At 54.8% G+C, this 56,221-nt stretch carries 52 protein-coding genes, 2 tRNA genes and 1 CRISPR repeat array (2 of these 55 running past the window's edge); of the genes, 18 read left to right on the forward strand and 36 right to left on the reverse strand.

Annotated elements, in window-relative coordinates; all coding sequences use genetic code 11:
• From E3E42_RS07645 to E3E42_RS07675, 7 genes are all read right to left on the reverse strand, one after another.
• Positions 1 to 198, reverse strand: partial view of a 50S ribosomal protein L10 gene (locus tag E3E42_RS07645; protein WP_167904029.1) — the 5' portion only. The gene continues 822 nt to the left of window position 1, outside the view; 198 of the gene's 1,020 nt are visible here — the first part of the coding sequence; its start codon is at positions 196 to 198; the stop codon falls past the left edge of the window.
• Positions 199 to 203: 5 nt separating this feature from the next.
• Positions 204 to 854 carry a 50S ribosomal protein L1 gene (locus tag E3E42_RS07650; RefSeq protein WP_148882565.1) on the reverse strand — a complete coding sequence of 217 codons (651 nt, stop codon included), beginning with the start codon at positions 852 to 854 and terminating at the stop codon, positions 204 to 206.
• Positions 855 to 933: 79 nt separating this feature from the next.
• Positions 934 to 1,425, reverse strand: coding sequence for a 50S ribosomal protein L11 (locus E3E42_RS07655; protein WP_167903805.1), 492 nt, complete (start codon positions 1,423 to 1,425; stop codon positions 934 to 936).
• A gap of 26 nt (positions 1,426 to 1,451) precedes the next feature.
• Entirely contained in the window at positions 1,452 to 1,910 is a 459-nt protein-coding gene (locus tag E3E42_RS07660) for a transcription elongation factor Spt5 (RefSeq protein WP_014012333.1), read from the reverse strand.
• Between the two features lie 23 nt (positions 1,911 to 1,933).
• Entirely contained in the window at positions 1,934 to 2,119 is a 186-nt protein-coding gene (locus E3E42_RS07665; protein WP_014012332.1) for a protein translocase SEC61 complex subunit gamma, read from the reverse strand.
• Between the two features lie 37 nt (positions 2,120 to 2,156).
• Positions 2,157 to 3,278 (reverse strand): cell division protein FtsZ, encoded by a 1,122-nt coding sequence (ftsZ, locus tag E3E42_RS07670; protein WP_167903807.1) that lies wholly within the window; start codon positions 3,276 to 3,278, stop codon positions 2,157 to 2,159.
• Positions 3,279 to 3,399: 121 nt separating this feature from the next.
• A complete protein-coding gene (locus tag E3E42_RS07675) occupies positions 3,400 to 4,218 on the reverse strand; it encodes a D-aminoacyl-tRNA deacylase (protein WP_167903809.1) in 819 nt (272 codons plus the stop codon).
• A 223-nt stretch (positions 4,219 to 4,441) separates the two neighbouring features.
• Between E3E42_RS07675 and E3E42_RS07680 the strand changes: the two genes are divergently transcribed.
• Genes E3E42_RS07680 through E3E42_RS07690 form a run of 3 tightly spaced genes read left to right on the forward strand, consistent with a single transcriptional unit; the run spans position 4,442 to position 8,260 of the window.
• Positions 4,442 to 5,473 (forward strand): TAXI family TRAP transporter solute-binding subunit, encoded by a 1,032-nt coding sequence (locus tag E3E42_RS07680; protein ID WP_167903811.1) that lies wholly within the window; start codon positions 4,442 to 4,444, stop codon positions 5,471 to 5,473.
• Between the two features lie 11 nt (positions 5,474 to 5,484).
• Complete coding sequence (locus tag E3E42_RS07685) at positions 5,485 to 5,943, forward strand: DUF1850 domain-containing protein (protein ID WP_167903812.1); 459 nt, start codon at positions 5,485 to 5,487, stop codon at positions 5,941 to 5,943.
• A gap of 1 nt (position 5,944) precedes the next feature.
• Positions 5,945 to 8,260, forward strand: coding sequence for a TRAP transporter permease (locus E3E42_RS07690; RefSeq protein WP_370519630.1), 2,316 nt, complete (start codon positions 5,945 to 5,947; stop codon positions 8,258 to 8,260).
• Between the two features lie 63 nt (positions 8,261 to 8,323).
• Here the strand turns inward: E3E42_RS07690 and E3E42_RS07695 are convergent, their stop codons facing one another.
• Positions 8,324 to 9,532, reverse strand: a complete 1,209-nt coding sequence (locus E3E42_RS07695; protein WP_167903814.1) for a hypothetical protein — start codon at positions 9,530 to 9,532, stop codon at positions 8,324 to 8,326.
• A gap of 60 nt (positions 9,533 to 9,592) precedes the next feature.
• Between E3E42_RS07695 and E3E42_RS07700 the strand changes: the two genes are divergently transcribed.
• On the forward strand, positions 9,593 to 10,192 hold the full coding sequence (locus E3E42_RS07700) for an RNA ligase partner protein (protein ID WP_167904033.1): 600 nt from the start codon (positions 9,593 to 9,595) through the stop codon (positions 10,190 to 10,192).
• A 26-nt stretch (positions 10,193 to 10,218) separates the two neighbouring features.
• Positions 10,219 to 10,295, forward strand: a tRNA-Thr gene (locus tag E3E42_RS07705).
• Positions 10,296 to 10,985: 690 nt separating this feature from the next.
• Here the strand turns inward: E3E42_RS07705 and E3E42_RS07710 are convergent.
• Positions 10,986 to 11,063: transfer RNA gene (locus E3E42_RS07710), tRNA-Pro, on the reverse strand.
• A gap of 112 nt (positions 11,064 to 11,175) precedes the next feature.
• Between E3E42_RS07710 and topA the strand changes: the two genes are divergently transcribed.
• Together topA and E3E42_RS07720 are read left to right on the forward strand one after the other, a co-directional pair.
• Positions 11,176 to 14,859 carry a DNA topoisomerase I gene (topA, locus tag E3E42_RS07715; protein ID WP_167903816.1) on the forward strand — a complete coding sequence of 1,228 codons (3,684 nt, stop codon included), beginning with the start codon at positions 11,176 to 11,178 and terminating at the stop codon, positions 14,857 to 14,859.
• Between the two features lie 30 nt (positions 14,860 to 14,889).
• Positions 14,890 to 15,690: a hypothetical protein gene (locus E3E42_RS07720; RefSeq protein ID WP_167903818.1), complete on the forward strand. Its 801-nt coding sequence runs from the start codon at positions 14,890 to 14,892 to the stop codon at positions 15,688 to 15,690.
• On the opposite strand, the gene E3E42_RS07725 is transcribed toward E3E42_RS07720, so the two are convergent.
• Genes E3E42_RS07725 through E3E42_RS07735 form a run of 3 tightly spaced genes read right to left on the reverse strand, consistent with a single transcriptional unit; the run spans position 15,674 to position 17,758 of the window.
• Positions 15,674 to 16,864: an NAD(P)/FAD-dependent oxidoreductase gene (locus E3E42_RS07725; RefSeq protein WP_206206065.1), complete on the reverse strand. Its 1,191-nt coding sequence runs from the start codon at positions 16,862 to 16,864 to the stop codon at positions 15,674 to 15,676. The two genes, E3E42_RS07720 and E3E42_RS07725, sit on opposite strands and share 17 nt — an antisense overlap.
• Positions 16,861 to 17,064, reverse strand: a complete 204-nt coding sequence (locus E3E42_RS07730) for a DUF362 domain-containing protein (protein WP_167903820.1) — start codon at positions 17,062 to 17,064, stop codon at positions 16,861 to 16,863. The genes E3E42_RS07725 and E3E42_RS07730 overlap by 4 nt, the downstream gene beginning before the upstream one ends.
• Positions 17,048 to 17,758 (reverse strand): transcriptional regulator, encoded by a 711-nt coding sequence (locus tag E3E42_RS07735; RefSeq protein ID WP_167904036.1) that lies wholly within the window; start codon positions 17,756 to 17,758, stop codon positions 17,048 to 17,050. Before E3E42_RS07735 ends, E3E42_RS07730 begins: the two co-directional genes overlap by 17 nt.
• Before the next feature lie 135 nt (positions 17,759 to 17,893).
• Between E3E42_RS07735 and E3E42_RS07740 the strand changes: the two genes are divergently transcribed.
• The 3 genes from E3E42_RS07740 to cas2 all read left to right on the forward strand — a co-directional run bounded on the left by E3E42_RS07740 (position 17,894) and on the right by cas2 (position 23,048).
• Positions 17,894 to 18,574 carry a thioredoxin family protein gene (locus E3E42_RS07740; protein ID WP_167903822.1) on the forward strand — a complete coding sequence of 227 codons (681 nt, stop codon included), beginning with the start codon at positions 17,894 to 17,896 and terminating at the stop codon, positions 18,572 to 18,574.
• Between the two features lie 160 nt (positions 18,575 to 18,734).
• Positions 18,735 to 19,667 (forward strand): hypothetical protein, encoded by a 933-nt coding sequence (locus tag E3E42_RS07745; RefSeq protein ID WP_167903824.1) that lies wholly within the window; start codon positions 18,735 to 18,737, stop codon positions 19,665 to 19,667.
• A 15-nt stretch (positions 19,668 to 19,682) separates the two neighbouring features.
• Positions 19,683 to 22,270: a CRISPR direct-repeat array (repeat unit 30 nt; unit sequence CTTTCAATTCTCCTAGAGTCTTATTGCAAC).
• A gap of 520 nt (positions 22,271 to 22,790) precedes the next feature.
• A complete protein-coding gene (cas2, locus tag E3E42_RS07750; protein WP_167903826.1) occupies positions 22,791 to 23,048 on the forward strand; it encodes a CRISPR-associated endonuclease Cas2 in 258 nt (85 codons plus the stop codon).
• Here the strand turns inward: cas2 and E3E42_RS07755 are convergent.
• From E3E42_RS07755 to E3E42_RS07790, 8 genes are read right to left on the reverse strand one after another with little or no spacing between them, the layout of a single operon-like run.
• Complete coding sequence (locus E3E42_RS07755) at positions 23,041 to 23,706, reverse strand: PD-(D/E)XK nuclease family protein (protein WP_167903828.1); 666 nt, start codon at positions 23,704 to 23,706, stop codon at positions 23,041 to 23,043. The two genes, cas2 and E3E42_RS07755, sit on opposite strands and share 8 nt — an antisense overlap.
• A complete protein-coding gene (gene cas6, locus E3E42_RS07760; RefSeq protein WP_167903830.1) occupies positions 23,707 to 24,459 on the reverse strand; it encodes a CRISPR-associated endoribonuclease Cas6 in 753 nt (250 codons plus the stop codon).
• Positions 24,449 to 25,486: a type I-A CRISPR-associated protein Cas8a2/Csa4 gene (cas8a2, locus tag E3E42_RS07765; protein WP_167903832.1), complete on the reverse strand. Its 1,038-nt coding sequence runs from the start codon at positions 25,484 to 25,486 to the stop codon at positions 24,449 to 24,451. The genes cas6 (E3E42_RS07760) and cas8a2 overlap by 11 nt, the downstream gene beginning before the upstream one ends.
• The gene (locus E3E42_RS07770) at positions 25,487 to 26,203 is read right to left on the reverse strand and encodes a CRISPR-associated endonuclease Cas3'' (protein ID WP_167903834.1); all 717 of its coding nucleotides are present in this window, start codon (positions 26,201 to 26,203) and stop codon (positions 25,487 to 25,489) included. It lies immediately after the preceding gene.
• Complete coding sequence (gene cas3 / locus E3E42_RS07775) at positions 26,200 to 28,200, reverse strand: CRISPR-associated helicase Cas3' (protein ID WP_206206066.1); 2,001 nt, start codon at positions 28,198 to 28,200, stop codon at positions 26,200 to 26,202. The genes E3E42_RS07770 and cas3 (E3E42_RS07775) overlap by 4 nt, the downstream gene beginning before the upstream one ends.
• On the reverse strand, positions 28,182 to 28,994 hold the full coding sequence (cas5a, locus tag E3E42_RS07780) for a type I-A CRISPR-associated protein Cas5a (protein WP_167903836.1): 813 nt from the start codon (positions 28,992 to 28,994) through the stop codon (positions 28,182 to 28,184). The genes cas3 (E3E42_RS07775) and cas5a overlap by 19 nt, the downstream gene beginning before the upstream one ends.
• Positions 28,995 to 30,002, reverse strand: coding sequence for a type I-A CRISPR-associated protein Cas7/Csa2 (gene cas7a / locus E3E42_RS07785; RefSeq protein WP_206206067.1), 1,008 nt, complete (start codon positions 30,000 to 30,002; stop codon positions 28,995 to 28,997).
• Complete coding sequence (locus E3E42_RS07790; protein WP_167904040.1) at positions 30,002 to 30,361, reverse strand: hypothetical protein; 360 nt, start codon at positions 30,359 to 30,361, stop codon at positions 30,002 to 30,004. The genes cas7a and E3E42_RS07790 overlap by 1 nt, the downstream gene beginning before the upstream one ends.
• Before the next feature lie 103 nt (positions 30,362 to 30,464).
• Between E3E42_RS07790 and csa3 the strand changes: the two genes are divergently transcribed.
• Positions 30,465 to 31,124 (forward strand): CRISPR-associated CARF protein Csa3, encoded by a 660-nt coding sequence (gene csa3, locus E3E42_RS07795; RefSeq protein WP_167903840.1) that lies wholly within the window; start codon positions 30,465 to 30,467, stop codon positions 31,122 to 31,124.
• On the opposite strand, the gene cas1b is transcribed toward csa3, so the two are convergent.
• The 9 genes from cas1b to E3E42_RS07840 all read right to left on the reverse strand — a co-directional run bounded on the left by cas1b (position 31,125) and on the right by E3E42_RS07840 (position 40,866).
• Positions 31,125 to 32,105, reverse strand: a complete 981-nt coding sequence (gene cas1b / locus E3E42_RS07800) for a type I-B CRISPR-associated endonuclease Cas1b (RefSeq protein ID WP_167903842.1) — start codon at positions 32,103 to 32,105, stop codon at positions 31,125 to 31,127.
• 3 nt (positions 32,106 to 32,108) lie between these two features.
• Positions 32,109 to 32,621, reverse strand: coding sequence for a CRISPR-associated protein Cas4 (gene cas4 / locus E3E42_RS07805; RefSeq protein ID WP_167903844.1), 513 nt, complete (start codon positions 32,619 to 32,621; stop codon positions 32,109 to 32,111).
• The gene (locus tag E3E42_RS07810; protein WP_167903846.1) at positions 32,611 to 33,714 is read right to left on the reverse strand and encodes an ATP-binding protein; all 1,104 of its coding nucleotides are present in this window, start codon (positions 33,712 to 33,714) and stop codon (positions 32,611 to 32,613) included. Before E3E42_RS07810 ends, cas4 begins: the two co-directional genes overlap by 11 nt.
• Positions 33,715 to 33,810: 96 nt before the next feature.
• Positions 33,811 to 35,988, reverse strand: coding sequence for a CRISPR-associated helicase Cas3' (cas3, locus tag E3E42_RS07815; RefSeq protein WP_167903847.1), 2,178 nt, complete (start codon positions 35,986 to 35,988; stop codon positions 33,811 to 33,813).
• Positions 35,985 to 36,602 (reverse strand): type I-B CRISPR-associated protein Cas5b, encoded by a 618-nt coding sequence (gene cas5b / locus E3E42_RS07820; protein ID WP_167903848.1) that lies wholly within the window; start codon positions 36,600 to 36,602, stop codon positions 35,985 to 35,987. Before cas5b ends, cas3 (E3E42_RS07815) begins: the two co-directional genes overlap by 4 nt.
• A gap of 4 nt (positions 36,603 to 36,606) precedes the next feature.
• Positions 36,607 to 37,695, reverse strand: a complete 1,089-nt coding sequence (cas7i, locus tag E3E42_RS07825) for a type I-B CRISPR-associated protein Cas7/Cst2/DevR (RefSeq protein ID WP_167903849.1) — start codon at positions 37,693 to 37,695, stop codon at positions 36,607 to 36,609.
• Complete coding sequence (gene cas8a1, locus E3E42_RS07830; protein ID WP_167903850.1) at positions 37,692 to 38,978, reverse strand: type I-B CRISPR-associated protein Cas8b1/Cst1; 1,287 nt, start codon at positions 38,976 to 38,978, stop codon at positions 37,692 to 37,694. Before cas8a1 ends, cas7i begins: the two co-directional genes overlap by 4 nt.
• 124 nt (positions 38,979 to 39,102) lie before the next feature.
• The gene (gene cas6, locus E3E42_RS07835; RefSeq protein ID WP_167903851.1) at positions 39,103 to 39,888 is read right to left on the reverse strand and encodes a CRISPR-associated endoribonuclease Cas6; all 786 of its coding nucleotides are present in this window, start codon (positions 39,886 to 39,888) and stop codon (positions 39,103 to 39,105) included.
• 279 nt (positions 39,889 to 40,167) lie between these two features.
• The gene (locus tag E3E42_RS07840) at positions 40,168 to 40,866 is read right to left on the reverse strand and encodes an acetate--CoA ligase family protein (protein WP_167903852.1); all 699 of its coding nucleotides are present in this window, start codon (positions 40,864 to 40,866) and stop codon (positions 40,168 to 40,170) included.
• Between the two features lie 154 nt (positions 40,867 to 41,020).
• On the opposite strand from E3E42_RS07840, the gene E3E42_RS07845 reads away from it, so the two are divergent.
• A complete protein-coding gene (locus E3E42_RS07845) occupies positions 41,021 to 42,325 on the forward strand; it encodes a DUF4139 domain-containing protein (protein ID WP_167903853.1) in 1,305 nt (434 codons plus the stop codon).
• 2 nt (positions 42,326 to 42,327) lie between these two features.
• Here the strand turns inward: E3E42_RS07845 and E3E42_RS07850 are convergent, their stop codons facing one another.
• Positions 42,328 to 42,561: a hypothetical protein gene (locus E3E42_RS07850; protein ID WP_167904041.1), complete on the reverse strand. Its 234-nt coding sequence runs from the start codon at positions 42,559 to 42,561 to the stop codon at positions 42,328 to 42,330.
• 93 nt (positions 42,562 to 42,654) lie between these two features.
• Between E3E42_RS07850 and E3E42_RS07855 the strand changes: the two genes are divergently transcribed.
• From E3E42_RS07855 to trmBL2, 3 genes are all read left to right on the forward strand, one after another.
• On the forward strand, positions 42,655 to 43,185 hold the full coding sequence (locus E3E42_RS07855) for an SWIM zinc finger domain-containing protein (protein WP_167904042.1): 531 nt from the start codon (positions 42,655 to 42,657) through the stop codon (positions 43,183 to 43,185).
• A gap of 52 nt (positions 43,186 to 43,237) precedes the next feature.
• Positions 43,238 to 48,382 carry a reverse gyrase gene (gene rgy / locus E3E42_RS07860; RefSeq protein WP_167903854.1) on the forward strand — a complete coding sequence of 1,715 codons (5,145 nt, stop codon included), beginning with the start codon at positions 43,238 to 43,240 and terminating at the stop codon, positions 48,380 to 48,382.
• Positions 48,383 to 48,724: 342 nt separating this feature from the next.
• Positions 48,725 to 49,519, forward strand: a complete 795-nt coding sequence (gene trmBL2, locus E3E42_RS07865; RefSeq protein ID WP_167904043.1) for an HTH-type transcriptional regulator TrmBL2 — start codon at positions 48,725 to 48,727, stop codon at positions 49,517 to 49,519.
• A gap of 65 nt (positions 49,520 to 49,584) precedes the next feature.
• On the opposite strand, the gene E3E42_RS07870 is transcribed toward trmBL2, so the two are convergent.
• The 6 genes from E3E42_RS07870 to E3E42_RS07895 form a co-directional block, all read right to left on the reverse strand.
• The gene (locus tag E3E42_RS07870; RefSeq protein WP_167903855.1) at positions 49,585 to 50,517 is read right to left on the reverse strand and encodes a CGP-CTERM sorting domain-containing protein; all 933 of its coding nucleotides are present in this window, start codon (positions 50,515 to 50,517) and stop codon (positions 49,585 to 49,587) included.
• Between the two features lies 1 nt (position 50,518).
• Positions 50,519 to 51,520, reverse strand: coding sequence for a hypothetical protein (locus E3E42_RS07875; RefSeq protein WP_167903856.1), 1,002 nt, complete (start codon positions 51,518 to 51,520; stop codon positions 50,519 to 50,521).
• Complete coding sequence (locus E3E42_RS07880) at positions 51,513 to 52,508, reverse strand: DUF4855 domain-containing protein (protein WP_370519633.1); 996 nt, start codon at positions 52,506 to 52,508, stop codon at positions 51,513 to 51,515. The genes E3E42_RS07875 and E3E42_RS07880 overlap by 8 nt, the downstream gene beginning before the upstream one ends.
• A 143-nt stretch (positions 52,509 to 52,651) precedes the next feature.
• A complete protein-coding gene (locus E3E42_RS07885) occupies positions 52,652 to 52,864 on the reverse strand; it encodes a helix-turn-helix domain-containing protein (RefSeq protein ID WP_139680371.1) in 213 nt (70 codons plus the stop codon).
• A complete protein-coding gene (locus tag E3E42_RS07890) occupies positions 52,861 to 53,190 on the reverse strand; it encodes an Sjogren's syndrome/scleroderma autoantigen 1 family protein (protein WP_058939243.1) in 330 nt (109 codons plus the stop codon). Before E3E42_RS07890 ends, E3E42_RS07885 begins: the two co-directional genes overlap by 4 nt.
• Positions 53,191 to 53,194: 4 nt before the next feature.
• A complete protein-coding gene (locus E3E42_RS07895; RefSeq protein ID WP_167903857.1) occupies positions 53,195 to 53,920 on the reverse strand; it encodes an arginase family protein in 726 nt (241 codons plus the stop codon).
• Positions 53,921 to 54,059: 139 nt separating this feature from the next.
• Here E3E42_RS07895 and hxlAB point away from each other — a divergent pair, with 139 nt between their 5' ends.
• The 3 genes in view from hxlAB to E3E42_RS07910 are tightly spaced (at most 55 nt apart) and all read left to right on the forward strand, a layout consistent with a single transcriptional unit that may run on beyond the window.
• On the forward strand, positions 54,060 to 55,280 hold the full coding sequence (hxlAB, locus tag E3E42_RS07900; protein ID WP_167903859.1) for a bifunctional 3-hexulose-6-phosphate synthase/6-phospho-3-hexuloisomerase: 1,221 nt from the start codon (positions 54,060 to 54,062) through the stop codon (positions 55,278 to 55,280).
• Positions 55,281 to 55,335: 55 nt separating this feature from the next.
• Positions 55,336 to 56,091: a hypothetical protein gene (locus E3E42_RS07905; protein WP_167903861.1), complete on the forward strand. Its 756-nt coding sequence runs from the start codon at positions 55,336 to 55,338 to the stop codon at positions 56,089 to 56,091.
• A gap of 8 nt (positions 56,092 to 56,099) precedes the next feature.
• A protein-coding gene (locus E3E42_RS07910; RefSeq protein ID WP_167903863.1) for a TIGR02253 family HAD-type hydrolase crosses the window boundary here: on the forward strand, positions 56,100 to 56,221 show its beginning. The gene runs 523 nt beyond the window's last position; only the first 122 of its 645 coding nucleotides appear in the window; it begins with the start codon at positions 56,100 to 56,102; its stop codon lies beyond the right edge, outside the window.

The following is a 56,221-nucleotide window of genomic DNA, read 5'->3' on the forward strand; positions in this document are numbered from 1 at the left end:
GGCCCTCTTTATGGCGAGCTCTATGAGGGTGTTCCTGCTGACCCTGAGGAGCGCCTTGCCCCTGAGCTTCTCACGCATCTTGCTGAGCGGGTAAGCCGGGACGTTGGCGACGTCAACGAGCGCTATCACTGGGTGGCTCTTGATGATGTTGGCGAGCTCTTCAACTTCCTTCTTCTTCCACTCGGCAACGTGGGCCATCTTCCTCACCTCTCCACCTTAACTGCCGGTCCCATGGTGGTTTTGACGTACACTGACTTCACTTGGTTCTCGCCGCGCTCCAGCTTGTTGATGATGGCGTTGAGAACGGCCTCTGCGTTCTCTGCCAGCTTCTCGTCGTCCATGTCCTCGGTGCCTATCCTGGCGTGAACGACGGGGTTGTTCTTGAGCTGTATCCTGACGGTCCTCTTGAGCCTGGCAACTATCGGTTCAAGGTTGGTCATGGTCGGCGGGACTACCTGCGGCATCTTGTTCCTCGGACCGAGGTACCTACCGAGGTACCTACCGATCTTCGGCATCAGCGGAGCCGCCGCCAGGAAGAAGTCGTAGTTCTTCGCCAGCTTTCTGGCTTCCCTTGGGCTCTTGGCAAGTTCCTCAAGCTGCTCTCCACTAATCACATCAAGCCCGAGCTTTTTAGCCGCCTCGGCAACGGCACCATCAGCGATGACCGCGATTTTGGGCTCCTTCCCACGACCGTGGGGCAGCACAACCTCAAGCTTAAACCTGTTCTCCGGCTTGCGGAGGTCTATATCCTTGAGGTTGACTGCCATTTCGACGGTCTGTGTGAAGTTGCGCGGCTTAGCCCGGGCCTTCGCCTCCTTCACCGCTTCCACGAATTTCTGCCTGTCAAAGGCCATTTACAGCCCTCCTTTCGGTTTTGATTTAAGCAACGAAAAGTCAAAAATGCGTAAAAAGAGGGATTTTTAAACTTTTCCCTCACTCCCCGGCGTTGGCGAAAATCTCGTCGTAAACGCCTTCGTCAATCTCCCTCTGAACTTCCCTGGGATCCTTGCCTTCGATGGTGACGCCCATGCTGAGGGCGGTACCGATGACCTCCTTCGCCGCGGCCTTGAGGTCGGCCGCGAGCATCTGCTCCTGCTTGGCCTTCGCTATTCTGATGACCTGTTCCATCGTGAGGTTCCCGACCGGGCTGTGGCCAGCCTCGCTGGAGCCCTTCGGGGCGCCAATCTCCTTCTTGATGAGCTGGCTGACCGGCGGGACACCGACCTCTATCTCGAAGGTCTTTTTCTTGGGGTCGGTGACGATGATCTTGACGGGAACCTGCATTCCCTCAAAGTCCTTGGTGGCCTTGTTTATCTCGTCAACGACCTGCTTGACGTTGAGTCCGAGCGGACCGATGGCGGGACCGAGCGGGGGTCCGGGTGAAGCCTTTCCTCCCTCAACGAGCACCTCAACAACCTGTGCCATTTTTCTCACCTCTGTCTTTTGACCGTTCACTCCTTCTGGCGTTTGCTTATAAGTCTAACGTATTCGCCCCTCACCGTGACCGGAATCGGGACGATCGAGCCTATGAGCTCGACTACTATCTCGTCCTTGGCCTCATCGACCCTGACGACCTTGGCCTTCTCGCCCTTGAACGGGCCGGAGATTAGCTCAACGATGTCGCCGGGCTCGAAGCCGCTCACAGCGGGCTTCTCCTCGAGGAAGTGTTCTATCTCCTCGAACTTAACCTCCCCCGGCAGGGTGCCCTTGGCGTGGCGTATGCCCTTTATTGCCTCGTCAACGGCGCTTTTGCTCGGTGCCTCTATGAAAATGTAGCCCTTAACCTTCGATGGCGCCAGTATGGCGTACACTGGAAGGTTGTACGTCTTAATCTTGCTGTATATCAGCTTGGCGGTGGTCTCTTCCTGCCCCACCGTGACACGCACTGTGAATATCTTGCCGTCGCTCATCCTTCTCACCCACTGCCGCTGGTTCAGGCTCCGGTGATGAGGTAACCTATCAGACGGAGTATAAGACCAATGGTACCTATCAGGAGCATTCCAATGCCGGTTATCTTCGCTGCCATCTTAAATTCCTTCATTCCCGGCTTTTTTGTGACCATCAAAACCCTCCGCGACTCCGCGAAGAAGCTTTTAAGCTTTTCCGTGGTCGTTGCCACTCCCGTCACCTCGCCAAATTTTGAAAATGAAAGGTCGTCAAAGCTCCTCAAGGTCGAGCTTAATAACTTTTCTCTCCTGCTCCTCACCGTAGTAACCCGGCTCCTCCTCAGCCACCGCGTAGGGTGAGCTGACGCCGGTGACCACGATGAGGATGCGGATCATCTTCTCCAGCTCCTCGTCGAGCTGGATTCCCCAGATAACCTGGGCCTCGGGGTCGAGCTTGCTGGTGACCAGCTCGATTATCTGCTGGGCCTCCTCGAGCTTGACGTCGCTTCCGCTGATGCTTATTAAAGCGCCCTTGGCACCGCTTATATCTACGTCGAGGAGCGGGCTGTTGAGTGCCTGCTGGGCGGCCTCCAAAGCCCTCTTCTCGCTGTCGCTCTCACCGATACCTATCATGGCGACGCCGCCGTCCTTCATGACGGCCCTGACGTCGTTGAAGTCGAGGTTCACGAGACCCGGCTTGGTGATGAGCTCGGTGATGCCCTTAACGGCCTGGACGAGTATCTCGTCGGCGACCTTGAATGCCATGTGGATCGGCAGGTTCGGGGCAACCTCCATGAGCTTGTCGTTCGGGATGACTATGACGGTGTCGCTGTTCTTCCTGAGCCTCTCCAGGCCGTACTCGGCGTTCTTTATCCTCCTGATGCCCTCAACCGTGAACGGGAGGGTGACGACGGAGACCGTGAGGGCGCCCATCTTCTTGGCTATCTCGGCAACGACCGGGGCAGCACCGGTGCCGGTACCTCCACCGAGACCGCAGGTGATGAAGACCATGTCCGCTCCTTCGAGGGCCTCCCTGATGTCCCTCTCGCTCTCTTTGGCAGCCTCTTCTCCCATCTTGGGGTTGTTCCCGGCTCCGAGGCCGCGGGTGAGTTCCTTACCGATGAGTATCTTCCTGTGAGCGCGAACCTTGAGGAGGTCCTGGGCGTCCGTGTTTATTGCGACAACCTTCGCGCCCTCAATACCAACCTGCATCATCCTGTTAATGGTGTTACAGCCGGCACCGCCGACACCAACGACATTAATCTTAGCCTGAATCTGCTCAAGAATCCTCTTGAGCTCCTCATCAATGTCAGTCTGGGGGGCCTGGGCCTCCGGCACCTTGTTGAGGCCGGCGGAGGTTCTTTCAATGGCATCTTCAATCAGCTTCAGCATCTTTTCACCCTCCGGGCAATTTAACATCTGTTCCACTTTGTACGCAGGTAGTATATAAATTTAGCTAAGGACGAGTGTTGATTTTTAAATCCCGCTCAACATCTTTAAAGATTTCGATTGTTCAGTCACGTATGAACTCCAAGCCCAGTTCCTCGGCCAGGCTCCTAGCCAGCTGCCTGGTTTCTCCCCTGCTGCCCTTCCAGTCAACGTAAATGGCATCGACTTCTCCATGTGTTCTTTCGATGGCCCTGAGGAGAAGCTCCTCCTTAACGGGGTGGGCGTACTTAGGGGCTATGTGGCTGAACGCTATGTCCGTCTCGAGTGCCCTCTTGGTCTGTTTTGGGGCGTAGTGCCCGCCGCCTATGCCGATGGCAACCGGGAACCTGGCCGTCTTGTAATGTTCAAGCACATGAATTATCGTCTCGGCTATTATCTCCCCCGCCCTGTCGTTGACCCACTCCTCCTCACTCGAGCCTATCTCAATAAACAGGCTCGGCACGTTGAGCTCGCTGGGGCCGTGGTGCGTTGCCTCGTAGCAGACGGTCCATCCGAGGTCGTTGAGCTCGTCCATTTTCATGAGGGCAAGCTTCATGGCCGCGGGCTGGGCTACGGCGAGGCTCTCGTCTTTCCCCCCGTACATCGCGTTTCCCCAGTTCCCGGTGACGTGGGTGGTAAGTGCGGGAAGCTTCTGCTTGCTGGAGTGGCGCGAGGCGAATACTATTATCTCTGGGTGAATCCCCAGCTGACTGTTTATAGCCCCATCGAGTCCGTCGTAGTATATCATCTCATCGTTCGTCGTGAGGATAAGGGTGTCGTCCTTTGAATAGACGGGATTGCCGTCAAACTCTTTCCCCGTCTCCCTGAAGCCGAAGTTCTCGATGAGTTTTCTCATTATGTTCATGGATGCCGGATCAACCCTGGTGGTCATTATAACCTTCATTTTACAACCCCCACGGGGGATTCCCGTTCTGATTAAAAGGCTTTGCCCGGGTTCGATATTCTACCTTTGTATAGCTCATATCGAGGTTCTTACGTTTCGTGTTGGCATCCAATGAAAGATTTACGAAAATGTAACGCAAACTATATAACATAAGATGTACTTCAATATCCTAATGTGGTCGTTAGGCCATAAACGAACATTATAGTTTGGAGGTGTTCAGGACATGAGAAAGTTTGTCTCAATCGGATTGGTTGCCGCTTTGCTTTTTGCGGTTGTTATGGCCGGATGTATAAGCCCTGGAGGAGAAACCAGCTCCACCACCGGCCCGACTGAAAGCTACTCTGTGGAGATATACACCGGAGGAACCAGCGGTGTTTACTACCCGCTCGGCTCGGCCTACGCCAACATCCTCAACCAGTACAGCAAAGATGAAACCGGAATAAAGATTGAGGCCAGGGCCGTCACCAGCGGCGCCAGCGTCGCCAACGCCCAGGCCATAGGCGATGGTAGGGCCCAGGCGGCCATAATGCAGAACGATGTCGCTTACTACGCCTTCCACGGCACCACCCTCGAGGCGTTCCAGGGCAAGGCAGTCACCAAGATCCGCGGTGTCGCTGCCCTCTATCCAGAGACCATCCAGTTCGTTGTTAAGGCCGACAGCAACATAAAGACCCTCGAGGATCTCAAGGGCAAGAAGGTTGCGGTTGGAGCTGCGGGAAGCGGTACCGCGGTGGCCGCCCAGCAGATACTTGAGGCTGCAGGCGTCTGGGATGATGTTGACAAGGTCTACCTCAAGTTCAGTGAGGCCGCCCAGCAGCTCAAGCTCGGCCAGATCGACGCCGCGGTCATAGTCTCGGGCGCCCCAACCCCTGCCATCGACCAGATAGCAGTCCAGACTCCAGTCAGGGTTCTCCCGATAGGTGAGGACATCCTCAAGGAACTCAAGAACCAAGGGTACATATTCTACGTCAGCCAGACCCTTCCAAAGGACACCTACAAGGGCATGACTGAAGACACGCCAACCCTCGCCGTCAAGGCCGTTCTCGTGGTCAGTGCCGACGTCCCGGATGATGTCGTGTACGCCATGACCAGGCTCCTCTTCCTCCACGTTGACGAGCTCAGACAGGTTCACGCCAAGGCGCAGTACATAAGCTTCGACACGGCCCTCGATGGTATGAGCATCCCGCTCCACCCCGGGGCAGTCAAGTACTATGAGGAGAAGGGCAAGACCGTCCCCGATGAACTAAAGCCGTGAGGAGGGTCTCTTTGAGCCGGAAAACTCTTTCTTTTTTTGCAATCATCCTTGTATTCATTCTGCCCTTTCTTCCGGTTAAAGCGGTTGAGATAACCGTCGGTGATGAATCCCACTTCTATCCCCTCGGCTCCGCGATCGAGATATCCTACATCCACAGCGTTGAGCGGAGCAGGGTGGTGGAGGTGCTCGTTGCCAACGACAGCGGTTTTTACGCCGTCGAGATGAGGTGGAAGGACTTCGGGGCGGGTCTCCCCGAGGACATCCAGAACCTGACGGACGGCTTTTACGTGAAGAAGACCCGCGATTACCTCGGGAGGGAATTCCGCTACTGGTTCATCCCGATAAACCACGCGAACATCACCGTGGACGGCTCTCCCGTCATTGTGGACTCTGACGGTGGGAGGCAGGTCATCGTGGATTTCCGCATCAGGCGTGTTCCGCTCATAATGAAACTCATTGGGAGGTGGTAAAGTGGCAGAAGAACCCAGTGTGGATGTTGTTGAGATGGAGGAGGTCGTGATAGAGAGGACGAGAACCCTGCCCCCGAGGCTGGAATTCGTGGTTAAGGTGGCGGCGGTGCTCATCGGCCTGTACGAAATCCTGTTCATCTTCAACTTCAACTACACGCTCTACGACCTATTCCAGCGCCTCGGTGTGGAGCTGGAGTTCCTGAGGATAACGTTCCAGCCCAAGCAGGGCGAGGCCTTCGTTATGGCAATGCTGATGGTGATAACCTTCCTCCTCTACCCGATACGCAAGAGGGAGAAGTACTTCCGGAAGGTTTTCTCCTACGACTACATCATGGGCGCCGCAGGAGTGGTTTCAATGCTCTACCTGTTCGCGGTCTATGAGCGCTACATACTGACGTCATCCCTGAACCAGACCGATGTGATCTTTGGCCTGCTGGCCATAATAATGGTCATCGAGGCAACAAGGCGCGTCCTCGGCTGGGTTCTGCCCATGATAGTCGTCCTTTTCCTTCTCTACGGAATCTACGCCATCAACTACGACTGGACCCGCTTCGTCCAGCAGCTCTACTTCGACGAGGGAATCTTCGGAATCCCGTTCTTCGTCATGACGATATACGTCTTCGCCTTCATATTCTTCGGTGCCTTCCTGCTGAGGATAGGCGTCAGCGACTACATCACCGAGTTCATGATAAGCCTCTTTGGAAAGAGGCCCGGCGGCCCGGCTAAGTCTGCGGTCATCTCAAGCGCCCTCATGGGAACGGTCAGCGGTTCAAGCGTTGCCAACGTCCTCACCACGGGAACCTTCACGATTCCCCTCATGAAGAAGGCCGGCTACCCGCCGGAGATAGCCGGAGCCGTCGAGCCGGTCGCATCAACCGGCGGCCAGCTGATGCCGCCGATAATGGGTGCGGCAGCCTTCATCATGGCCGAGTTCCTCAACCTGCCCTATAACAAAATCATTATCGCCGCCGTTCTGCCTGCCCTGGTCTACTATGGAGGAGTTTACCTCTTCATAGACCTCGAGACCAAGAGGCTCGGCCTGAAGGGCATGGCCGCCGAGGCATTCAAGACGATGGCCTACTTCCTGCGCAAGCTCTACATCCTCCTGCCGATAGTCGTCATCACAGTTGCCCTCGTGTGGGGAATAGCGCCCCAGATAGCCGCCATATCGTCGCTCGGAGTTGCAATATGGGTTGCATGGATATCAAGGGATGAAATATACGGGAACGAGAAGCTCTACGTCGCCTTTGCACTGCTGGCAACGCTGCTGATGTTCCTGAGCAAGGACGTTGGAAAGCAGACTTCCATGGTTCTCCTGGCCATGTTTCTCCTGCTGGCCGCACTTGGGGTCATGAAGAAGGGTGTTGCATTCAACGAGAAGTTCTACATAACCTCGCTCTTCCTGCTGTTCATAGCCCTGACCAAGTACCTCGGAATGGGCAAGGAGCAGATAGTTCTCATGACCGGCGTCTTTGGGATAGTCTTCTCAATCCTCGTCGGCTACCGTTCGGCACTCGACAGCGGCAAGATGATGTACCGTGCGACCTACGAGGCCATGATAGACGCCGGCAAAACCAGCGTCAGCGTCATGCTCGCGGCCGCCAGTGCGGGCCTCATTCAGGGTGTTCTCACGATGACCGGTGAGCTTACAAACATCGGCTACCGCCTCATCAGCCTTACCCACGGAAACCTCTGGCTGCTCCTCCTGCTCACGATGGTCTTCAGCCTCATACTTGGAATGGGTGTCCCCACGACCGCCAACTATATCATCACCTCGCTCGTCGCCGCCCCGGCAATCTACATGCTGGTCAGGAACATCGAACCCTACAACCAGCCGGTTCCCGGCTACACCGTCCTCATAGCCATGCTCGCGGCCCACTTCTTCGTGTTCTACTTCGGAATCCTTGCGGACGTCACCCCGCCGGTGGCCCTCGCCAGCTACGCGGGCTCCGCAATCGCGGGTGGGGACTTCTGGAAGACGGCCATAAACGCGGTGAAGTACGCGCTGGCGGGCTACATAGGGCCGTACATATACTTCACCCACCCCGAGATGTTCCTCATAACCGTCTCGGAGTGGACCCCGGCGATGATCATCCGGGTGCTCTACTACCTGGTGGCAACGCTCTTCGTCATGTACCTCCTGGCGATAGCGCTGACCGGCTTCTACAGCACGAAGCTCAAGTCCTGGATGCGCGGGGTAATCGGCGTCCTCGGCCTGGCCGGTGTGACCCTGAACCCCATCGTCATAGGGGCAGGAGTCGTGGCGTGGCTTGGCCTGAAGTTCTACGGGGCGAGGTTCGAGAAGAGCGCCGCTTAGCCCTTCGTTTTTACTTTTCCATTTGCTGTCCTGTTCTGGAAAAGTTTGGAAATTGGAAAAAGCTCAGTAGAGCATGACCTCGAAGCCCAGCTCGCTAAGCAGATCCGCGAGCTCCTCGCTGTCCACGTAGACCAGCAGGTGATGGTTTCCGAGGGTACCGTCTATGAAGTCCATTGCGTCCTCTATGCGGAGTTTCATCTGGGTTCTGCATCTAAAGTTGCTGTGCTCCTGGCCGACCACCTCGACGCCGGCAACAACAGCCTTCCTTCCGCGTATCTTCAGGAGGCTGGCCTTCCCTTTGGGCAGCTGGACGTCGACGCCGACGCCCATGCCGCTCTCAAAGTGCGACCTGATGATGTACTTTCCGATGAGCGGTGCGGTGCAGTGGGCGAGGATTATGTGGCTTTCCCCGTAGTCGGCAATGTTGCCCATGAACGCCGGCTTGTCGAAGAAGCGCCTCGCTATCATCATACCTATGAGCGCGTTCAGCTCGCCCTCGCAGGCGGCCGGAATTCCCTCCGCGTTGAGCATCGCCAGGGCCAGGCAGGGCGTCGCCTTAAGCTTGCCTATCAGGTCGAAGCAGCCGATGGTAAAGCCGTCGAGCCTGTAGTCCTCCAGTATTCTCTTTATTGCGATGTATATCCTTCCAGCCTTCACCAGGTCCTCCCTGCCGGGCTCCTTTATCTCGATGGCCTTTCCGACGATTTCCTCCACGACCTTCCAGCCTTCCGCCTCGGTGGTGGCCTCGTAGTACTCGTAGAACTTCTTGAGGCTGATGCTGGTGTAGGGAAGCTCGAACTTCTCGTTGATGAGCCAGGGTGAGACCCTGCCGATTATGCCGATGCGCATCTTGAGGAACTTATCCAGAACCTCCTTCATGTCCTCGTATCCCAGAAGCGCCGCCTTCAGCTCGTTGAAGTCCTTCACCAGGGTGGACGGCACGAGCCTGTCCCTGAAGTACTCCCTGAGCTCGATTCCAGCGGCGAGGGAGTTGTTGAACGGGTCGCCGTAGATGACTATCGGCCGCCTGTAAACGAAGAACTCCTTCAGCGGGCCTTCTGTGCCACCGGTCAGCGGGTAGAGGACTATGGCATCAACCTCGTTGAAGTTGACCTCCTCCCTGGCCTCCTTGAAATCCCTCTTCGTGGAGATGAAGAACCCTCCAACAACCTCAAACTCCTTTGCGAGGCCTGTTATGAACTCCGAGGCTTTCTTCTCAAAGGCCTTCGGGTTCGCAAGCTCGCTGACTCCAAAAACGACTCCGACCTTCATGCTTTCACCTAACCGTTTTAAACTTCCGCGCTTAAATAAGCTTGTGGTGGTAGCGTGGCAATGCGGTTCGTCCTCGACACGAGCATCTTCGTCAACCCCGAGATACGGGGAAAGTTCGGTGACAGTCCAACCGAGGCGATGCGGGCTTTTCTGGACTATGCCGAGAAGCTCTTCGGTAAAATAGAGTTCTACATGCCCCCGGGCATCTACAGGGAGGTTATGCATTTCGTCGATGAGGAGGAGCTCCTTCCCGAGGTCGAGCTGTACATAATCAAAAAGCCCCCGAACGTTCACGACATCAAAATCCCTGCCTTCGTCGTCTATGAGCTGATAGACGACATCCGGCGCAGGATCGACAAGGGACTCCGCGTCGCCGAGAAGGCCGTTCGTGAGGGTGTAATTGAGACGGACAACGTGGACAGGATAATTCAGAAACTCCGCAGAAACTACCGCAAAGCCCTCCGTGAGGGCATCGTGGACAGCAAGGAGGACTTTGAGCTGATTCTTCTCGCAAAGGAGCTCGACGCCACGATAGTCTCCGCCGACGTCGGCATACTCACCTGGGCGCAGAAGATGGGCATTAAATGGATAGACGCGGCCAACTTCAGGGAGGTCCTTGAGGGCTTGGTGGACAAACTGGGGGAAGGGAAAAATTTATAAAGCCTCGACTGCATCGTATCATCGACGCCCCGGTGGCTCAGCCTGGTGGAGCGGCCGCTTGGTAAGCGGCAGGCCGCGGGTTCAAACCCCGCCCGGGGCTCCATTCTACAAACTTTTGCTCTGCAAAAGTTTGATCAAAAGTTTGTGATTCCTTTTGAAAAAAGCGTGCTTTGAGTGGATTTCTCTGAGGACTGCTTTTTGGGCGGAATTGATTCATTCCAAGGGGGTGTTCCAGGAGGGTTCAAGCGTTTTTGGCGCTCCTTCGGAGCGCGGTTCAAGTGAAACCCGCGTGAAAAAGTTTTATTTTCGATGACTCAACCTTCTAAAGGCCAAGTTTGGACTTGAAATCCCATCTGCAAATGAGCCTTAAAGGGAATCACAGACTTTTGGTCAAGCTTTGCGCAAGCAAAGGTTGCCGGGGGGCTACCGCCCCCACGCCCCCTGAAACTTTGCCCTGCAAAGTTTCACCAGCAAGCTTTAAGAAAGTTTGAGAAAGCTTGACTAAGAGGGTACCCTTTCCCGCATTTTTGAGATGTTAGCCGTGCATGATTTGACTGTAGTTTTAACGAGGTTTAACTGTTGAACAGGGCCTCTTTAATGGTTCACTTCATTTTTAGCGTCCGAAGGACGCCTTGTGGAGAGTGGAACACTGCAAACTGTCAGTTGAGAACAAACCCCGTGAAAAACAAGCAACTTTCGGGATTGCACGCACTCTTCCGCCAGCGCTTCGTAGGAAGCGAAGCTTCCCGACGTGTTGAGGCAAAGCCTCAACATGCGGAGCAAAGGGCTGTTATGGTGGGGCCGCCGGGATTCGAACCCGGGTCACGGGCTCCCAAAGCCCGCAGGATGGACCAGGCTACCCTACGGCCCCCCGCGGTAGTGCATTGAGAGGTTCCTTATTAAGCTTTTCGATGGCGCCTCTCCTGAAAGCCCGCTCCGCAGGATTTTTATAATCCACCTGCCTATCGCCTCAAGGTGTCGTCATGGTCACGCTCATCATAGCGGAAAAGCCCAACGTTGCCCGTAAAATCGCCTATGCGTTAGCGGAAGGCAAACCCGTAAGAAAAACGATAGGGAAGGTAGGTTACTACGAGTTCACCCGCGACGGGAAGAGGATAATAGTCGCCCCTGCCGTGGGCCACCTCTTCTCCCTCGCCCCCAAGGTGAAGACCTACGGTTACCCCATCTTCGACATCGAGTGGGTACCGGTCTATGTCGCTGAAAAGGGCAAGAGCTACGCGAAGGACTACATCAAAGCCCTGGCCGCGGTTGCCAAACAGGCGGATGAGTTCGTGGTGGCCTGCGACTACGACACGGAGGGTGAGGTCATCGGCTACACGGCTCTCAAGTACGCCTGCGGCGTTGACCCCGCCAGGGCGAAGAGAATGAAGTTCTCGGCCCTGACGAAGAAGGACCTCCTCAAGGCCTGGTACAACCTCGAACCGACGATAAACTTCGGAATGGCGGACGCCGGAATAGCGCGCCACGTCCTCGACTGGTACTGGGGAGTCAATCTCTCCCGCGCCCTCACCTCGGCCATAAAGCGCGCCAGCGGCAAGTGGCAGGTTCTCTCCACCGGCCGCGTCCAGGGTCCGACCCTCAAGTTCCTCGTTGACAGGGAGAAGGAGATTCAGAACTTCAAGCCCACACCGTACTGGGTAATAAAGATGCTCCTCGAGAAGAACGGGGAGCAATACACCGCCGTCTATGAGAAGGAGCGCATACTCGATGAAAACGAGGCGAAGCGCATCGTTGAAGAGGCTAAAAAGGGGCCGGCCTTCGTCGAGAAGGTTGAGGTGAAGCAGCAGAAGAGGAATCCGCCGGTACCCTTCGACCTTGGAACCCTGCAGAGGGAGGCCTACTCCGCCTTCGGTTACTCCCCGAAGAAGACCCTGGAGATTGCTCAGAAGCTGTATGAGAAAGGCTACTGCCTGCATCCGGACTCCCTCATTCCAACCCCGGGTGGAGTGAAGAAAATCAAAGAGTTGCCCAAGGAGGGTGAGGTGTTTGCCCTTGACTTTGATTTGAAGTTATCAAGGGCCAGGTACAGGCTCCTTGAAAGGGATGCGAATGAGCCCATGTACAAAGTTACCCTCAGCGACAGAACGGAGCTTTATCTTACGGGAGACCATCCCGTTCTGGTTTACAGGAATGATAGGCTCATATTCGTGCCTGCGGAGGAGCTCAGAAATGATGATCAGGTGGTCCTTCTCATAAACCGTAAGGATTTCCCTGATGGAAATAAAACCCCAACACTGTTTGATTTCGTCCTCAAAAACGCCTCGTCAATGAAGGACTATGTTCTCTACGAACCTTCCTTTGGAACGGTCTTGAGGGAAAGAATAAAGAACGCCGAATTGAAGGTGGAGATCCTATGGAAGTTTAAAATCAGAGAACCGACGTACCACAAATACCTTCGGGGCAAAATGCCGGTTCCGATTTTCAGGTTCCTCATGGGGAGGGGAATAATCTCGGAGAAGGAGGCCAGAAAGATTTTCAGAGGGTTTTCATACGGTACCTCATTAGCATCGGTTTCGTTCGACTTCAACGAGGACTTCTGGTATCTGTTCGGCTTCGTCGTTGGGGACGGCCATCTAGATAGAGAGAGCCAAATAACGATTTCGGCCAAGGAGAGGACGGGGGAGACAGTAAAAGCGCTCCGGGAAGTTGCGGAGTCCCTCGGCGTTCCCTTTGCGTACGATGGAAAATACAAGCTGATAATCCTGCGTAGCAAGTCCCTTACGAGGCTGTTTGAGCTCCTTGGCTGTCCCTATGGGAACAAAACCGAAATATTCGAGATTCCCGGTGAGATAATGGCAAAGTCCCAATGGATGGCCTCTTTCCTGGCTGGCTACTACGATGCGGACAGCCACATTGGGACGAAACCAACCGGTGGCGGGAAATCCATGTCCCCGCAAATCGTTCTGACGTCCAAGAACAGGGGGGCAATATACACCGTCAAGCTCATGTGGCAGCTCCTCGGCGTTGGCACGTACCTGTGGGAGAAAAAGGACAGTCGGGGCAATTTAGTGGCGTACGAACTTAAGGTTTACTCCCGCGATGCACTCAGGTTCTACAAGGTCATGAAGGATTACCTGAAAGTGAAGAGTCGGGACCTGGAGAAGGTTCGGAAGGTTGCGATTAGGAGGAGAAAGGTGTATTCCCATCATTACAGCGTTCTCAGAGTTGGGGACTGGAGCGGGAAGTTAAGAACCGACAACGCTCTCTGGAAAAAGTTTGACATGTCCAACCAAACTGCTCACGGAAGTGGAATAAGCCTCGACAAGCTCGAAAGAATCAGGGATTACCTGACCGATGACGACCTCCGCAGGATTGCCACAGGAGACGTTTACGTGCTTGGGATAAAGTCCATCGAGAAGTTCCACTACCGCGGCAAGGTCTACGACCTCGTTGTTGAGGAGTATCACAACTTCATTGCCAACGGTGTCGTCGTTCACAACTGTTCCTACCCCCGCACCTCCTCGCAGAAGCTCCCCAAGAACCTCAACTTCCGCCCCATTCTCCAGAACCTCGCCAAGCTGCCTGAGTACAAGCCCTTCGCCCACGAGCTCCTGGGCAAGGAGCGGCTCAAGCCCGTCGAGGGCAAGAAGGACGACCCCGCCCACCCGGCGATCTATCCCACCGGCGAGCTTCCAAAGCCGGGTGACCTCACGAAGGATGAGCGGAACATCTACGACCTCGTGGTCAGGCGCTTCCTGGCCCTCTTCATGGAGCCGGCCGTCAGAGAGATAATGAAGGTGGTCATAAACTCCAACTCCAACCGCTTCATCCTGGGTGGAGCGAGGACCGTGAAGGAGGGCTGGCTGAAAGTTTACGGTAAGTACGTCAAGTTCGACGAGGTGATCCTCCCGGCGTTCAAGGAGGGCGAGCCGGTCAAGGTCATCCAGATTAAGCGCGAGAAGAAGAAGACGAAGCCCCCCGCGCGCTATTCCCCCGCGGCGGTTATCAAGAGGATGGAGGATCTCGGGATTGGTACCAAAGCCACGCGCGCCCAGATTCTGGAGACCCTTTACAGCCGCGGCTACATCGAGGGCAAGCGGAAGATAAAGGTCACCCCGCTCGGCATGCGCGTCGTTGAGGCCCTGGAGAAGAACGTGCCGGATATAGTGAGCGTCGAGCTGACGAAGGCCTTCGAGGAGAAGATGGAGGAGATTATGGCGGGGAAGGCCGATAGGGAGGGTGTCATCGAGGAGAGCAAGGACCAGCTCATCAAAATCCTCCAGGTTTTCAAGGAGAAGGAGCTCGACATCGGAAAGATGCTCATGGAGAGTACTGGAACCGGGGCGACTACCTCAAAAACAGCCGCCAGGAAAGCCGGCGCGGTAAAGGAGCTCAGTGAGGAAGAGGAGAATGCGGTTAAAAAGGCCGTTGACAAAGGAGAGAGGAGGAAAGAGCCCCTCGTGGTAGGCAAGTGCCCCAGGTGCGGCGGCGATCTCGTGGTGAGATACAACCGGAAGACGGGCAAGCGCTTCGTCGGCTGCTCCAACTGGCCAAAGTGCAACGTCACCTACCCGCTCCTCCAGAGGGGGGAGATAATCCCAACCAACAAAACCTGCTGCGGCGGCGCGCCGGTGGTCAAGATACGCGAGAAGGGCCGCGAGTACGAGATATGCGTTGACATGAACTGCAGGGATTGGAAGCGATAGCCTTATCTTCCCTTTTGCGGAGTTCTTACCATGGACGAGTGGGAAAGGGCCGCCAGGGTTCTGCTCGACAATGCCCGAGAGTTCCTCGAAAGGTTGAGGGACGAGGTTAGGCTGAATGAGGTAACACTGACGAGCCTTCTTGAGGTTCAATCGACGTTCGTCCTCGGTTTGGCTGACGCGAGCCTCTACGCTTTCTCCCTTGGGCGGGATGATGTCATCGAGGGCTCCTACCGGCTGTTCCTTGAGGGGCTCGACGTCCTCAAAGCCGGCCACCTCCTGGTCAGCGAACCAGAACTTGACCTCTGGCTTTCTCCCCTCCGGGAGCTGAATCCTGATAGGGGTTTTTCCCTCGACAGGCGCTTCTCCCTCCTCGGCGAGCCGAAACCGACGATGGTCTGGGCCAACCGCGTCGTCCAGCTCAGAAACGCCCTCCATGGGATGCCTGTCAGGGATCCGCTGAGGAGCATCGGCTACGGGATAGAGGAGGGAGACAGACGCTTTCCCGTTCTCCTGAAGGCCGTCAGGAGGCTCTACACGCTATACCCGGCTTCGATCGATGAAACCGCCCGGCTTCTCGCCCTTGAGCTCGGCGAGGGACTCGACGGAGAGCCATTGGAGTGCTCTGACGGAACCTGCGAGGAGATAGCCGAGCTCCCAGACGTTTTGGCCTTCAGAAAAATGGTTTCCGGCGATGTGGAGCTGTACTACCTCATCGAGAACTCCAAAGGCCTACACTCCCCCTGGGGAAGCCTGAGCGTCGGGAGGGCAAGAGAGATAGTGGTGTTTTCAAGGAAGAAGGGAAAGGGGTTCAGGCTCAGAGAAGCTCCCTGAGGAGCTTTATTCTCCTCGGGCTGAGGATGACCTTCGGGTGCTTGAGGAGTGCCCTGATGACCTCTCCGTAGTCGCCGCCCGCTATCCTTTCTGCGTCGGCACCGCTGAGTATCTGGATGAAGAGGTCCAGGTCCTCGTCGCTGAGCTTCTCGGTGACCTTCCTGACCTTGAGAACCTTCTGAAGCCTCTCCCCATCGGTTTCCCACCATTCGGTCGTGTAGTTCCTGAGCAGTCCGAGGTTCTCCTCTTCGAGGGCCTTGACTATCCACTTGCTCGCTATCGTTCCTGCTTCCATGGCCTCGGCCATTCCCCCGCCGTGCATCGGGTTTACCTGCCTGGCAGCATCGCCGACCACGAGAACGTTGTCCTTGGCGAGTTCCTTGACAAAGCCGCCGACCGGGACAACGCCGACGTTCACCTCAAGGAGCTTCTTCGCTGGAATGTTGTTCTCCTTCAGCCATTTGTCGAGGTAGTACTTGGCCGTCTGCGGGTTGTCCGAGTTGATGCCAATCCCGACGTTGGCCCTGTCCTCGTCCTTCGGGAAGACCCAGACGTAGCCCCTCGGCGCTATCTCGTTGCCGAACCAGAGGTGTATCATGTCCGGGTCGTAGCCCTCTATGAGCATCTCGTACTCGTAGCTGGAATCGAACTCGTGCGGGGGGGCGTAGGTGTTTATGCCCGCCTTCCTCGCGATCGTGCTCTCCACACCGTCCGCCGCGACTATGACATCGGCATGAATTTCAACGGTCTCATCCTCGTGCCTGGCCTTGATGCCGGCTATCCTCCCGTCCTTCCTGATGACGTCCAGCGCCTCGGTTCTGGCGAGGACGTCGGCGCCGGCCTTTGCCGCGTAGTAGGCCAGCATCTTGTCGAAGACCTTCCTCTCGAGGATAACACCGCTGGCCTCTTTATAGCGGAGCTCAAGCTCGTATCCGCTGGGTGAGTAGAGCTTGGCGCCGTATATCTCGCGGTTTATGAAGCGCCTGTCGTAGGGGATGTCGTATTTTTCAAAGACTTTGATGCTTATGCCCTCGGCGCACTGTTTGGGCGTGCCGATGGCGGGCTTCTTATCGATGAGCAGAACCGAATACCCTGATTTGGCAACGTTCCTCGCCACTATCGGCCCGGCGATTCCGGCGCCGACAACGACGACGTCGTATTTCATCTCCTTCATTCGCTCACCTCCAGGGGTTCGGCGCTGAGCGCTCCAACGGGGCAGGCGCTGATGCATATCCTGCAGCTTATGCACTTGTCCTGGAGGAACTCCCAGCCACTGGAGTGAACCTCAATTGCGAGGGTGGGGCAGACGCCGGCACATCCCCCGCAGAGGTAGCACAGGTCTTCGTTCACAATGACTTTAATCTTCTCCGGCATTGCTTTCACCGCCAAGTTTTTGTTTGAGCCTTTCTTCGTCAATTTTAATGGTGCCGTCTTTTATTATTAACGGTACGAACCTGTCCAGCTCCTGGGCCTTGACCAGAACCTCCCTCTCCTTGAGGTTGAGCCTGTCGCTGAGCTCGTCAACGGTGGCCTCTCCGACGAGGAGAATGTAGTGCAGTATCGCGAGCTGGGTCATATCGCCGATCTCCGCCAGGTAACGCTCCTTTATCTGCTTCATGAGCACCTCGCGCCTGCTCTCAACTGCCTGAAGGGCCTTGAGAACCTTTTCAAGCTCCGAAGTCAGCTCATGGAATGAGTGAACCATGCCCAGAAGCGAGTCATGTTCCATAGGGATACCGGACAGGTCTATCCTGGCTTTTTCCAGGGATTCTTCCCCCAGGTCGAGTCCGCGGTACCAGAACAGGTTTGGAGTGACCGTGGCGACGTACGTCTTTGATATGGCTATGTCGTAGTATTTCCTGGCCGGGCCGATGAACGGGCCCTCCCTCTCGTAGGACTTCAATATCCCCTCGCGCTCCATGATTTTAAGGTGCTTTGCAACGGCCGTCGAAGAAACGCTAACCTTGCTGCTCAGGAAGCTGAAGTAACATTCGGTACAGGTGAGGTGGCTGAGCAGATCGCGCCTCACCTTGTTCCCCAGGATGTAAAAGATGTCCGGTTCAGTCATGACCCACACCACCCAGATCTGTGACGCAAAGCTTATATAGTGAACATTCAACCTTAGGTTGCAAACCTGGAGATTAAACTCCACGTGGTATTGTGCTCAAAACGTTATAAACCTTTAGCTATGGAGGTGTTGGAGATGGGACTGATTAGCGACGCTGACAAGAAGGTCATCAGGGAGGAGTTCTTCTCCAAGATGACGAACCCCGTTAAGATTATTGGATTCATAGGCAAGGAGCACTGCCAGTACTGCGACCAGCTCAAGGGGCTGGTTCAGGAGCTCAGCGAGCTCAGCGACAAGCTCACCTACGAGTTCCACGACTTTGACAGTGAGGAGGGCAGGAAGATAGCCGAGCAGTACAGGATCGACCGCGCCCCGGCCATCACTCTCACCCAGGACGGCAAGGACATGGGCGTCAGGTTCTTCGGCCTTCCGGCCGGCCACGAGTTCGGTGCCTTCCTTGAGAGCATCGTCGATGTTAGCAACGCGACCACCGATCTCATGCCCGAGAGCAAGGAGGAGCTTGCCAAGATCGACAGGGACGTCAGGATACTCGTCTTCGTTACCCCGACCTGCCCGTACTGCCCGCTCGCCGTCAGGATGGCCCACAAGTTCGCCATCGAGAACACCAACGCCGGCAAGGGCAGGATACTCGGCGACATGGTCGAGGCCATCGAGTACCCCGAGTGGGCCGACCAGTACAGCGTCATGGCCGTGCCGAAGATCGTCATCATTGTTGATGGCGAGGACAAGGTTCAGTTCGAGGGTGCCTACCCCGAGAAGATGTTCATGGAGAAGCTCCTCGCGGCCCTCGAGTGAGGGTCTCTTCTTTTCTCCGTTTTGGCTCATATTTTGTGCCCTCTTCCAGATCCCTCCCGGGATGTTTTTTCATCCCCGTGTTAATGTGCACCACTCAGTGGGTGTGACTTCGCACGGAAAAGTTATAAATCCCCCCGCCCAGCCCATACCGGGGGAGCCAATGGGCATGAGAATCGGCGGTGTGAACGTTCATTTCAGCGGGGAACTTGACGATGGCTTTGAGAGGGCTTTCAATGGGGTTTTTGCACGGCGCTATCTTCCGGATGTTGAAGAGAGTTCCGGGGAACCTCACGTTGTGGTGGAGCGCTTTAAGGGCGACGAGTTCAGGGTCTTCAGTGCGGTCTATGATCACATGGGGCGCGACGAGTACAAGATAGAATCACGCGTCCCGTCCGCCTACGGAAACGAGGCGCCTATATTCTTCATACTCCAGGCGTCGGCCAGAGCCGCGGCCAGGGCCGGCAGGATGTTCATAACTGACTCCGTGGGCGTCATGGCCTCCAACGGGAAGGCGGTGCTCTTCGTTGGATACCCTCACACCGGAAAGAGCACCATGTCGGTTCTTGCGATGGCCAGAGGTCTGCCGGTTCTCAGCACGGAGAACACCGTCGTTGAGGTTCGCGACGGAAAGCTCTACATCGTCGGAGGAACCGAGGTTCTTGTCTATGACCCCCGGGTGGAGGGCATCTACGGCATTGAGGTGCCCTACGATGAGCAGACGAGAAGCGGCTACAGGATAACGGACCTCAGAAAGGATGCCGGCAGGAAGAGGCTCCTGGAGCGCGGCGTCGAGATCGACATGATAGTCCTCCTTCACGCGGCGTTCAACTGCATGGAGGCAAGTTTCTCCACAATAAAGGGCAGGAAGGTCAGGAAAACGCTCTGGTACTTCTCAACGGCCCTCATGAAGGGCCTCGACTACTACGAACCCTCACCCCTCCACGTCCCGGTGAGCGAGGAAATAGGCAGGAATCTGCGGCTGTTCCTGGAGACCGCCTCCGAGAACTATTCCGGCAGAATGTTTGAGGCCTTCGGAAACCACAAGGCGGTTTTTGACAGGGTCTTTGAGATGGAGCTTGCGCAGAGGGAGTAGCTTCTGATCCTCTATTTTCAATACCTCTTAGGGTCTTATTGTCCGGGGGACGTTCCGTCCCCCACACCCCTCGAACTTCCGCTGGGGTTTTATAGAGTTTCAATTCTCCTAGAGTCTTATTGCAACCGATATTTGGTGGAAAAAAGCTAAGGTAGGTGATGGCCTTTCAATTCTCCTAGAGTCTTATTGCAACCTTCTCGACTGGAGTTTCAGGGTTAACTATTGCCTCTTTCAATTCTCCTAGAGTCTTATTGCAACCCATGTCGCGCTTCGCCACAGCGTCCTTGATGCACTGCTTTCAATTCTCCTAGAGTCTTATTGCAACCCATGTCGCGCTTCGCCACAGCGTCCTTGATGCACTGCTTTCAATTCTCCTAGAGTCTTATTGCAACCAGCCAACCAGTACTCCGCCATGCTCAACAACCGCACTTTCAATTCTCCTAGAGTCTTATTGCAACGTCCAGAGCGACATGACTCTAAACATCGAAATGTATCCTTTCAATTCTCCTAGAGTCTTATTGCAACTGGTCAGGGCCCTTAGAGCAGGTCTTCGGAGTACTACTTTCAATTCTCCTAGAGTCTTATTGCAACGGGACGGGGATCTACGGAATCCCTGACACAATTGCTACTTTCAATTCTCCTAGAGTCTTATTGCAACCCTCGGACGCGGCCCATCTCAGAACTTCCCGCGTCACTTTCAATTCTCCTAGAGTCTTATTGCAACTAGTCTGCCCGCACCGGCTAGTCTGCCGGCATCGTTCTTTCAATTCTCCTAGAGTCTTATTGCAACTGTCAGTTCGCACCCCTTTATGGGGTTGGACATGATACTTTCAATTCTCCTAGAGTCTTATTGCAACTGGACATCAGGCCTGTGTATTATGTTATACCCCTCGCTTTCAATTCTCCTAGAGTCTTATTGCAACTATTGCAACGAACTCATACGGCTTTCCGACTTCGAACGCTGAAAGCCTTTCAATTCTCCTAGAGTCTTATTGCAACACGAATATAGGTATGAGGTTAGTTTGATATTTGAGCGCCTTTCAATTCTCCTAGAGTCTTATTGCAACGGTTACATCTTCACATTTACCGGGAAGGGCCTCACTATCTTTCAATTCTCCTAGAGTCTTATTGCAACCAGGCCCTCAGCGGCCAGCACCCGTTCACCCGGCCCACTTTCAATTCTCCTAGAGTCTTATTGCAACCTCATCCTCTTCAGCCCTCTCAGTTCGTATTGCGTCTTTCAATTCTCCTAGAGTCTTATTGCAACAGCGAAACCGACGAATGACCTCATGCTTTCACCTCCTTCTTTCAATTCTCCTAGAGTCTTATTGCAACGACGATCATCAGCGATATAGACCTCGACGCGGTTCTGCCTTTCAATTCTCCTAGAGTCTTATTGCAACGAAAATAGTCGAATTCCTCCGCTTCATCTGGAGGGTCTTTCAATTCTCCTAGAGTCTTATTGCAACCGAAAGGTTTATAAAGGTTGGATGTGTAGATAGTATCTTTCAATTCTCCTAGAGTCTTATTGCAACGAAGGTTCTCCAGGTTAAGATGTTGAACTCTGAGATTCGCTTTCAATTCTCCTAGAGTCTTATTGCAACCAGGACGAAAAAACCGTTAAATTCGCGAAAGAACTTGCTTTCAATTCTCCTAGAGTCTTATTGCAACGCAATATTCTTTTTCAGAACAAGATGCATATGAGCATCTTTCAATTCTCCTAGAGTCTTATTGCAACAGGAGTTGGGCAATGTTATTAATGTCCCTTGTAACACCTTTCAATTCTCCTAGAGTCTTATTGCAACCCTCGCACTCCATGCTGAGCTTCCATGAGCGCGCCCACTTTCAATTCTCCTAGAGTCTTATTGCAACGCCGCCGAGTAGATTTAGACGGAGGCGATAAAATGCTTTCAATTCTCCTAGAGTCTTATTGCAACGAGTGAGGAGAGGCTTCGTGAGGCTTTTAGGGAACTCTTTCAATTCTCCTAGAGTCTTATTGCAACATGGAAGGGGGCCGAGGTCACCACCCGCGAGCTCGACCTTTCAATTCTCCTAGAGTCTTATTGCAACGAGGGAACGCTTTTGGGCAGGGGTTTTGTCTTCCCCTTTCAATTCTCCTAGAGTCTTATTGCAACTGAGCTGTTGGACTTCCTTTTTCAGCTTCTCGTTCTCTTTCAATTCTCCTAGAGTCTTATTGCAACGACAGTCGCGGCGGTTGAAGAGTCCGAGGTTGTCAAGCCTTTCAATTCTCCTAGAGTCTTATTGCAACTACTCGTCGATGAACTTGCCAGTCACGCCAATGCTGCTTTCAATTCTCCTAGAGTCTTATTGCAACGACAAGCTCCTCAGCGAAGTTGATGCCCGCCTCGCTGCTTTCAATTCTCCTAGAGTCTTATTGCAACAAGCGGTCGTAGTCGTCCTTTATGTCCGGGAGGAAAACACTTTCAATTCTCCTAGAGTCTTATTGCAACAGATTTACTTTAAGGAAGCATACACCCTCAACGGCGCTTTCAATTCTCCTAGAGTCTTATTGCAACTATTTCGGATTATCCTCGCGAGGCGACGCTTTTCGACTTTCAATTCTCCTAGAGTCTTATTGCAACAGGGCGGCTTTTACTTTCTTTTGCCCTACAAAGGAATAAGATGCGTTTATTTTTATAAGCCTTTCTTTGGAGGGGGCTTTGGGAAGCCCTCCGGGATCTTCAAGCCGGGCCCTATTTGGAGCTTCACGCCCCTGTGGAGAACAGCATAGGCTCGCCTGGGCAGACCCCATCTGTTCATTCGTGAGTTCCAGGGCTTTCACATCAACCCTCTGGCCTAAATCGTGGGTTAACTAACTTTAATCAACCAAATATTTTGTTCTATCGGGATATGGCTGGTTTTGAGGACCTTTACGGCTTTCTCCCACGTTCCGAAAAAATTTCGTCATGTTTCAGCAAAAACAAGTAACAAAATGGTACACACTAACCTGCAGTTATTTAAGGCCTCCTGAGAGCTAACCGGCCGGCGTTTTTGGATATGCCCCCGGAACCTGGATTTCCTGCGCATTTTGAACGTTTGAACGTGATACGGCACAATCGCAACCCCTAAAAGCTTCGGCTCTGTACTCTCCGTGGTGGTGCCATGTACGTGGTCATAGTCTACGACGTCGCGGTTGAAAGGGTTAACCGGGTCAAGAAGTTCCTGCGCCAGCACCTCCACTGGGTTCAGAACAGCGTCTTCGAGGGAGAAGTCACCAGAGCGGAGTTTGAGAGGATAAAGGCCACCCTTCAGGAGCTGATTGACGGGGACGAGGATTCAATCGTCATCTATAAGCTCCGCTCCATGCCGGCCAGAGAGGTGATGGGAGTGGAAAAGAACCCGATGAGTGATGTCATTTAGACTCCACGGCATCGCATATCGGTTTAAAGAGGCACTCCTCACATTCCCGTTTCCAGCGCGGCTTTATCCACTTCGGAAACCTGCCCTCTTCGAGCTGTTTTACTCCATTGATGACAACCCTTGCCCTTCTCAGCATCTTCTGGAACTGCTCCTCATCCCGCTCCACCTGAAACGGCTTGAAGTTCATCCCGTTTTTGTCAAAAACGTAGATGTAGCCCCTCTCCTTCCCCATCATGTTGAGGTACGCGTTGAGCTGTTCAACCGCCAGCCTGGGCGGCTCTTCCATCTCCTCGGGCCCCTTCGGGCTCTCCTCGTCTCCGGCGGTAAATCCGCGGAACTTGAACTCCAAAGGGTAGTCGCCCTTGACGGCATCGATCCTCCCCACGAGCTTCCAGCCCTCGTCCAGGGGATACTCGACCGGGGCCTCAAACTCTATGTCATCCCCGCTCACGGCGTTTCCCAGCCATTCGTGGAGGACGCTGCCGACGAGCATCTCCCCCGTCCTCTCGTACTTGAACGTCCCGAGATACACCGATAGGGCCGCCTTTCGGAGGCAGAAGCTCAGAGAGGTCACCCATATCTTCCGCTCCGGCGTCTTTCCTGTTATTGCATTCCGGATCCTCTCGTTGAACTCTTCAATCTCCTCGGGATACTCCATCTACATCACCTCTACCATACCAAACCCGTGGGTGTTCCTCATCCCAAGCCCTATGTCCCAGGCAACGCGGAGAAACTCCTCATCTCCCCACATCCTGAACTCGAACTCCCACGCCCTGACATTCATCCCTTTGATCCTGAACATCTTGCTCCTCACATTCCGGAGGAAGACCTCAATCCCGAAGTCCCCCTCGTGGGGCTCCCCGTGGACCATCAGGTACTTCTCGCGGAGGTTCCTGAAGACCAGCTCCTTCCACACGGCAGGCTCGTCCTCAAAGGGACTGTTCTGCTGGCCAACTGGCGAGAGGTCCCAGCTCCTGAAACCGTTCGGCGGGCCGTTGTGGTAGACGCTCACGGGAGAGAGGGTTCGGAACCTCCTGTCCGAGAGCCTCCCGGGTGTTTTTACGGTTTTGATTTCCGCCTCAAGGAGCCTCCTCCCACCTATGTGGAGTTCTCCAGCTCCAGAGCCGAGTCCGTTCACGAGGGCTTCGAGGACTGGCCACGCGGAGGAACCGACGAAGAGCCTGATCCGCCCCTGCTCGACGAGTAGGCCTTTCTCCGTCTTCTTTACTTTCCCCAGGGGAAGGAGCCGTGAGGCAACGAACTTGACATCCTTCTTGTTGGTGTGTATTCTCTTGGAGATTCTTTCGTCTCCGAGTTCAATGGCGTGGATTAGAAAGGAGTAGAGGGAGCGGGGATAGTTGTAGGGTATGAGGAAGGGTTCCTCAAAGTGGAGAAGGAGTTCAAGTCTCATCGATGAACGCCCCTATCCCCTCAATAATCACGGCGTGTGGGGTGATTCCAGCTCGCTTTCCAGCTCTCAGGCCCTGATAGAGCCCCTCCGGTCTGCTGTTCAGCACGGCATCTATCATCGTCAGCACAGCTTCGCTCTCCTTTCTCAGGAGCGCATCAAAGAATCGTATTGCGCGGTAGGTGCTCCTTCTCTTGAGTTCCCAAAGAAAGTCCATGAGCTTTCCCACGTCCTCCTCACCGTAGGTTCTTATTGCCTGGTTGTTGGTGGACCTGTCGAGTTCCAGGGTGTATGACCTGATGACGAAGGGCTTTCTCGTTATGGTCTCAATCGCCCCGATGCTCTCAGTGTGGAGCAGGTGATACAGCAGTGCCAGCCGGCGGTTTGAGAGGTAATCCCTTTTGCCCTCGTAGTAATGAGCACTGGTTTTCTTCAGGTCCTTGAGGGCGAGTAGTTCAATTGTGGTGAGGCTCTCTTGAGGTGCCATCTGGTATATGTGCACCCATGTCCTGCTTCCCTTGGTGTACCTCACGTAGGGGGTGTAGAAGTGGAAGCCTACCCAGGAGAGGGCGTAGCTTAGGGAGTCCACCTTTAAGGGGTTGCCTCCCTGGACCCCCATGTATCTGGGCAGGAACTTGCCAGCTGATGGCATTAGAGTGATTGGAACTGGGTACTTTCCGCCCTTCCATTTTTGCTCCTTCAGTTTTACGAGGACCTCTCCCAACCTGGAGGGGACGCTGTCCCAGTAGGCGTTGTTTATGTTGGCCCCAGCGCTGAAGTCGGCGTCGCTTATTACCTTCGTGCCCTCCTTGGAGCGATGCTGGCCGAGGGCGTAGTGCAGGGATAGCATCTCTCTGAGTGCGTCGCTCAGTCCCTTCCTGAAATCCCCGTCTCCTTTGATCTCGTAGCCGTTTCCCTTTGGAATGAGAGTTACTGCCCTTGCGTCCCCCCTGATAAGGGCCTCAACGTAGCCGTAGGCAACGTAAAGGTCGAAGACCTCGTCGATGCTTGGGGTTTGATACCTCTCCACTTAGACCACCCCCACCCACTCCGCCTTAAGAACTTCAGCGAACTTTGGAGTGTCGCCCACCCTTTTTTCAGCCCCCTTGTAGTCGCACAGGACGAGAGGGATTAGCAGCGTGCCCACGATTAGCCTGAGCTTTCCTGTTTCGGGAAGGTGGCGGGCCATGACGCTGAGTTCCACCACCGTCCTGACGACATCATCTGCCGTTGCCTTTGGAACCTCAACCCTGACGCCGACGTGCCTTTCGAACATCTCCTTTAGGAATCCTTTGAGCTCAGGAACCGTCCCGTCAAAGTTTCTCAGCTTGTCGAGAACAACCTCCGCTGAAAGAGAGTCCCGCTCAACGTTGGCAACCTGCCCCATAAGTATCGGCTCATGGTGGAGCATGACAGCTAGTGAGCCCGCGAAGGCCGTTCTCTCATCGAATATTTCCGCGAGAATTTTCATCGCGTAGTAAGCGCTGACCAGCTCGTGCCGGAATCCGGCGAGAGTTGTCCTTCCCTCGAGATAATCCTGGTAAAGCTTTGCCCCCTTTCCCGAATCGTGGAGGATTATCAGGCTCCTCATCAACCTGTCAGCATCTTCCAAGCTCAGCTCAATACCGTAGGCCCTCATTGCCCTGATTATTGAAGGAAGGTACTTTCCTCTCACCTTTTCCCAGGCACTCAGCATTTCTTCAACGTGTCTTTGGAGGGTCTGCCCTCTGAATGCGAGAAGGCTCATGTCCTCACCTCCGCAAAGTCAAGCAGGGTCGCCTGCTTCTCCCCATTTGACCTCGAGCGATCACTCTTCTGTGCTCTTCTCGCTGAATTTTTAGCGTTAGAATCACCTGTCTGCTCTTTCTTGTCGTTCGCTTTTATTTCTCCTCCATTGAACAGGACGCCAACGCTGGGACTGTAGCATTCGCCTGACAGGACATAGATTGCGAAGGCCTGTGGACTTGTATCTTGGGTTTCGGTTAGAACCCAGTGGTACTTCCTCCTGCCGGAGTCCCATCTCCTCTTCAGTTGCCCCTTAATGCAGTTCTTCAGTTCGTCCCATTTACTCTTGAGTACGGAAAGGCTAACCCTGACTACCCTGTCGCTCTTGAAGTTAATGTCATTCTGCCTGTTTTCAGGGACGTAGAACATGGCGTAAAGCTCGGGCCTAGACCTCAACTCGTACTCGGGGGGAGCTGAGAAGAGCTTCAGCTCCCTGAAGTAGATGTAAGCCGAGTGGAACTCCCTCGGCACAAGGTTGTTGGCGTAATGGAACCTGTAAACCCTGTCAAGGGCATTCCTGGCGAGTCTGGCGTCGTAGAGGTATTCTTCCAGTGAATCAAGTTCATCGTGGGTCAGCATGAGCACCAGCGGATCGTACGGGGCCGCCTCGTACGGCACTACGAGCAGATCCTTCGGGGGCTTCTTTCTCTGACCGAGGTTCTGGATCGTTGAAGGGGTACCAACGTACCGGGTTTCTTTTTTCCCAGAGATGTCAAAGATTACTTTGACAACGCGCTTGTACTCCTTGTGGTTCTCAAACTCGACGAAAGGCTCAGTCTCGACTTTTCCCCCAATCTTCTTTTCGATTTCCTTCACAACTTCTGAAAATCCACGAACATTCGGGAAGTCCCCAACGTTCAACTCCTCAATCAGAACTATGGCCTCTCCTTCCTCGCCTTTCCTCCTCGCACAGCGACCTATGCGCTGAATTAGGGCATCTAAGGGGGCTATATCAGTCACGACGAGGCCGATGTTGGGGAGATCAAGGCCCGCCTCGACGACCTGGGTGGCCACTATCAGGGAAGCTCCGTCGAGGGCCCTCTCCTTCTTTTTCCTGTCCCCCACTGTGAACCTGCCGTGTATAAGGAGCGGTTTAACTCCAAGCTCCTCTGCCAGCTCGGAGAGCTTTAGGTAAGTCGAGACTGCCCTCTCAACCGTGTTCCTCACCACGAGAACCTTCTTGCCGTTCTTAAGGGCATTTTTTATGTCTTCAATCACGTTCCCGAACTCTCCCCTGGAGACCCGAACCTTTACTCGTCCCCTTTCGGGTTTCTTGCGGTCTTCAGGTTCAACACCGATGATGTCGGACTCACCGGCAATTAGCTTTCTGAGTTCCGTGGGAATAGTGGCGCTCATTATTACCACTGGAACGTTTGCTTCACTGAGCTGTTCCACAATGAGGGCAATGAGTCTCGGCATGTAGAGGCTCTCGTCCTGGTACATCTGGACCTCATCAAACACCACCAGCCCCTGGGCTATCGCCCCCGCCGGAAACGTGAACCTGTTACCCACTGTCCTGTGAGCGGCCAGTCCATAGAGAAAGGCGTCCCAGGTTGTCACCACGATTGGACCAAGAAAGGCGTGGGTGGGTTCAAGGCCGTACTCGACTACAACCATCTTCTCCGCTATTTCTTTGGCCTCATTCTCAGCCTTACCCTTAAGCACCAGCATCTTGCTCAGGAGGTTTCTTATTCTCTCGGCCTGCTTTTCAACAAGGGATCTGGTCGGCAGGACATAAACGAGCCTTGAAACTGCCCATGTTCCTTTGTAGACCTCAGCTAAAAACGGCATTACCGCCGCCTCGGTTTTTCCACCTGCAGTCGGTACCTCGATTATGACCTTTCCACCGCCTTGCATTATGTCCCTTATCCTCTTCCATGCCCTGACCTGGTAGTCGTAGGGTTCGTGTCCGGTTGTGAGACTAAAAAGCTTCTCCACGCTCAGTTCCCCGGAACCCATATTCCGAGCACCTCCCCGTCAGCTTCAATGGACCTTTCAACTTCTGGAACCTTGGGGGTTCTCTGGTAGTAGACCACGCGCCTCTTTCTCCTCTCCTCCAGTGGCACGTAGAAGGTTTCCTCTGTTTTCTCCCTTCTGCTGCCGTAATCTGGGGATACGAGCATCTTTTCCGTGAATACCTTGACCGCTCCACCGTCCCTGACCTTCCTGCTCAGCAGCTTGGAGACCTCGCCGTAGGGGACGTAGAAGGCCAGGGGGGCACCTCTATTCTCTGGCCTGGCGAAGCCGGCCCAAACGACGGTCGCGAGGCTTTCCGTGTCGCCGAGGACGTCAATCAGCATCGCGGCCTTCAGGTAGAGTTCCTTCTCTTCCTCTGACAGATCTCGGAATGTGTACGCGACGAGGAGTTCCCTTGTGAAGACGTACTCCCTCCTCATGGCATCGCTTTTTGTCATGGCTCGTTCCCAGTCATCCTTAGTCTTGAGTTTCTTTTTGTCCTTCACAGGTTCGAGGTTCCTCAGCCTCTTCAGCAGGAACGCGGTTTTCACCAGGGGTGATAATGGCGCCACTCCCACTGCCCTGGCGTCCACGAGCTTTTCGTCAATTTCTCCAAGCACTTTCTTGGCGACCTCGTCTAGTGACTCTCCTGAGGAACCCCTGAGCAGGACGATACCTTTGGCCAGGGCGCCCTTTAGTGCAGATGGTGAGGGAAGAATTAAAGACGCCCTAACCTGGAAGGACCGGCGTGCGACGGAGTAAAATGGAAAACGAAGGCGCACGAGGAGAACGTCCATTCATCCCTTCCCCCCGGTGGAGCCCTTTTCGATGAGTTCTACGAGTTTCTTCACAAGCTCCTCGACGGAAGAAACCTTTTCTGCGTCGTCCACGAAGTCCACGCCGTGGGCGAATGCCATTATATTGAACCCCAGCCTCTTCGCGTTCTCAACTATTGAACCGCTTGACTTAACGTAGTCTTCGTAGAAGCCGTGGACGAGGGCAGGGATTGGTTCCTCGCTCGCGACCGCTATGAACTCCTCAACCTTCATCAGCGGGAAGGAGCGTGCAAGGTTTGCACCGAGGTAGCCGCTGAGCATTGGAACCAATGCGAGTAGGGCGCTCCTGATTCTCTCTCTGCGCTCGTCAGGATCTATAACACTTCCTCCGGCGGTGTTTGACTGGGGAATCCCTACGAGGCCAAGGTCGAGAACGACGGAGAAACCGTACAGCCCCGTGGCGTACTCCCTGCTGAAGAGCATCTGTGCGGTTCCTTCCTCGGAGCTGCCAATGGCGCCTTTTTCATTAACATCAACGCGGTTGTGCTTTACGGCGCTTATCAGGCGCTCGCCCTCGACGGCCTTTATAAAGTCCTCTGTGGGGACTATGAACGAGGTCTTGACGAGGGAGACCCTCCTGACTCCGGTTTTTGGAGCAAGGAATCCGTGAACGTCGGCATCAGCAAAGTTGGTTATTACGGTTGATTCCTCTTTAAGTCCAATAGAGGTGCCATCAGCCTTCTCTGCAGTAGTTTCTCCCTGACCAAACCTTGTCCCGTTGTACCTGACGGCCCTCTTGGTCAGGTTGTTTCCGAACTGCGTCTTCCTGAAGTAATCAACGAAGCCCACGAAGTGCCAGTGCTTCACCATGTTGCCCGTTATTGCGGGAACCTCCACCACGGCCCAGCCACCCTCGGTTTTGACTGTCACCTTCGCCTTGGTGACCTCTATGTAGTTGCTTCCCCCTCCACCCTGGGCGTTGAGGGAGTGTGCGTTCAACCTAACCCTACCGCTTATCCGGACGTACATCATTCACCACCTCCAGCCTGATTGCCCTCTTTGGGGCAGTGGTTCCAGTAGGCAAAGGCCCACAGGGCCAGCTTGAGCGCGAGCCTGCGGAGTTCCTTTGGGCTGTTTGCGAGAGATTCAACCCTGTCTTCCAGCGCTTCGATATCTTTTTCCGAAGGCTTCCAGAAAGTGCAACCATTCTCGTGGGCCTTTTTCTCGAGCTTTGGGGCCAGTCTGAGGGCCTTGTAGACTCCTTCAAGAAGCTCCTCTCCGGTTCTGGCCTTGGCAATTCCATCGACGATGTCATAGGCGTACTCTCCAAAGGCATCATCAACCAGATAGCTCAGGTATCTCCCAATATTTTTGATCCAATCCTCCATTGGGAACACCGTACTAACCGTGGTGGAAGAACTATTTAAGTATTATTGCGGGAAGTTAAGTTAACTTTATTAACTATTTTGCCCAACGATTACGGGGGTTGTCATGAGGTACATCGTGACAGTGGGTGAACACATTAACCACGTCTTTAGGGGTGATGAACTCATACTCCCGGAGAGGCTTTTACGGGCCGGGTTCAAGGTCAGCAGTGCGATTATCTTCTATTCGATTAGGGAACACGTTGACGAGGATTATCGAAGGAAAATCCTTGGAAGCGTGCATAATGCCAGGGAAAAATTCGAGAGTCTCGAGGTGCCCACAATCGTGAAAGAGGTAAGGGATCCGTATCTTTTCCAAGAGAGAATTGAGGAGTTCAAGAGGCTGATAATTCCCGAGACAGTTATAAATCTGACAGGGGGACGGAGGATAATCGGGTACGAACTTTTCTATGCCGCCATCGCTGTTAAAAATAACAATCCTCACGCGGTCAAGTCTGTTTTCTACGTTACTGAAAAGGGCGTTCCAATAGAGCTCCCGATAATCGACCCCCGAACGCAACTTACCCCCTTAGAACTACGGATCCTTGAAATCCTGAGAAAACATGGTTCCATGCATATAACAGAACTCCGGAACAGACTGGAGTCGGTCAACGACAAAAACTACACCCTGCCCCTGGTCAGTGAATACGTTTCCCGGCTTGAAGAAAAGGGCTACGTTAAGAAGGAACAGAAGGGAAGACGAAAATTCGTCATTCCGCTGGTGTAACTAAAACCATGCCACCAGCGGTTCATACTCTCTAACGCCGACAAGGTGCTTGATGAGCTTATATGCCTCGAGGCGAATAAGCCGCTTCTTCGTCACGTTCCTGCCGAGGGTGGGGTGTTTGACGCTTTTCGCGAGTTCCTTCTCGTACTCGCTTAGAACCTTCTTCATGCCATCCCCCGTCAGCAGGACACCGTTCAACTCGCTCCTGAAGTGTTCCTTCCTGATGATTCCCTGCTTCACGAGCCTGTTGGCTATCCTGTCGGATATAATCGGCTTGAAAATCTCGCTCAGGTCGAGGGCGAGGGAGAACCTCCTTTCACCCGGTTCATGGAGGTAGCTTACCGTGGGGACGAGCTGGGTATTGTAGAGCTCGCTCACGATAGTCGCGTAGAGCCGAGAATTCAGGAAGCTTATAAGCGCGTTCATCTCATTCTCCGGCGGCCTGCGGGTCCTTTTCACTATTTTGAAGCCCTCTGGCAGGTGCCCGTCCCAACGGGCGTAGTACTCCCCCCGTATCCGCGCCTCGACGTTCATGACCTCGGTGATTTTGCGGGCATCTTCAAGCTCCTCAAACAGCTCCTCCAGCAGTTCCGGGAAGCCGTCCCCCACTTTCCAGCGCTTCAGGTTCTTCTCCATGTTAAGGGCACTTCCCCTGACGAAGAGCTTTGCCAGCTTCAACCTTTTCTCCCGGTCGAGGTAGTGCTCAGCCTGCCTGATGACCAGGTCTCCCGAGTGGAGCTTTTCCTTCGGGTAGAAGCTCCCGTCGTAGTAGCCGTAGTGGTTGAAGAAGTGCACGGCTATGCCTTTCTGAGCCAGAAAGTGGAGCGCCTGCGAGGTTATGTTCACGTGGCCGTAGACGTAGATGTCGTAGATTCCCTCCACCGCGAGGGGCTTCCTACCGCGCTCGTTTTCAAAATACAGCGTGTTCTCCCTCCGAAATAGCGTTCCATCCGAGAGCAGGGTTATGGAGCGCTTCCTCATCTTTCACACCCAGCAGAGCTCGTAGTATGCGCACTTCCTGCACTTCTTCGTTTTCATCGGCTCCGGCGGAGCCGGGAGTGATTTTATCCGCTCTACCTCCCCAATAGCCGCTTTGATTTCGGCCTCGTGGCCGTTCAGCGTTACCTCCCTCGTCTCGTTGAGCTTTGGGTAGTGGAGAACCGCCCTCGCCTCAATGCCGAGCCTCTTGAGGTAATAGAGGTAGTACAGCGCCTGCATCTCGTGGGCTTTTTCCATGCCTTTGCCAAGCTTGACCTCGTGGACCTCTATGACATCGCCCCTGCGGATGAAGTCAATCTTTATGCTCCCGATCTGAACTTCCTTCTCCTCGCTGGCGTAGCGCCGCTCGTGGAGGAACTTCCCAAGGTCGACCCACTCGCTTTCCTGCTCCATTGTGATGCCCTTAGCGAAGTACCAGAGCTTGGTGGGGCAGATGAGGAGGTAGTTTATCTCGGTGCCGCGGATGAGGAGTTCATCGAGGGGATACTCACCCGTCAAGGCCTCTCACCCAGCGCTCGAACAGAGGGTTTTCGAAAAGGTACCGCCCATCCTCCTTGATGACCAGCTCCTTGTTGAGCAGGGCCCGCAGGGTTGCCTGAACCGTTGAGGCATTTTCGAAGCCGTACCTGACGAGGAAGTCCTTCGAGTACAGGTCCCGCTCTCCCTCTGCCAGACCCCTGAGTAGCCTTCTCTGGTTCATGGTCAGGGAGTCCCATATTTCCTCAAAGAACTCCGATGCCTCGGTCAGCACCTCGGAGAGTGCACCTTCGACGTCCTCTGTTCCAACGGAGTTCCTCCCGGAGAGCATGGCCATCAGCCACAGGCGGTAGCACAGCATCTGGGTGTAGTGGGGGTGGCCCTTCGTTATTTCCAGCACGGCATCGACTGCCTCACTCGACACCCTCAAGCCCGCCTCCCCGAACTTGCGTATGATGAAGTCCCTGAACTTCTCCGGTGGGATCCTCTTCAGGACGAGGTGCATCCCGAAGTTGTAGAAGGGACTCGAAGGGGACTGGAAGATTTTCCTCATCATGCCTACCCTGCTTCCGATAAAAACGTATGTCACGTTTCCGTGGTTCTGGAACTCGGAGCGCATCTTGGCGAGGATATCGTCCCCCAGGCCGGCGACCTCCTGGAACTCGTCAAACACCACCACGACGCGCTTTTTCCTCTCCCGCGCAATCATCTCCGGCAACCTGAGAACTTCTCTGAGGGCACTTTCCTCCTCGCTCCAGCCAAATTCCAGCTCAATACTATCCCCGATTACGAGCTTGGGCCTAACTGACCTGAAGAACTTCTTAACGAACACCTCCGCCCTGTCGCGCCACGACCGAAGGGCAGCCGAGCTTATGCGCTCTGCCAGTTCCTTCCGGGTCAGCACGCCGTAGCAGTCCACCCAGACGGGATAAACCTCTTCCCCCAACTCATCCAGTGCTATCTGAATGAGAGAGCTCTTACCATAGCGCCGGGGGGAGTAGAGTATGACGTTCTGGCCGGACAGCATTATGAGCTTCAGCCGTTCTATATCATCTTCCCTGTCCGCAAAGTGCTCCCTGCCGACTTTCCTCCCGTAAACGAACGGAGCCTCCATTACACCATCACCTGCAATGTAATCCTGTGTAGCAAGTTTTATAGTTTTTGGTGTAATGAATTTTATAGTCTGAACTGTTATAGTTCGGGGTGTAATTCACAGCACCTCACCGCCCGAAGACTCCCTCAGAAGGCCGAGGTCTTGGCTGTAGTCCAGCTCCGCGACGATGATGTGTTTTCCGGGCCCCGTTGAGCTGAGCCTGTGGAAGGCGTCGCTTTCACTCATGAAAAGCCACAGTGGAACCGGGACGAGGTAGCGGTGAACTTCCATGTAGCGTTTCCTGGTGAGCAGCTCCAGAACAGCGTCCTGGTAAGCGCCGGGTATCGCCTCCAGCCCCCTGAACATCTCGTAGAACCTGCGCTCGTTTTCGCCACTCCTCAGGGGCCTCAGGGCCTCAAAGAGTTCGAGCGCCTGGGCCTTGTACTCCAAAACCTCCCCCCTGAGTCTATCCGCGAGCGGTTCGTAAGCCAGCGTCACAAGCTCCGGGACCTTTGACTCGAGCAGGGGCTTCCCGTCAAGCTCTTTCAGCAGCCCCAGGCTTCTCCTGACGACTTCGGGTGGGTAGATGCGTTTATCCCCCTCTCCGCCCTCGGTTAGGACGTAAACGTTCCTCGGGTTCCCAAAACCCCTCCTGTTTACCCTACCGAAGCGCTGGATCAGGGCATCCAACGGTGCCGGTTCCGTGATAATCGTGGAAAAGCTCACGTCGAGCGAGACCTCCACCACCTGGGTGGCAACGACCACGTCGAAGTCGTTGAGGTTTGCCAGGAGCTTCCGCTCCTTCTCCTCCCTGTCACCGTACGTGAAGCGACTGTGGAGAAGCATCGCGCTGTAATCGTCCCTGAGGCGTGAGTAAACCTCCACCGCCCTTGATACCGTGTTGCATGCCACCAGAGCAGGTCCACCTTCGGGTTTGATGTCCTCGATTAGTTCCTCTATGCTCTTCATCGAGCCGTCGATGACGTTTATCCTGTGCCTCGTGAAGCGGTCCGCCTCCTCCGGCGGAGCCTGAAGCTTCCTTGGTTTTATCGTTTCCTCGATTAGTCTCTCAAGGAACTCCGGCAGGGTCGCGGTCATGACCATTGCCTTTGCTCCTCTCTCCTTCAGTAGTTCGAGGATCGCCAGGATTATCCCGAGGATATTAGGCTCGTAGGCGTGAATCTCGTCGAAGATGAGGAGAGAGCCAGTCAGCTCGGTGAGACCCATCTCGAAGAAGCCGACACCGAAGAAGGGCTTCATGAGCTGGAAAGGCGTCGTGACCTTGAGGGGGGTGTAAATCTTCCGGTAGAGGGAAGAAAGACGCCTGTATTCCAGCTCCGAAGAGTAGAGGTAGAAGCCCGAGGAGCTGTGGAGAACGCCGACGAGCGCGGGGTCCTTGAAAAGACCGAGTAACCTCGAGTGCATCGCGTTAATGCTGGCCTTGTAGGGGAGCACGTAGAAGATTCTGCTCGACAGGCCCTTCCTCGTTCTTTGGGCGTTCCTGTTGGCCCACAGGAGGGAAGCCTCGGTCTTGCCGTAGCCCGTGGGCGCTCTCAGGAGGAGGTTTCCTTCGGTGTTCCATGCCGCCCTCTGCAGGGGTCTCCAACCCTCCTCCGGAATCCGAAGCTCAACCGCCGTTCTGATGTCAGGCAGAAGACGTACCTCAAGCTCTCCCGCAGATGCGAGGTGGTCGGAGGCGTTGAGGAGACCCCTCAGATAGACCAGTTCCTCCCTGTATCTCTCCACGTTCCGCTCGTACCAGCTAATAAGAGCGTCGAAATCGTAGCTCCGGACGCGCTCCGACCAGTCTTTGGGCGGGTTAAAAAGCCCCAGCCTTCTTCCAAAGAAATACAGCTCCCAGTAGGGAACTCGCTCGAAGAAAATCCCCTCGATGTAGTCCCTGTTCTGAAAGAGTTCCTCAACTTTCTCCTTGAACCCTCCGCGGTGTTCCCCGCTGGGCAGTATCTCCTCAAGCTCGTCGAGGGTTCGATGGTGGGTGAGGATTGCGAGTGCAATGAGGTTCCTCTCGTCCTCGGGAAGGTCGAGGAAAGAGGCGAAAGGTGCCGAGAGAACCTCGTGACGGTAGCCCCATTCCCTTGGATTCCTCTGAAAACCGCTCGCGCACTTGCCGAGGTCGTGGAGGAGAACGGAATAAAAAGAAAGTTCCCAGACGCGCGGGGAGAGCTCCTCGAGCCATTTGAACGCGGTTTTCATGCTCTTCAGCACGTTTATGGCGTCGTTGGTGTGGCACTCGAGGAAATCGTGCGGGAGGAACTTGGCGTAGCAGGGCCTCATTCGTGCCACCTGTGGAGGTAGACTCCGACACCGAGTTCCTCATCGTAGGGGAGCTTCAGTTTCGACGCTTTGCCCTTTGGAAACGGCAGGACGACGAAGGGCCTGACGAGTCTCGCCTTCCTCGGCGTTACGGAGTAGTCATACTCGACGACGAGGGCGTGAACGACGCCGGGGACTCTAAGCTCTAGGGGAAGGACCGTCCCGCCGACGGGAGCTTCGGTCTCCTCAAGCTCGACCTCCTTTATCTCCTCAACCGTCGCCACGTCGCTCGAACGTCCAAGGAGGAGCTGGTATCTGGGCCTCCTGAAGTGCTCTTCCCATTCATCGGGGAGATAAAGGTAAAGCTCGGCGTTGTAGAGGAACTCGCGCCTCATTATGTCCGTCTCGACCTTTCCTAGGGCATAGATCTTTTCGAGGTCAAGCCCTTTACCTTCGCTCCTGAAGACGTAGCCGACGTATGGAAGCTCGGTTAGATAGACAGGCTCGCCCTTCGCCGCCGAGAGGATTCCCTGAATCGTTGAGGGCGGTGGAACGGGCAGCGTCGGCTGGTAGCCTGACTGGAAGGTGGGATAGCGGAACGAGGCAGTCCACGCCCTCAGCTTGACCCTTATCATGGGCTCACCCGTAGTAGGCCTCGATTTCCCTGGCGAACTCGTCTACCGCTTCACCAACGGTGCCCGTGAAGACCTCGATGCCTGCTTCTTTCACCGCCTTGGCCATTTCATTGACGTCCCAGCCAAGGGAGCGGACGAAGCCGGCGTCGTAGCCGATGTAGAGCTTTGTGCCCTCGGGTATTACCTCCTTGAGGTCCTTGAGCCTCTTTGCAAGGGCCTCGGCGTCGAAGCGGATCTCGCCCTTCTCCTCGAAGACGAGGTCGCTTATGAAGGGGTTTATGCCGGCATCCACGTTGAGGAGCAGGACGAACTTCGGGGTCACGTCGGTGTGGTACTGGCTCTGCTTGGCCCCGCCGGTCAGGAGGCGGAGGGCCTTGATAGCCTCGGTGGCGCGCGTCTTCCTGATCTCGGGGGGCATGAGCCACTCTTTTTCGGTTCTCTGAACGCCGAGTTCCTCCGCTATGCGCTCCATTTCCCTGATTTCATTAACGACGTCCTCTGTGCCCTTCTTCGGGTTGCCCTTCTTGTCTCTCGGAACGTCTTCCCAGGTGAGGAGGTTCTTGAAGCCTGCCTTGCTGACTATCGTGAACCTGCCGACTGAGTCGAGGTCAAGGGAGAACGCACCCTTGAAAACCGTCGAGTAGAACTCCTGGCTGTAGGGGACAGGGTCTCCCTCGTGCCTTGAGGCGTAGCCCTCATCGACGGTTATGGAGCTCCTGTCGGGGAGTACAGAAATCAGTGGTGTGTTCTTAAGGGGCGAGACCCGCGTAACGGTCACGTTCACGCCGCCCTTCTTGAAGGCCCTCATGTAGCCAAAGACGTCGTCATCGGGGTACTTGAGGGGGTTCGCCGCGGTAAAGACCTGCTTCTGCTCGCGGTAGAGCGGGGAAAGCTCCCAGTTGAAGTGCTCCTTCAGCGTGAACCTCCACCAGTAGCGCCAGGCCTGCGGTGAGACGTAGGGGTAGCGCTTTCCACCCCTCCTGAAGGTCTTAACCCTCGTCACGTTCCTGTCGGCGAGGCTCTCGTCGATTCCGAGCATGTTCAAAGCGGAGTGCGGCGCGTCAATCAATACCATTCCGGTCGCAAACCTCATTCTTCCACCCCCATTCCAAAGATCCCAACTTCTTCGTCCTCCTCAACCTCTTCCCCGGCCTCCTCCGAGGCCTTCATCAGCCTGTCGTGGAGCCTCTCATAGACCCTGAAGAGGAGCAGGTGCTTTACCGTCCTCCACGAGACGTTCAGGTCTTCCCCGTAGGAGGTGAGAACCGTCGCGAACTCGTCGAACGTCATGAGCGGCTTCTCTATCCCGAGCCTCTGGCGGAGCTTTTCGAGGTTCACGAAGAAGGCCTCGAACTGGTAGAGCCTCTCCGCCCTCTCAAGCTCCCTGACGCGCCTTGAAAGCTGGTTGTCCGGGAGCTTCTCCAGCGTTTCGACAATCCTATCGCCGACGTCCCTAATAAACTCCAAAGCCTCCTTATCCAAACCCAACACCTCCGAGCAGTAGAAAGACAGAAGCGACCATTTCGCGTTCGCCAGGCGATTCTTCGTGTCGATGAAGTAGGGCAAGATGCTCTCCTCGGCCAAGAGCCTGGCGTAAACCTCGTTGGCGTAGCTCCGCTCGTACTTTTCAAACTCCTCCTCGCTCGGCCGTTTGCGCCAGCCCATCGCTACAATTCTCTTCCAGCCCTTCGGGTCCTCCCTGCTGGCGTGGGCGATGAAACGAAGAACGGGCGTTGGAACATGGATTATCTGAAGGTCCTGCCCCTGGTTGTTGTTCACGAAGTGGTAGAGCGTTATCGATGCATTGCTCCAGAGCTCGTCGCGCTCCGTCTTCCTCGTCAGCTCCCCGAGAAGGCGGAAGAGAAAGTTCTCCGGCCTCTTAAAATCCCTTGCGTTCGAGGCGAGGAAGCTCTTCCTGACGTCGTTTATGGCCTCGCCGTGGAGTTCGAGCATAAGCTCGTGGGGGTAGGTGTGCATCACGAGAACCCTTCCCCCGACTTTGTAAGCCACCAGCGGGAGGAACTGAACGAGGAAGAGACAGTGGGAGCAGACGTTGAGGCCGTCCTTCGCCGAGGGAAAGTAGTTGGGGACTCCGCCGGTCCCAACGAGGGGAAAGTCCGAGCGGTAAACCGGCCTTGGGCGCGAGTGCCTCCTTCCACAGATTTCGCATACGGGTGCGTTGTTGTCTTCTGGCTCGCTGAGGAGGGCCTTCAGGTTCTTGGCTATAGCTTCGGGCGTTCTCTTCCTGGCCATGCTCGGGTTGGCCATGAGGATTCCGCTGTTAGGGAGCATCATCGCGTGAATGTAGCCCGAACTCCACTCCTTACGCGCGTAGAGCTTCGAGGCAAAGTCTATCGCCTTCTCGATGTCTTCCATGGTGAGTTCCTCGGGCGAACGCTTCTTTCTCAGTAGCAGCAGCGCTGTGAGACCTGCATCGACGAAGGGGTGCCCGGTCCAGTCAAAGGGTGGTGCCCCCCTTTGCCCCTCCCCGTGGGGTCCTTCAGGAGGATTTCCCTTCCCGATCCTTCACACCTCCCTTCGGGTTTCTTTTCATCCTCCGCCCATCAACCTTCACCATCCCAAAGCCTATCGAGTTCTTCTCCCCGAAGCCCGCCAGGTAGCCGGCCCTCAGCAGGCCCTCGTCGCCCTTCGCGCGGAACACGAGATGCCACGCCACCTGGAAGATGCCCGGCTTGACCTCGAAGCGCTTGGGCTTGGCGTTGAGGACCTTCATCTCGAAGTCCTCGGGCGGCTTCGAGCCAAAGATGTGGAGATACTTCTCCCTGAGGTTCTCCCGTATCAGCTCGTAGAACTCCGGCTCTGCTGGACTGAGGTCGTAGCTCCTCGGCTTTCCGAACTGGACACGCTTCGTGGTCACTGCCACCGGCGAGAGGGTAACGAACTTCCTCCCGCTGAGCTTCTCCGGCTCCGCGATGGCCTTCACTTCTTCCACGACGAAGCGCTCGCCCCAGAGTTCGACCTCCGGATCCTGAAGCAGGCTGCCTATGAAGGCCTCGGCTATTTCGGGAACGGCCGTTGAGAAGTAGAAAAAGCCGCGCTTGTAGCCCAGCAGAGAGCTCCTATCCCCGGCCAGCTCGCGCCTCTCCGCCATGAAGAGGGAGTAGGTGAACAGCTTCGGAACCTTCGGCGAGTGGAGGCTGAGACTCAGCTCGGGGTTCACCCGCTGAATCCTCCTGTAGATCAGACCCTGGAGCTTGTGCTGGTGGTTGAAGGGTATCCGGAACGGCTCATTTTCGGGATGGAGTCTTATTATGAACCTGACCATTTCGTTCACCATTCGGTGGTATGCAGCAAGAAGGGTACGTCGCCAGACCTTATAAAGTTTCCTCCAGTTGTGGGTACGAACCAGTTAAAACAGAAAGTTTCGTCAATGAACAATGGGGTGAGTAATTCCTCCACCCGAAGGTTCCATAAGGTTCCCCGGTTCAGAACGATTATTCCTTCAGGTTCGCGGTGGAGAACCGCCCCTCCAAGAGCAATTATGGGGTTTCTCGCCTTTGTATGGTGGCGGGCCAATAAGAATGAAGGGAAAGGGCCAAAGCCCTCAGAGAAGCATTCTGGCGTCGACGGCAACAGCTGAGTCCTCGTAGGCGAAGATCGGGTTTATGTCGAGCTCCTTGATCTCCGGAAGCTCGAGGGCGAGCTCACCGACCTTGGTGATTATCTCCGCGAGGGCCTCGATGTCCACCGGCTTCTCGCCGCGGGCTCCGGCGAGGATCGGGTAGGCCTTGATCTCCTTTATCATGTCGAGGGCTTCCTCCTTCGTTATCGGGGCGACGCGGAAGCTGACGTCCTTGAGGATCTCAACGAAGATTCCACCGAGACCGAACATTATCGCCGGGCCGAACTGCGGGTCGCGGATCATACCGACGATGACCTCCTTGCCGAGCGGGAGCATGCGGTAGATGATGACGCCCCAGAGGTCGGCGTCCGGCTTGTAGTTCCTGGCGTTCTCCATTATCTTCCTGAAGGCCTCCCTCGCCTCCTCGTCGCTCTTGATGTTGACCTTGACACCGCCGGCGTCGCTCTTGTGGATGATCTGCGGAGAAACGATCTTCATGACGACCGGGTAGCCTATTTCACGGGCGAACTTTACGGCCTCTTCCTCGTTGGTGGCGACCTTGAAGTCCGGGACGGGGACACCGTAGAGCTTGAGTATCTCCTTCGCCTCAGGCTCGACGAGCGGTCTGTTCTCGGCCTTGGCCTTCTCGATGATTGCCCTAGCCTTTTCAATCCTGTCCATACCAATCACCCCATCAGCTTGACAGTTCTCAATCCGGTCGGGGGGTTAAAAGGGTTTCCATTTGCCAACCTTTCGTTTCTTTCGTTTCGGCCCGGTTTGAAGCGATGAGGGGGGTATAAATACCCTGCCGCCGAATATAGTACAGGTGATTCTTATGAGGAAAAAGGCGATGGCTGCAGTTGGTGGAATTGCACTTATAATCCTGGCGGTTTTTTCGTTCCAGGGAGAGAAGGCGGTGGCGAGCGACACCACCGTTGTTCTCTACAACTCCGCGAAGATTGGGGTTGTAGAGAAGACGCTCGAGCTTGAACTGGAAGAGGGAATAAACGATGTTCCCCTCGAGGAGCTTGCGGGCCTTAACATAGCCGAAGTCACGATAATGCCCCTTGATGAGGGGGTCCGGGTTCTCGGCATCTTCAGTAAAGGCCAGGGCGGGGACGTCTACAGCGCCAACATCGGGAGTGAAGTTGAGATAAAGCTGAGAAATGGCGATACCGTTACCGGCAAGTTCCTCGGCTTCAAGAACGGGAAGATAGCCATCGAGGGGGACGGCTACTACCTGATCAACCCCAACGAGGTTGTCTACTTCAAGGCCAGGAACCTTGAGGGTCAGGCGAGCGTTTATGCGGCCATACAGGCCGACAAAGCGGGGAAGTACAACGTGAGCATAATCTACCGCGTCGCCAATATGAGCTGGGAGAGCAGGTACAAGCTCTACATCGGTGATGACGCAAGGCTCTACGGCTACATCGTCCTCAACAACCCGACGGCACAGGAGTTCAAGGGTGCGAAGGTCCTGCTGGTGGCCGGCGACGTTCAGCTCTACCAGAACGTTCCCCAGCCGAGGGTTCTCTACGCCATGGCGGAGAAGGGAACCGACCAGGTTAACGTCGGTCAGCCGGAGAAGATAGAGGCGTTCTACCTCTACAGGCTCGGTGTCGTTGACCTGAACCCCGCGAGCAAGATGATGTACCCTTACATAAGCTTCGAGGTTCCCTTCGAGAGGGAGTACCTCTATGAAAGCTGGCCGTACGGAGGAGAAGGGGCAGTCTACGAGTCGATATCCTTCAAGACCGAGAAGGTTCTCCCGGCGGGTATAGTGGAGATATACCGGGAGACCGATGACGGAAACCTGCTGGTGGGTGAGAGGGCCATAGAGCACACCCCCGGGGGTGATGTGCTTAGGATAGGCATTGGACGGGACTACGACCTTAAAGGCACGACGACCGTCCTCGATCAAAGGAACGGCGATGGTTACTCCTACTACAAGGTCAAAATCACCCTTGAGAACTTCGGGAACGAGACCAAGACTGTCGTGGTCAGGCACCACAAGTGGGGCAGGTTGCTGAGTTCGAGCGTCCAGCCAATCGATGAGACCGCCAGCTACATCGACTTCAGGGTGAGCCTGAAGCCCGGAGAAAAGAAGGAGATAGTATTTGACTACGAGAACCGGTATTGAGGCTAGCTCTTCCGCAGGGTTATCTCAAATATTTTTTCCCCTTTTGTTATGTCCAGCACGAGGCTCTTGTCGTAGTCAATGAACTTGGTGTTCACGACGGCGTAACCCTCTCCTTTGAGAAAGCCGGCTATTTTCAGGCCCAGATCGCCGAAGAACTCCGCCGCCATGGTTGCCATGCTCGGCTCCTTTATGCCCAGCTCATCGTGGTAGCGTCTGGCCAGTTCAAAAACGTCCATTGTCACCACCGGTTATAGTATGCCTCTGGAGGATAAAACGCTTTCGTCCGAAAGGCTTAAAGCAACCCCTGCCAAGCGGGAAGAGTGGGAGCCATGGATGAGAAAACCCTCAGGAAGGGCGAGCGCTACTATAAAGCGGGGAAGGTCCTGTGGGTCGTTAAGTATGGTGACCGGCTCTTTTCCAAGGTTCTGGGCACTTACCCGTACTACGTGGAGCTGAACCTCTCGACGGGGGAAAACACCTGCACCTGCCCTTTGGGCGGGGACTGCAAGCACGTCGCGGCCGTTATGAGGGCCCACGAGAACGGGTTCTACTTTGAGGCCTTCGACCGTCACGCCGATCTCTTCCCGGAAGCGGTTGCCATGGAGTTCCTTGCCGAGGTTCCGGAGCTGGCCCTCGACGTCACCATTAAGGAGCTCCGCTTTGCCCTCAGTACTGACGAGAGCGGGAGTGAGGTCGCGAGGCTTTTCAGGCGGGCGCTGAGGCTCGTGAGCATGACCGGGAAAAGAGAAGCCCTGCACTTCCTTGAAGAGGTGATTGAGGAATATCTGCACGTTTTCAGCGACTATGAGCTGGCGCTGAGGCTCGAGAACGAACTGAGGGAGCTTGAGACGGCCCTCTAAAAAAGCCTTATAAATGCCCCCCGCACCAAATAGAAACTTAGAGGGTGAGAAAATGAAGGCGATCTATCGGGAGATGTGCCCGAACTGCCTCGGTAGAATCTCCGATGAGAGGCTGATCAATAAAAACCCGTGCAGCGAATGTCTCGATGATACCGTCACCGCCGATTCTTATTTTGACCTCATCACTGCGGTTAGAAGCGCCCTGAAGCTCAAGGGCACGTTGAAGGAGTGGGACAGGATATACTCCCTTGAAAACGGACTGCGTGAAGTTGAGGAGTTCTTCGAAAAGGCCACCGGCTTCACCTTCTGGAGCGCCCAGAGAACCTGGGTTAAGAGGCTCCTGAAGGGCAGGAGCTTTTCAATCATAGCCCCCACGGGGATGGGAAAAAGCACCTTTGGGGCGTTCATGGCGGTCTGGCATGCGACCCGGGGGAAGAAGAGCTACATAGTCGTCCCGACAACGCCGCTGGTGGTTCAGACCGTCAGGAAGATTCGGAAGATAGCGGAGAATGCGGGCGTTGAGGTCAACCTCGCCTACTACCACGGCAACCTCCGGAAGAAGGAGAAGGAGGAGATGCTGGCCAGGATTCAGAACGGGGACTACGGGATACTCGTTACCAGCGCCCAGTGGATGGCCAGGAAGTTCGATGAGGTCCTGAAGGGCAGGCACTTCGATTTCATATTCGTCGATGACGTTGATGCGTTTCTCAAGGCCAGCAAGAACATAGACCGCTCCCTTTACCTCCTCGGTTTCAACGACGAGGTAATCGGAAAGGCCTGGGAGATAATTCGCCTTAAAAAGCAGATGTCCAAATACCTGAACGGACGCGCCAAGGACAGGGAGGAGAGGCTCAAGGAACTGAACGTCCAGATCTCCGAGCTCCAGCGTGAGATAGAGAAGTTCAAGCGCGAAAACCCGATCGGAATAATGATAATAGCCTCGGCCACGGGCTCGGCAAGGGGAGACAGGATAAAACTCTACCGCGAGCTCCTGGGTTTCGAGGTTGGAAGTGGAAGGAGCGCCCTCAGGAACGTCGCTGACAGCTACCTGAAGCCGAGCAAGGACATCAAGGAGCACGTGGAGGATCTTTTAACGATGCTCGGGAAGGGGGGCATAATATTTACCCCAATCGATCAGGGGTTGGGCTACGCCGAGGAGCTGGCCAATTATCTCCGCGAGCGCGGCTTCAGAATTGAACTCGTCAGCTCGAAGAACAAAAAGGCCATCGAACGCTTCGAGAACGGGGAGGCCGACTACCTCATCGGCTCCGCCACCTACTACGGCTCCCTCGTCCGCGGTCTTGACATGCCACACCTCATCCGCTACGCGATATTCACCGGTGTTCCCAAGTTCCGCTTCTCCATAGACCTCGAAAGGCCGACCATATACCGTGCCCTCGGCCTCCTCAGTGAGGTCATGGACTTTCTGAGCGATGAAGACAGGAAGCAGGCTGAGAAGCTCCATGCGAGGCTCAGGAGGCTCATAAGGAACATTCCCCAGTTTGAGCTCCTCAAGATAGAGGAGGCCCTCGCGGAGGGACTGCCGATAGAGAACGAGTTCCACAACCACGTCCTCGGCGTTTTCCGCGAGCTGGTCGAGTTCCTGAGGAAGGTTCTCAAGGACGAGGAGGTTCTCAGAAAGCTCGCCGAGGACCCGTTCATCAGTCTGAAAGAGGAAGGTGGCAGATGGTACATCGAAATCCCCGATGTCAGAACCTACATCCAGGCCACCGGAAGGACGAGCCGCCTGTTTGCCGGTGGAATCACCAAGGGACTGAGCGTCCTCCTTGTGGACAACGAGAAGGTCTTCAACGGTCTCCTCAGGCAGATGCGCTGGCGCTTCACGGAGTTCAAGATGGTGCCCTTCGAGGAGCTCGACCTTGACGAGGTTCTGAAGCAGATAGACGAGGACAGGGAGAAGGTTCGCCTTGTCATGGAGGGCAGGATAAGCGCCAAGGTCAAAGACCTGGTGAAATCAGCCCTCATGATAGTCGAGAGCCCCAACAAGGCCAGGACGATAGCCAACTTCTTCGGCCAGCCGAGCAAGACGAGGATAGGTGACCTGGTCGCCTACGAGGTGAGCATAGGAAACATGATGCTGACCATTCTGGCGAGCGGCGGGCACATGTTCGATCTCGTGACAAACGAGGGCTATCACGGCGTTCTTGTTGATGAGAAAGATGGTATGCTGAAGTTCATACCCGTCTACGACACCATAAAGCGCTGCCGCGACTGCGGTCATCAGTTCGTGGACTGGGAGGAGAAAGGCGTCTGTCCCCGCTGCGGCTCGACCAACGTCCGCGACGCCCTTCAGAACGTCAGGGCGATGCGCGAGCTCGCCCAGGAGGTTGATGAGATACTCATAGCGACGGACCCCGATACGGAGGGTGAGAAGATAGCCTGGGACATCATGAACGTCCTGAGTCCGTACACCCCGAACATCAAGCGCATAGAGTTCCACGAGGTCACGAGACCTGCCATAATGCGCGCTATTGAGGAGGCCAGGGATGTGAACGAGGGCCGTGTCAACGCGCAGATAGTGAGGCGCATAGAGGACAGGTGGATAGGCTTTGAGCTGAGCCAGGAACTCCAGCGTGTCTTTGAAAACCGCAACCTCTCCGCCGGAAGGGTTCAGACGCCGGTTCTCGGCTGGGTGATTGAGCGCTACAAGGAGTTCACCGAGAGCGAGACGTACTTCATGGGGCTGACCCTGGAGAACGACCTGCGCATAACCGTGGAGCTCGGAAAGGACGGCAAGAACGTTGAGCCGCCGGAATACGTCACTGTCGAGGAAGTTCAGCTGGAGGAGAGGGAGATCAACCCCTCGCCGCCGTACACCACGGACGCCATGCTTAAGGACGCCTCAACATTCCTCAAGCTCTCCGCGCCTGAGACGATGCGTTTGGCCCAGGATCTCTTCGAGGCGGGCCTCTGCGTGACTCCTGACACGATAGTCAGCCTCTCCGACGGAAGGCTGCTGAAAATCGAAGACGCCGTTAGGGGAAGGGAAGGAAACCTCCTGGCCGTGAACGGGCTGAAAGCCAAAGGCGCCGAGGCAACGAGGTTCTGGGAGGTAGAATGGGACGGACAGCTCAAGGTCGTGAGGCTCAAGAACGGCCACGAGATAAGGGCAACCCCCGACCACGGGCTCCTCGTACTCCGCGACGGGAAGCTCGGCTGGGTCTCCGCGAAGAACGTTCGGCCCGGGGACTACGTTGCCTTCGCCTACAACACCGGGCACGGTGGCAGTAGGGAGTACACCCTCTTGGGGCTTCTCATCGAGCTGGGGATAACGGACGTGATGGTTGAGCTGGAGGAGGGGTACTTTGATTCCAGGGTTGCCCCGCTGGTCAGGGATAGGGTGAAGACGAGCACGAGGTACAAGTACCTCCGCAACCGCGTCGTCCCGCTTGAGAAACTGCTCGAGTGGAAGGTTGAGGACTTCGAGCCCCACGTGGTCTCTCTCTACCGCCAGAGGGCGGGGAGCAAGAGGATCCCCAACTTCATGCTGGACGAGAACTTCTGGTACGTCTTCGGACTGGTCCTCGGGGACGGGACGCTCAGGGAGAGCAAGGTTCTAATCGCCCAAACACCGCTCAAGCAGGTCAGAAAAATCCTTGAGGAGACTTTCCCGTTCCTCCACGTCTTCGAAACTGCAGGCCAGGTCGGATTCTCGAACTCCATACTGGCCGAGCTCTTCAGACGCCTCGGTGCCCGCTCGGGTGAGCTTCACCCCCTCGTCTTCACCATCCCTGAGAGAATGCTCAACGCAATGATCGCCGGCTATTTCGACACCGATGGAACGTTTTCCCTGCTCCATGACAGAAAAGGGGTCAACTTCAGGGCGGTTCTCACCTCAAAGCGCGGGGATTTGCTGAGGAAGCTCAGCATTTATCTCCACCAGGTGGGGATCCTCAACTACCTAAAGCGGGACGAGAGGACGGGAATCTGGGATCTCATAATAAGCAACCGCAGTCTTGGCGTTTTCCGCGGGAAAATCTACCCGCACCTCAGGATAAGAAAAGCTCAGTTTGAAGGGACCTACTCCGCCTACTGCGGGACGAGGAAGCCCTTGGAGTCAGACCTCATACCGGTTGGAAACCTCGTGAAGGAACTGGCCTTCCCGGAAGGTGCCAAAACGAGACTCCTGAGGGAGGAGGGCATTGACGTCTGGAACTGGATGAAGAAACCCGGGTCAGTTCCGAGGGACAAGCTTGCCAGGGCCCTTGCCTACGCGGAGGAGAGTGAGGTCAAAGACTACCTGCGCTCCCTCGTGGAGGCCAACGTGACGTGGGTGAAGGTTATAGACGTCGATGAGGAGCACTACACCGGAAAGCTCTACGATTTCACGACGACGACGGAGAACTTCATAGCCAACGGCGCCGTTTCCCACAACTGCACGTACCACCGCACAGACTCCACTCACGTCAGCAACACGGGAATCGAGATAGCGAAGGAGTACATCACCCAGGAGATAGGTGAGGAGTACTTCAAGCCGAGGCCCTGGGGGGAAGAGGGAACCCATGAGGCCATAAGGCCGACCAGACCGATAGACACTGGCAGGCTGATGCAGTTAATCCGCGATGGAATCCTTCAGCTTCCGAAGAACCTCACCCGCAACCACTACAGGCTCTACGACATGATATTCAAGAAGTTCATGACGAGCCAGATGAAGGCTGCAAGGATAATCCATGAAAAGGCCATCATCGACGCGGGCATTGGAAAGACCGAGGTAGAGGGCTATGTTGAGGTCGTTGAGGAGGGCTGGACCCGGCTTAGGGGCCCGCCGATGAGGCAGCTGCCAAAGCTTGAGCCTGGAGCTAAGCTTAAGGTCGTCGAGGCCAAGAAGTGGAAGGCGCCCAAGGTTTCCCTCTACACCCAGGGCGACATAATAGCGCTGATGAAGGAGCGCAAGATCGGCCGGCCATCGACGTACGCGAAGATCGTTCAAACGCTCCTCCAGCGCTACTACGCCATTGAGACCCGCGGCAGAAAGAAACTGGTGCCGACGGACCAGGGCATCAAGGTTTATCACTATCTCATTAGTAAATATAAGGATCTCGTCAATGAGGACAAGACGCGGGGACTCGAGGAGCTGATGGACCGCATCGAGGAAGGCCGTGCGGATTATCAGGAGGTCCTAAACACACTTTATAGGGAGCTGCAGGGATATCTGGGGAATGGAAGGCCCCAGTGACTTTTGTTCTGGTTAACGTTTACCACTTTTTAATACTCTGTACTCTAACACTTTTGGTGATACTAATTTTGGGCTGCGCCTGTACGGAGGGTCAGGTTTTCTAGAATTTTGAGATACACGTGGAGACAAAAGGTTCTAGGGTGATTTTGCTCCCAAGTAAAACCAAAAATTTTAAAATCCCAATGTAGTAATGAGTTTGCATGTATACGCAACGGCAGTAACATCCTGGGAAGTCATCCCGGGGTAATCTTCGGGACATAACCGAAGACACTAACAACATTTGGAAAAAACTTATATGTGATGAAATCCAAATACAAAATAGAAAATGTGGTGGTGGTAAGAATGGTTAAGGACAGGATGGTTGAGCTCCTTCAGGAGCACTTTGAGTTGAACCTCTACGAGGCCAGGGCGTACGTGGCATTAGTCGGTTTTGGCGTCCTCACCCCTGCCGAGCTGGCCAGCGTTTCGGAGGTCCCGGCTCCGAGGACCTACGACGTCCTCAGGAGCCTTGAGAAGAAGGGCTTCGCCATCAGCCAGCCTGGCAAGGTGAACAAGTACAGGCCCGTCCACCCGCAGAACATCCTCGAGAAGTTCATCGAGGAGTGGCAGGAGCGCGTCGCCGAGGAGCTTGAGCTCAAGAAGAAGGCAAAGGAGGAGCTCCTCGAGCTCATGAGCCCGCTCATTGAGACCGAGATTCCGAAGTACGGTGTCGAGAAGGTCTGGGTCGTGAGGGGCATAAGGAACGCCACCCTCAAGACCAAGGAGATGTTCGAGGAGGTCAAGGAGCAGATCCTCCTGGCTGACGACGGTTACATAGCCATCAACCTTGAGAGCGACATCATCAAGGCCATTAACAACGGCGCCAAGGCCAGGATAATAGTCACCGAGAACGTCCTCCACAGGCTCGGCACCTCAAAGATAATGGACTACTACAAGGCCGGCAAGCTCGAGCTCAAGGTCATCGACAAGATTGAGCTCCCGATGCTCATCTGCGACGACGAGGTCTTCTTCGCCCTCGAGGACATGGCGGCAAGGTACTTCAACTACGAGACCCAGATATGGATCAAGGACTTCCGCGTCAAGGCCCTCTTCGAGGGCAAGTTCAACGAGTACTGGGAGCAGGCCAAGAAGGCCTGATTCCTCTTTTCCTTGTTCTTCATGTGCCTTTTTACTGCCCTACCTGCGTTAAGAAGAAAGGGGAGCTAACGCCTTCTGAGGATTAACGGAATCACTGCGAGCAAACTTATCAGCCCTGGTCCGCAGATGCCCTTTTTGGTTTCTTTCGTGCTGGTTTGTGTTTTCGTTGTACTGGGAGGCATCTCTGTTGTGCGGGCTGTGCCGTTGGTCTCAGCGGTCGTGCTGGTAGATGTGTTCACGTTAGCTTTCTCGCAGAGTGTCACGTTGACGATTTTAACATCGCCTGGAAACCAGAAACCCTGTATCAGACTGCCGTTTCCAGTTGCGTTCAGGTAAACGAGGGTGACATTTCTCGTAAGGTTGCCCTTTTTGAGAGTGAAGTAAACCGGGACGCTCGAATTCGCAACGATGGCCGGGCCTGGAGACCAGCTGCTCGCGCTTTTGCTGGAAGCTATCCAGAGGTCGCTCACGTTCGCGCGACCCCATTCTCCGGGACCCCAGGATTGCAGTTCAATCCTCCAGCCGTTAATCCCATTGCTAATTTTTCCCCGATGGAGCCAGAACCAACTGCTGACGTTTACCGGCTCAACGCAGAAGTTCCGAGTGTCAAACCTGTGAACCATGTCGACCTGGGAATAATCCGGGAGGTGGTACTCCATCTCCACGTACCAGCTCCCGTTGATGAACGTTGCTCTCCTGTAGATTATCCCCTCCGTGGGAACTCCTACCGCGGGAGTAAAGTTCAGCAGGTAAAGCCTGCCGCCATCGAAGAACAGGAGGTACTCGTGGCCGTAAAAGACCTCGGGCCAGCAGTCGGTCATGCCGCAGCTGACTCCCCACTGAAGGACTTCCAGATGAATTAAGGCATCGGTTCCGTTCGAGAGAACCGAGTATTTTACCTCGTAAAGGGGACTGGGCTCTTTTACGTAGTACGTTGCGGAAACAGGAAAGGTAAGGAAAAGGAGGAGGGTGATGAGGAGGATTACCATTCTATGCATTCTACCACCTCCTTTGAAGTTTTTTCAGTGCCGGGCCCGCCACGCTTAACAGAACGAGCAACCCTGGCCCGCAGATCCCGTTTTCACGTGATGTGGTGGTACCCCTGACTGGGAAGGCTTTAGTATCCACCTGACCTACTATGTCCTCCGTTTCCGACAGGTTATAGTTGCATACCATTTCGTTGAAATCTTGTTGAATTCTTATCTCAACAATCGTTTCGTTCTCAATCCCGAAAAGTATCGGCGCGTCCCGTATGGTGGTTCCCGCTGGAAGTCTTAACACCCGCTTATTAATTAACACAACCCCGTTCTTCGCCCCAAAAGCGGTGAGAGCAAAGAGAGAGGGGTTCATTCCTTCGGGTAGCCGGGCGATTTGTTGATTTCCGTCCAGTGAAAAGGTAAGGTTTCGTCCCTCAACCATCACGGGGCTTCCGTGGACGTTCCAGCGGGGGAGTTTGAAGGGTGAAACGTTCACGAGAGTTCCGTTGCAGGTTTTTAATGAAGTTCCGTTTGGATAGCTGATAAAGGAGCACTTCGAGACGGGCTCAAAACAGGTGCCGTTGAAGCGGTAGATCTCCTCCACCCGGACGTTTCTTGTGAAGGTAATATTCCTGGGCTCACCGTTAATGGTTACGGCGATGTTCTTGTACTGTTCTTTATACGTGGAGATTCTAACGGCGTAGAAGGTCCCGTCCAGGAAACCTGCCGGCATTGTCCAATCAAGGGGAGGGCCTGAACCACCTATCAAGAACGCCCTCCTCCCATCGGTCAGGATTAAGTAGGAATTCGCGGTGTCAACCCTGTTCACCCATTCGCCGGCTATCATCTCACAGGTGTAACTCCAGTGAAGAGCATTTATCAGGAGCCAGCCGTCTATCTGGAAGACCGAGCCAACGGAGTAAACTTCATAGGGGGAGCAATCTACGGAGGCTGCTGTGAGTGTGGGAAAAGCCAAAGGTGAGAGGGACAACACAAAGAAAAGGAGTGCAACTCGTCTATACATATGCCTCACCCAATCTTCTCGAAAAGCCTTTCATTTCGTCAATGACTCTGAGATCTACGCTGAAATAATAAGCAAGGTCTTTATATTTTCTATTGAGTACATCTTTTTGGGCTTTTAAATAATGGAAGGCTATCTCTTTTGCATCACATGTATACTGAATCAAGCACTCATGCGTAAACCTAGGACCACATCTTTCTATCAAGGGTTCTCTAAAATTTTCTTCTATGTGTGTTCGGGAGATATAGTTATAAAGAATGCTTCTGTCGACTTCCATCTCTATTGAAACATTACCCGGCATGTTGTCAATCCATTCAACTTTTTCGATGAGTTTCTGATAGGTATAGGGTACAGTGCCATACTTTTCGTTGAGTGTTGAATTCTGGTAATAGTTAGGCTGAACAAAGATGTAGTCAAAGTATCCTGCTAAACTCTGAATAGCGCAAAAGGAGGGATCATCCAAATACGTAACCCCTCTGTTACCCGTTGCCGGGATCCACATTAGTTCCTCCCCATGTCCGTGAACGTAATCATGAAGGCTCTGGATGAACTCCTCAGAAACGTTCTTGCCGTAGTTGCCGGTTTGAAGACAGCTCTCGTAACTCCAGTAAAAGCCCCTAAGGTCGCTGTTGTCAATGCTCAGAACACCATCAATCCAGCCCCTGTAGTATGAATCTGGGACGCTTGAAAAAGACGCTTGGGCTTGATCCCTCTGCTTACCATCGGGACGGTAAAATGGTATAGTAACGTAAAGCGACGTATCGACGCCCGGAGAGAGAACCCATTCTGCTAACTCTCTCCCGTCTTTGTATCCGTTAGAGTACATAAAACCACTGCAGTGAGAGTTACGCCCTTCACCATCTAGTATCACAATCCCCTCAAAACCCCTCTCCCTGAAGTCACCAGCGGTAGCCTTTCTGTCCCAGACAGTCATCCTCGACACGTAGTCAGAGCCGTCCCATCGAACCCACCATAGTGCGAACTTTGCCACGAGACATCACTATCACGAATACTACTTCGGTTTTATAAAAAGCTATTTGGATTTCTACCTGTCAAAATCACAACATTGTGAGTCAAAAATAAATGGTAAAAACCGATTACTCAAGCTTCAATATGAATTAAGAAATCGGGGGCTCAAACGTACTTGAACTCCTCCTCAAGCTCGTCCTTCTCCTTCAGCTTCCAGTAGAGCTTCCCATCCTTCTGGTAGCTCTCGACCTTGCCCTGTTCGACGAAGCGGAGCAGGTAGCGGCGCACCTCCATAGCGGGGATGCCGGTTTTTCCTGCTATCTCCTCGATGGTCTTGGGGCCATCGCCGAGGGCCTCCAGAACCTTTACATTCTTCATTCTCCTCCCTCCAGTTTCCGGTATCTTTCCAACAGTTCTATTATCTTTTCCATTGCCCTTAAATGTTTCTCCAGTTCGTCTATGTCCTCTGGGAGGGAGTTGGCGAGCTCGTTGAGCTTCTCCATCAGCCTCTCTTCAACGCCCTTCATTTCGGCTTTCTGCTGCTTCTTCCTGTGCTCGCAGACCGGGCAGAAGACTTTCCCGTCCTTCTCGAAGAGCGGTGAACCGCAGTTGGGGCAGTGCCTGTCGAGCATCTTGGCCCCCGAGAGCATGAGGGGCATTATTATATTCCGTATCTCCTCCTCCGTGGGCCCCCTGGCGCTCATTCAATCACCCCGTCAGGAGCTGGAACACCTCGACGAAGGCCTTTTTCCCGAGTCTCGAACGCCTTATCCTATCCGACACCTCTGCTATGTCAAAAGCGGCTATCCTGAAATTCCTTTTCACCTCTTCCAGCACCTCCATGAGCTCCTCAAGGGTCAGCTCACCGTGCTGGAAGCGGGCTATCCTGTACTCGGGCCGGAGAACGTCCATATCAACGGTCAGGTATATCTCCCCGCCGAGGTACCTCTTCGCCTCGTCGAGTATCTCGAGCAGGTCGTTTGTCTGGAGGTTCTTGTATGCCCTCCACTTCCCGCGGACTTTTCTGCTCCTCAGGAGGGCGGGGAATATCTTGACGCGCCGCGTCCACAGCTGCGTTCTCTCGGTGGTTGGTATCATGAGGACCGGGGCGAGGACGACGGCCCGGTTTACGAGGCGCTCCTCAAGGGTGTAGGCCAGCCACGAGCCGTGGTCGAGGTAGTCGTGCATCAGATCCGTGTGGGCATCGACGCTGATGAGTGACTGGGGCCTGAGCTTTTCAACTATTCCGTACGTGGCGAGGTGTTCGCCTATTATGTACGCGCCATCCTGGGGAATCCTCTCCGGCAGAAGTTCGACCCTGCTTGATTCAACTATCATGTAATCCTCTATGAGCTTGTTCCGTTTGAGGAGCTGGAGAACGTAGAGAACGCCGTCGCGGTTGGGTTTTTCGCCGAAGGGAATGAACGTCACCATTTGATTCCACCGACCGGTGTTGGCGCTCGGGCTTTTAAACCTTGGCGATGTGTTTGGACATTTAAATGTTAATTCGCGACGCCAAAGTTTAAAAAGTAGCGTTCTGAGGTTAAATCGAAAACTCTTCGGAGGCGAGGAGATGATACTTCAGGTTGCCCTTGATCTAACTGACATTGAGCAGGCCATTTCTATCGCGGAGAAGGCCGCCCGCGGCGGTGCCCACTGGCTCGAGGTTGGAACCCCGCTCATCAAGAAGGAAGGCATGCGCGCGGTTGAGCTTCTCAAGAGGCGCTTCCCGGACAGGAAGATCGTCGCCGACCTCAAGACCATGGACACCGGCGCCCTTGAGGTCGAGATGGCCGCGCGCCACGGTGCCGATGTCGTTTCTATTCTCGGTGTCACCGATGACAAGACGATAAAGGACGCGGTTGATGTCGCAAGGCGCTATGGAATCCGGGTCATGGTTGACCTCATAGGCGTCAAGGACAAGGTCAAGCGCGCCAAGGAGCTCGAAAAGATGGGCGTTCACTACATCCTCGTTCATACTGGCATAGACGAGCAGGTTCAGGGCAAGAGCCCGCTGGAGGACCTGGAGAAGGTTGTTAAAGCCGTCAGCGTCCCCGTTGCCGTCGCCGGCGGGCTGAACCTCCAGACCATACCGAAGGTCATTGAGCTGGGCGCCACGATAATAATCGTCGGAGGCGCGATAACCAAGGCTGAGAAACCTGAGGAAGTCACCAGAAAGATAATCGACCTCTTCTGGGGAGAGTACATGATGACGATAAGGAAGGCCATGACCGACATAATCGATCACATAGGCAACGTCGCTGAGAAGCTCAAGATAGAGCAGGTTCGCGGCTTCGTTGATGCCATGATTGGAGCGAACAAGATATTCATCTACGGCGCAGGAAGGAGCGGCCTCGTCGGTAAGGCCTTCGCGATGAGGCTCATGCACCTCGACTTCAACGTTTACGTCGTCGGCGAAACGATAACCCCCGCCTTCGAGCCAGGAGACCTGCTCATAGCCATCAGCGGTTCCGGTGAGACCAAGAGCATAGTTGACGCCGCCCAGATAGCCAGGGCCCAGGGTGGAAAGGTCGTTGCAATAACATCCTATGCGAACTCGACCCTTGGAAAGCTCGCGGATGTGGTCGTTGAGGTGCCAGGCAGAACGAAGAGTGACGTTCCGACCGACTACATCGCCCGCCAGATGCTCACCAAGTACAAGTGGATAGCCCCGATGGGAACCCTCTTCGAGGACTCGACCATGATATTCCTCGACGGAGTCATAGCACTCCTCATGGCCACCTTCCAGAAGACGGAGAAGGACATGAAGAAGAAGCACGCAACCCTTGAGTGAAGGTGGACCGAAAAGGATATGAACGGCCTTTCCTATTCCCTTTTTAGGGGTCGTCATGCAGTCCTTTACCCATCTTTTCGTTGGAATAGGCGGCACGGGCGCGCGGATAGTCAACAGCATAACCGCTGATGGGATAGTCAAGGTGACCGTTAACCCCGCCTACTATCTCCTCTCGAACTCCGGGAGGTACGAGGAGCGGCTCCGGAACTTCTTTTCCCGGCTTCCTAAGGATACTTTCCTCTGGCTCGTGTTTGAGGATAAGGACGTGAATCACGAACTGGGGGAGATTATAATAGAGAGCGCACCCCGGGACACGATAAGGCTCGCCTACGTTCTCACCCCCAGAAAAGAGCTTGTAGATGAGAAAAAACCCTCATGGGCACGCGATTTTGAGACCGTTTTTTACGATTCCCTCTGGGACTTCTTCACCGACGAGAGCGTCTCCCTCCAGGATGCGTTCCAGGGGGCCTCCGCCGGCATAGCGGAGATGTTCTCGCGGCTCTATTACTATCTGGAGAGCCAGATGCTGGTGAACATCGACTACGCCGACCTGTTCAACATGATCCGCGGCGGCAACGTCGGAATCCTGCGTCTCCTCCGGGAGGTTGACTTTACCTGGCACTGGGGCATCTGGGAGCGCGGACTGATAGGCATCCTCGTGGGGAACGACTTCCCCCTCCGGGGCGCCCACAGTATACTTCACAGCTTCCAGGAGATACTCTCCGAGAAGGATGTGATCTGGGGGATTATAACCGATGAGAACCTCGACGGCAGGGTTGAGATACTCTCCCTGCTCGTCAAGAAGTGGTAGGTGGTAAAATGAGGGCGGTTCTTTTCGACATCGACGGGACTCTGCTGACCGAGATGCCGCTGATTCAGCTGTTCCTCCCGCAGGTTTATGACAGACTCTCGAGGCGGTTTGGAATCAGCAAGGACGAAGC

Source organism: Thermococcus sp. JdF3 (assembly GCF_012027495.1).
In the GTDB taxonomy this organism is placed as follows: Archaea; Methanobacteriota_B; Thermococci; order Thermococcales; family Thermococcaceae; genus Thermococcus.

What these genes read in the sequence shown, in the direction of transcription:
- E3E42_RS07745 (WP_167903824.1), top strand. Translation starts at nt 18,735, where the DNA reads ATGGGCATGAGAATCGGCGGTGTGAACGTTCATTTCAGCGGGGAACTT.
- E3E42_RS07730 (WP_167903820.1), bottom strand. Translation starts at nt 17,064, where the DNA reads ATGCCGGAGAAGATTAAAGTCATTGTGAACGAAGACCTGTGCTACCTC.
- trmBL2 (WP_167904043.1), top strand. Translation starts at nt 48,725, where the DNA reads ATGGTTAAGGACAGGATGGTTGAGCTCCTTCAGGAGCACTTTGAGTTG.
- rgy (WP_167903854.1), top strand. Translation starts at nt 43,238, where the DNA reads ATGAAGGCGATCTATCGGGAGATGTGCCCGAACTGCCTCGGTAGAATC.
- E3E42_RS07695 (WP_167903814.1), bottom strand. Translation starts at nt 9,532, where the DNA reads ATGAAGGTCGGAGTCGTTTTTGGAGTCAGCGAGCTTGCGAACCCGAAG.
- E3E42_RS07890 (WP_058939243.1), bottom strand. Translation starts at nt 53,190, where the DNA reads ATGAGCGCCAGGGGGCCCACGGAGGAGGAGATACGGAATATAATAATG.
- E3E42_RS07660 (WP_014012333.1), bottom strand. Translation starts at nt 1,910, where the DNA reads ATGAGCGACGGCAAGATATTCACAGTGCGTGTCACGGTGGGGCAGGAA.
- E3E42_RS07680 (WP_167903811.1), top strand. Translation starts at nt 4,442, where the DNA reads ATGAGAAAGTTTGTCTCAATCGGATTGGTTGCCGCTTTGCTTTTTGCG.
- E3E42_RS07740 (WP_167903822.1), top strand. Translation starts at nt 17,894, where the DNA reads ATGGGACTGATTAGCGACGCTGACAAGAAGGTCATCAGGGAGGAGTTC.
- cas6 (WP_167903851.1), bottom strand. Translation starts at nt 39,888, where the DNA reads ATGGTCAGGTTCATAATAAGACTCCATCCCGAAAATGAGCCGTTCCGG.
- cas3 (WP_206206066.1), bottom strand. Translation starts at nt 28,200, where the DNA reads ATGGGTTCCGGGGAACTGAGCGTGGAGAAGCTTTTTAGTCTCACAACC.
- E3E42_RS07810 (WP_167903846.1), bottom strand. Translation starts at nt 33,714, where the DNA reads ATGGAGGCTCCGTTCGTTTACGGGAGGAAAGTCGGCAGGGAGCACTTT.
- E3E42_RS07770 (WP_167903834.1), bottom strand. Translation starts at nt 26,203, where the DNA reads ATGAGCCTTCTCGCATTCAGAGGGCAGACCCTCCAAAGACACGTTGAA.
- E3E42_RS07735 (WP_167904036.1), bottom strand. Translation starts at nt 17,758, where the DNA reads ATGACTGAACCGGACATCTTTTACATCCTGGGGAACAAGGTGAGGCGC.
- csa3 (WP_167903840.1), top strand. Translation starts at nt 30,465, where the DNA reads ATGAGGTACATCGTGACAGTGGGTGAACACATTAACCACGTCTTTAGG.
- E3E42_RS07855 (WP_167904042.1), top strand. Translation starts at nt 42,655, where the DNA reads ATGGATGAGAAAACCCTCAGGAAGGGCGAGCGCTACTATAAAGCGGGG.
- E3E42_RS07675 (WP_167903809.1), bottom strand. Translation starts at nt 4,218, where the DNA reads ATGAAGGTTATAATGACCACCAGGGTTGATCCGGCATCCATGAACATA.
- E3E42_RS07755 (WP_167903828.1), bottom strand. Translation starts at nt 23,706, where the DNA reads ATGGAGTATCCCGAGGAGATTGAAGAGTTCAACGAGAGGATCCGGAAT.
- cas5a (WP_167903836.1), bottom strand. Translation starts at nt 28,994, where the DNA reads ATGGACGTTCTCCTCGTGCGCCTTCGTTTTCCATTTTACTCCGTCGCA.
- cas5b (WP_167903848.1), bottom strand. Translation starts at nt 36,602, where the DNA reads ATGATAAGGGTCAAGCTGAGGGCGTGGACTGCCTCGTTCCGCTATCCC.
- cas7i (WP_167903849.1), bottom strand. Translation starts at nt 37,695, where the DNA reads ATGAGGTTTGCGACCGGAATGGTATTGATTGACGCGCCGCACTCCGCT.
- cas6 (WP_167903830.1), bottom strand. Translation starts at nt 24,459, where the DNA reads ATGAGACTTGAACTCCTTCTCCACTTTGAGGAACCCTTCCTCATACCC.
- E3E42_RS07850 (WP_167904041.1), bottom strand. Translation starts at nt 42,561, where the DNA reads ATGGACGTTTTTGAACTGGCCAGACGCTACCACGATGAGCTGGGCATA.
- E3E42_RS07870 (WP_167903855.1), bottom strand. Translation starts at nt 50,517, where the DNA reads ATGCATAGAATGGTAATCCTCCTCATCACCCTCCTCCTTTTCCTTACC.
- topA (WP_167903816.1), top strand. Translation starts at nt 11,176, where the DNA reads ATGGTCACGCTCATCATAGCGGAAAAGCCCAACGTTGCCCGTAAAATC.
- E3E42_RS07875 (WP_167903856.1), bottom strand. Translation starts at nt 51,520, where the DNA reads ATGTATAGACGAGTTGCACTCCTTTTCTTTGTGTTGTCCCTCTCACCT.
- cas8a1 (WP_167903850.1), bottom strand. Translation starts at nt 38,978, where the DNA reads ATGGAAGACATCGAGAAGGCGATAGACTTTGCCTCGAAGCTCTACGCG.
- cas7a (WP_206206067.1), bottom strand. Translation starts at nt 30,002, where the DNA reads ATGTACGTCCGGATAAGCGGTAGGGTTAGGTTGAACGCACACTCCCTC.
- E3E42_RS07790 (WP_167904040.1), bottom strand. Translation starts at nt 30,361, where the DNA reads ATGGAGGATTGGATCAAAAATATTGGGAGATACCTGAGCTATCTGGTT.
- cas2 (WP_167903826.1), top strand. Translation starts at nt 22,791, where the DNA reads ATGTACGTGGTCATAGTCTACGACGTCGCGGTTGAAAGGGTTAACCGG.
- E3E42_RS07650 (WP_148882565.1), bottom strand. Translation starts at nt 854, where the DNA reads ATGGCCTTTGACAGGCAGAAATTCGTGGAAGCGGTGAAGGAGGCGAAG.
- ftsZ (WP_167903807.1), bottom strand. Translation starts at nt 3,278, where the DNA reads ATGCTGAAGCTGATTGAAGATGCCATTGAAAGAACCTCCGCCGGCCTC.
- E3E42_RS07700 (WP_167904033.1), top strand. Translation starts at nt 9,593, where the DNA reads ATGCGGTTCGTCCTCGACACGAGCATCTTCGTCAACCCCGAGATACGG.
- E3E42_RS07885 (WP_139680371.1), bottom strand. Translation starts at nt 52,864, where the DNA reads ATGAAGAATGTAAAGGTTCTGGAGGCCCTCGGCGATGGCCCCAAGACC.
- E3E42_RS07905 (WP_167903861.1), top strand. Translation starts at nt 55,336, where the DNA reads ATGCAGTCCTTTACCCATCTTTTCGTTGGAATAGGCGGCACGGGCGCG.
- E3E42_RS07895 (WP_167903857.1), bottom strand. Translation starts at nt 53,920, where the DNA reads ATGGTGACGTTCATTCCCTTCGGCGAAAAACCCAACCGCGACGGCGTT.
- cas1b (WP_167903842.1), bottom strand. Translation starts at nt 32,105, where the DNA reads ATGAGGAAGCGCTCCATAACCCTGCTCTCGGATGGAACGCTATTTCGG.
- E3E42_RS07845 (WP_167903853.1), top strand. Translation starts at nt 41,021, where the DNA reads ATGAGGAAAAAGGCGATGGCTGCAGTTGGTGGAATTGCACTTATAATC.
- hxlAB (WP_167903859.1), top strand. Translation starts at nt 54,060, where the DNA reads ATGATACTTCAGGTTGCCCTTGATCTAACTGACATTGAGCAGGCCATT.
- E3E42_RS07720 (WP_167903818.1), top strand. Translation starts at nt 14,890, where the DNA reads ATGGACGAGTGGGAAAGGGCCGCCAGGGTTCTGCTCGACAATGCCCGA.
- E3E42_RS07725 (WP_206206065.1), bottom strand. Translation starts at nt 16,864, where the DNA reads ATGAAGGAGATGAAATACGACGTCGTCGTTGTCGGCGCCGGAATCGCC.
- cas3 (WP_167903847.1), bottom strand. Translation starts at nt 35,988, where the DNA reads ATGAGGCCCTGCTACGCCAAGTTCCTCCCGCACGATTTCCTCGAGTGC.
- E3E42_RS07655 (WP_167903805.1), bottom strand. Translation starts at nt 1,425, where the DNA reads ATGGCACAGGTTGTTGAGGTGCTCGTTGAGGGAGGAAAGGCTTCACCC.
- E3E42_RS07840 (WP_167903852.1), bottom strand. Translation starts at nt 40,866, where the DNA reads ATGGACAGGATTGAAAAGGCTAGGGCAATCATCGAGAAGGCCAAGGCC.